Source organism: Sandarakinorhabdus sp. AAP62 (assembly GCF_000331225.1).
In the GTDB taxonomy this organism is placed as follows: domain Bacteria; phylum Pseudomonadota; class Alphaproteobacteria; order Sphingomonadales; family Sphingomonadaceae; genus Sandarakinorhabdus.
Map to the genome: position 1 here is coordinate 55265 of NZ_ANFY01000008.1, position 42775 is coordinate 98039.

At 66.6% G+C, this 42775-nt stretch carries 41 protein-coding genes, 1 tRNA gene and 1 other RNA gene (1 of these 43 only partly in view); 11 read left to right on the top strand and 32 right to left on the bottom strand.

What is annotated here, in order from left to right:
* From D619_RS0109365 to D619_RS17310, 7 genes are all read right to left on the bottom strand, one after another.
* Window positions 1-400 carry the beginning of a DUF6600 domain-containing protein gene (locus D619_RS0109365; protein WP_026090901.1) on the bottom strand. The gene continues 971 nt to the left of window position 1, outside the view, so 400 of the gene's 1371 nt are visible here — the first part of the coding sequence; its start codon is at window positions 398-400; its stop codon lies off the left edge, out of view.
* Between the two features lie 78 nt (window positions 401-478).
* Window positions 479-1477 carry a hypothetical protein gene (locus tag D619_RS17305; RefSeq protein ID WP_017668328.1) on the bottom strand — a complete coding sequence of 333 codons (999 nt, stop codon included), beginning with the start codon at window positions 1475-1477 and terminating at the stop codon, window positions 479-481.
* A gap of 11 nt (window positions 1478-1488) precedes the next feature.
* Window positions 1489-2679: a M14 family zinc carboxypeptidase gene (locus D619_RS0109375; protein WP_017668329.1), complete on the bottom strand. Its 1191-nt coding sequence runs from the start codon at window positions 2677-2679 to the stop codon at window positions 1489-1491.
* Window positions 2679-5783: a TonB-dependent receptor gene (locus tag D619_RS0109380; RefSeq protein ID WP_017668330.1), complete on the bottom strand. Its 3105-nt coding sequence runs from the start codon at window positions 5781-5783 to the stop codon at window positions 2679-2681. The genes D619_RS0109375 and D619_RS0109380 overlap by 1 nt, the downstream gene beginning before the upstream one ends.
* A gap of 26 nt (window positions 5784-5809) precedes the next feature.
* The gene (locus D619_RS0109385; protein ID WP_051033484.1) at window positions 5810-7147 is read right to left on the bottom strand and encodes a dicarboxylate/amino acid:cation symporter; all 1338 of its coding nucleotides are present in this window, start codon (window positions 7145-7147) and stop codon (window positions 5810-5812) included.
* A 207-nt stretch (window positions 7148-7354) separates the two neighbouring features.
* Window positions 7355-8011, bottom strand: a complete 657-nt coding sequence (locus D619_RS0109390) for a hypothetical protein (protein WP_017668332.1) — start codon at window positions 8009-8011, stop codon at window positions 7355-7357.
* A 10-nt stretch (window positions 8012-8021) separates the two neighbouring features.
* Window positions 8022-9719 carry a S8 family serine peptidase gene (locus D619_RS17310; RefSeq protein ID WP_051033485.1) on the bottom strand — a complete coding sequence of 566 codons (1698 nt, stop codon included), beginning with the start codon at window positions 9717-9719 and terminating at the stop codon, window positions 8022-8024.
* Between the two features lie 56 nt (window positions 9720-9775).
* On the opposite strand from D619_RS17310, the gene D619_RS0109400 reads away from it, so the two are divergent.
* Together D619_RS0109400 and D619_RS0109405 are read left to right on the top strand one after the other, a co-directional pair.
* Entirely contained in the window at window positions 9776-10381 is a 606-nt protein-coding gene (locus D619_RS0109400; RefSeq protein ID WP_017668333.1) for an RNA polymerase sigma factor, read from the top strand.
* Window positions 10378-11121 (top strand): hypothetical protein, encoded by a 744-nt coding sequence (locus tag D619_RS0109405; RefSeq protein WP_017668334.1) that lies wholly within the window; start codon window positions 10378-10380, stop codon window positions 11119-11121. The genes D619_RS0109400 and D619_RS0109405 overlap by 4 nt, the downstream gene beginning before the upstream one ends.
* A 65-nt stretch (window positions 11122-11186) precedes the next feature.
* On the opposite strand, the gene D619_RS0109410 is transcribed toward D619_RS0109405, so the two are convergent.
* From D619_RS0109410 to D619_RS17315, 5 genes are read right to left on the bottom strand one after another with little or no spacing between them, the layout of a single operon-like run.
* Window positions 11187-12239 carry a porin gene (locus D619_RS0109410; protein ID WP_017668335.1) on the bottom strand — a complete coding sequence of 351 codons (1053 nt, stop codon included), beginning with the start codon at window positions 12237-12239 and terminating at the stop codon, window positions 11187-11189.
* Between the two features lie 2 nt (window positions 12240-12241).
* Window positions 12242-13138 (bottom strand): alpha/beta hydrolase, encoded by an 897-nt coding sequence (locus D619_RS18105; protein ID WP_017668336.1) that lies wholly within the window; start codon window positions 13136-13138, stop codon window positions 12242-12244.
* 4 nt (window positions 13139-13142) lie between these two features.
* Entirely contained in the window at window positions 13143-14099 is a 957-nt protein-coding gene (locus tag D619_RS0109420; RefSeq protein WP_017668337.1) for an ABC transporter ATP-binding protein, read from the bottom strand.
* Entirely contained in the window at window positions 14096-15193 is a 1098-nt protein-coding gene (locus tag D619_RS0109425; RefSeq protein ID WP_017668338.1) for a hypothetical protein, read from the bottom strand. Before D619_RS0109425 ends, D619_RS0109420 begins: the two co-directional genes overlap by 4 nt.
* Before the next feature lie 41 nt (window positions 15194-15234).
* On the bottom strand, window positions 15235-15777 hold the full coding sequence (locus D619_RS17315; RefSeq protein WP_017668339.1) for a hypothetical protein: 543 nt from the start codon (window positions 15775-15777) through the stop codon (window positions 15235-15237).
* A 205-nt stretch (window positions 15778-15982) separates the two neighbouring features.
* On the opposite strand from D619_RS17315, the gene D619_RS17320 reads away from it, so the two are divergent.
* Window positions 15983-16555, top strand: a complete 573-nt coding sequence (locus D619_RS17320; protein WP_017668340.1) for an aspartyl/asparaginyl beta-hydroxylase domain-containing protein — start codon at window positions 15983-15985, stop codon at window positions 16553-16555.
* 268 nt (window positions 16556-16823) lie between these two features.
* Here D619_RS17320 and D619_RS0109440 read toward each other — a convergent pair.
* The 3 genes from D619_RS0109440 to moaA form a co-directional block, all read right to left on the bottom strand.
* A tRNA-Asn gene (locus tag D619_RS0109440) sits at window positions 16824-16898 on the bottom strand.
* Between the two features lie 55 nt (window positions 16899-16953).
* Window positions 16954-17718 carry an NAD kinase gene (locus D619_RS0109445; protein ID WP_017668341.1) on the bottom strand — a complete coding sequence of 255 codons (765 nt, stop codon included), beginning with the start codon at window positions 17716-17718 and terminating at the stop codon, window positions 16954-16956.
* Between the two features lie 13 nt (window positions 17719-17731).
* Complete coding sequence (gene moaA / locus D619_RS0109450; RefSeq protein WP_026090904.1) at window positions 17732-18808, bottom strand: GTP 3',8-cyclase MoaA; 1077 nt, start codon at window positions 18806-18808, stop codon at window positions 17732-17734.
* A 178-nt stretch (window positions 18809-18986) separates the two neighbouring features.
* Between moaA and D619_RS16270 the strand changes: the two genes are divergently transcribed.
* Window positions 18987-20702, top strand: a complete 1716-nt coding sequence (locus tag D619_RS16270) for a bifunctional diguanylate cyclase/phosphodiesterase (protein ID WP_152417395.1) — start codon at window positions 18987-18989, stop codon at window positions 20700-20702.
* A 45-nt stretch (window positions 20703-20747) separates the two neighbouring features.
* On the opposite strand, the gene mfd is transcribed toward D619_RS16270, so the two are convergent.
* On the bottom strand, window positions 20748-24341 hold the full coding sequence (mfd, locus tag D619_RS0109460; protein ID WP_017668344.1) for a transcription-repair coupling factor: 3594 nt from the start codon (window positions 24339-24341) through the stop codon (window positions 20748-20750).
* Window positions 24342-24491: 150 nt separating this feature from the next.
* A complete protein-coding gene (locus D619_RS0109465) occupies window positions 24492-24776 on the bottom strand; it encodes a succinate dehydrogenase assembly factor 2 (protein WP_017668345.1) in 285 nt (94 codons plus the stop codon).
* 74 nt (window positions 24777-24850) lie between these two features.
* Here D619_RS0109465 and recG point away from each other — a divergent pair, with 74 nt between their 5' ends.
* Entirely contained in the window at window positions 24851-26902 is a 2052-nt protein-coding gene (recG, locus tag D619_RS0109470) for an ATP-dependent DNA helicase RecG (RefSeq protein ID WP_017668346.1), read from the top strand.
* A 54-nt stretch (window positions 26903-26956) separates the two neighbouring features.
* On the opposite strand, the gene rnpB is transcribed toward recG, so the two are convergent.
* An RNA gene (rnpB, locus tag D619_RS17325) (RNase P RNA component class A) lies at window positions 26957-27355 on the bottom strand.
* Window positions 27356-27405: 50 nt separating this feature from the next.
* On the opposite strand from rnpB, the gene D619_RS16275 reads away from it, so the two are divergent.
* A complete protein-coding gene (locus tag D619_RS16275; protein WP_152417396.1) occupies window positions 27406-27711 on the top strand; it encodes a DUF6522 family protein in 306 nt (101 codons plus the stop codon).
* A 224-nt stretch (window positions 27712-27935) separates the two neighbouring features.
* Here D619_RS16275 and D619_RS0109480 read toward each other — a convergent pair whose 3' ends face one another.
* The 7 genes from D619_RS0109480 to D619_RS0109510 are packed head-to-tail and all read right to left on the bottom strand — an operon-like array spanning window position 27936 to window position 33604.
* Complete coding sequence (locus D619_RS0109480; protein ID WP_017668348.1) at window positions 27936-28661, bottom strand: CPBP family glutamic-type intramembrane protease; 726 nt, start codon at window positions 28659-28661, stop codon at window positions 27936-27938.
* A 31-nt stretch (window positions 28662-28692) separates the two neighbouring features.
* On the bottom strand, window positions 28693-29361 hold the full coding sequence (locus tag D619_RS0109485; protein WP_017668349.1) for an N-acetylmuramoyl-L-alanine amidase: 669 nt from the start codon (window positions 29359-29361) through the stop codon (window positions 28693-28695).
* Entirely contained in the window at window positions 29358-30242 is an 885-nt protein-coding gene (locus tag D619_RS0109490; protein ID WP_017668350.1) for a DMT family transporter, read from the bottom strand. The genes D619_RS0109485 and D619_RS0109490 overlap by 4 nt, the downstream gene beginning before the upstream one ends.
* The gene (locus tag D619_RS0109495) at window positions 30239-30952 is read right to left on the bottom strand and encodes a DnaJ family molecular chaperone (protein WP_017668351.1); all 714 of its coding nucleotides are present in this window, start codon (window positions 30950-30952) and stop codon (window positions 30239-30241) included. The genes D619_RS0109490 and D619_RS0109495 overlap by 4 nt, the downstream gene beginning before the upstream one ends.
* 57 nt (window positions 30953-31009) lie before the next feature.
* Window positions 31010-32407 carry a phosphomannomutase/phosphoglucomutase gene (locus tag D619_RS0109500; RefSeq protein ID WP_017668352.1) on the bottom strand — a complete coding sequence of 466 codons (1398 nt, stop codon included), beginning with the start codon at window positions 32405-32407 and terminating at the stop codon, window positions 31010-31012.
* Between the two features lie 7 nt (window positions 32408-32414).
* Entirely contained in the window at window positions 32415-32825 is a 411-nt protein-coding gene (locus D619_RS0109505; RefSeq protein ID WP_017668353.1) for a hypothetical protein, read from the bottom strand.
* On the bottom strand, window positions 32825-33604 hold the full coding sequence (locus D619_RS0109510) for a division plane positioning ATPase MipZ (protein WP_279379372.1): 780 nt from the start codon (window positions 33602-33604) through the stop codon (window positions 32825-32827). Before D619_RS0109510 ends, D619_RS0109505 begins: the two co-directional genes overlap by 1 nt.
* 86 nt (window positions 33605-33690) lie before the next feature.
* On the opposite strand from D619_RS0109510, the gene panC reads away from it, so the two are divergent.
* Window positions 33691-34539, top strand: coding sequence for a pantoate--beta-alanine ligase (gene panC, locus D619_RS0109515; RefSeq protein WP_020480452.1), 849 nt, complete (start codon window positions 33691-33693; stop codon window positions 34537-34539).
* Here panC and D619_RS16280 read toward each other — a convergent pair.
* The 6 genes from D619_RS16280 to rpmG form a co-directional block, all read right to left on the bottom strand.
* Window positions 34536-35075, bottom strand: a complete 540-nt coding sequence (locus D619_RS16280; protein ID WP_152417397.1) for a hypothetical protein — start codon at window positions 35073-35075, stop codon at window positions 34536-34538. The two genes, panC and D619_RS16280, sit on opposite strands and share 4 nt — an antisense overlap.
* 18 nt (window positions 35076-35093) lie before the next feature.
* Entirely contained in the window at window positions 35094-36230 is a 1137-nt protein-coding gene (locus tag D619_RS0109525; protein WP_017668357.1) for a GNAT family N-acetyltransferase, read from the bottom strand.
* Complete coding sequence (locus tag D619_RS0109530) at window positions 36230-36688, bottom strand: RidA family protein (RefSeq protein ID WP_017668358.1); 459 nt, start codon at window positions 36686-36688, stop codon at window positions 36230-36232. Before D619_RS0109530 ends, D619_RS0109525 begins: the two co-directional genes overlap by 1 nt.
* A gap of 3 nt (window positions 36689-36691) precedes the next feature.
* Window positions 36692-37303: a hypothetical protein gene (locus D619_RS0109535; RefSeq protein WP_017668359.1), complete on the bottom strand. Its 612-nt coding sequence runs from the start codon at window positions 37301-37303 to the stop codon at window positions 36692-36694.
* A complete protein-coding gene (locus D619_RS0109540) occupies window positions 37300-37578 on the bottom strand; it encodes a DUF3572 family protein (RefSeq protein ID WP_017668360.1) in 279 nt (92 codons plus the stop codon). The genes D619_RS0109535 and D619_RS0109540 overlap by 4 nt, the downstream gene beginning before the upstream one ends.
* A 131-nt stretch (window positions 37579-37709) precedes the next feature.
* On the bottom strand, window positions 37710-37877 hold the full coding sequence (gene rpmG, locus D619_RS0109545) for a 50S ribosomal protein L33 (protein ID WP_017668361.1): 168 nt from the start codon (window positions 37875-37877) through the stop codon (window positions 37710-37712).
* 170 nt (window positions 37878-38047) lie between these two features.
* Here rpmG and D619_RS16285 point away from each other — a divergent pair, with 170 nt between their 5' ends.
* Window positions 38048-38842: a folate-binding protein YgfZ gene (locus D619_RS16285; RefSeq protein ID WP_033373378.1), complete on the top strand. Its 795-nt coding sequence runs from the start codon at window positions 38048-38050 to the stop codon at window positions 38840-38842.
* Window positions 38842-39972 carry a mechanosensitive ion channel family protein gene (locus D619_RS0109555; RefSeq protein WP_017668363.1) on the top strand — a complete coding sequence of 377 codons (1131 nt, stop codon included), beginning with the start codon at window positions 38842-38844 and terminating at the stop codon, window positions 39970-39972. Before D619_RS16285 ends, D619_RS0109555 begins: the two co-directional genes overlap by 1 nt.
* Before the next feature lie 145 nt (window positions 39973-40117).
* On the opposite strand, the gene D619_RS18315 is transcribed toward D619_RS0109555, so the two are convergent.
* The gene (locus D619_RS18315) at window positions 40118-40789 is read right to left on the bottom strand and encodes a PEPxxWA-CTERM sorting domain-containing protein (RefSeq protein ID WP_017668364.1); all 672 of its coding nucleotides are present in this window, start codon (window positions 40787-40789) and stop codon (window positions 40118-40120) included.
* A 207-nt stretch (window positions 40790-40996) separates the two neighbouring features.
* Between D619_RS18315 and D619_RS0109565 the strand changes: the two genes are divergently transcribed.
* The gene (locus D619_RS0109565) at window positions 40997-41461 is read left to right on the top strand and encodes a MaoC family dehydratase (protein ID WP_033373335.1); all 465 of its coding nucleotides are present in this window, start codon (window positions 40997-40999) and stop codon (window positions 41459-41461) included.
* A gap of 33 nt (window positions 41462-41494) precedes the next feature.
* Complete coding sequence (locus tag D619_RS0109570) at window positions 41495-42670, top strand: acetyl-CoA C-acyltransferase (RefSeq protein ID WP_017668366.1); 1176 nt, start codon at window positions 41495-41497, stop codon at window positions 42668-42670.
* Window positions 42671-42775 lie beyond the last annotated feature (105 nt).

Consider the following 42775-nt stretch of genomic DNA (forward strand, 5'->3'; position numbering starts at 1 on the left):
CCCATACCCAGCCCACGGCTTCATCAAAGCCCCAGCGGCCATAATGATCGGTGGCCCAGCCCCAGGGATCGGCCGACAGCCAGAAGCGGTTTTCCAGCCATTGCCCGTTCTGATAGGGGCGCCAGCCGTTCGGCGCATTGGGCACGAACACCAGGCCCCACTGCGGCGATTGCAGCCAGCGGCCATGCAAGCTGAGCGGCTGGCGGAACACGTCGATGCTGGGCACGTCTTCCGGGCCCCACTGGGCGCCGGGCTGCGCCGGCCAATCGGTGGCATAACCGCCCATCACCGGCTGGTAGCCCGATGGGTAGCTGGGCGCGACGCCCGAGGCGTAATCGGGATAGGCGCAGCCCGCCAGCGTGGCAGCCAGCAGCAGCAGGACCGAACGGGGGAGTGACACAGGCGACGCCTTTCACAGGAGATCGACCATCCAGTCGCACCCGCCGGCTTTCGGAATGCTGAATATTGCGAAAATATTTCAGCGCGGGATCTTGGCCTCCATCACGCATTCGCCGCCGGTGGGCAAGGGCCCGGCGCGCAGCAGGCGGATGGCATAGGGGGCCATGCCGCCATTGTCGTGGCCCACGTCAGGCACCAGTGCGCAGCTCCAGCCGAAACGCACGCCGGCCTGTTTTGCCGCATCCTGGGCGGCAGCATAGAAGGCCTTGCCACGCGCCAGCCGGTGCGGGCCCTGCGCCATGGCTTCGGGCTGGCGCGGCAGGCTGGGATAGTTTGGATCATTGTCGGCCGTGCCCTGCATGATCAGCATCGGCGAGGCAAAGGCCCGTTCCGGCTGCCACAGGCCGGGCGGCAGATTGCCCACCCCGAACGGCCAGCGATTGCGGCCGCTTGGCCAGGTATAGCTGCCGCTGTTGGCCGAGATCGCCCGGCTCATCTTCTGGCCAAAGCCGAGCATGACAAAGCGGTGGACGAACTGCGCGCCCGCCGAATGGCCGAACAGCACATAGTCTTTCGCGGTCAGCTTCTCGCGGGCCACCACCCGGTCGAAGATGACGTCGATCGCGGAATAGCTCCATGCCGAACGTGGCCGCAGGCTGCCATCGATGGCAAACATCGCGCCATAGCTGTAATTGTCGTTGGTGGGGAAACCGCCCTTGGTGAATTCCGGCACCACCACGATCAGGCCTTCGCGCGTCGCCATGTTCACCCATTCGGCAACATAGCGATCGGCATCGCGGCCAACGCCGTGCATGACGAACATCACCGGTGCATCGGGCGCTGCGGTGGCCGGGCGCAGCACCCACACCGGGATCGGCGGGCCGCCCCAATCGGCCACTTCAAAGCGGCTGACGCCGGCGGCCGCCAACACCGCCGGCACCCGGGCGATGCCGGCCACCGGCACCCGCTGCGCCACCGGCTGCTGGGCGAAATCGCGGATCAGCGCATCCACCTCCGGCTGGGCAGCGGCAAGTGGGGCAGCGGCCATTGCGGCGAGCAGGGCAGACAAGCGGATCATCACGGGTTCCTTCAGCGGGCGGCCGCCATAAGCGCCTGGGCAGCGGCGGTGGCAAGGTGGTTGGTGCGTGTCGTGGGGCTGTCGTCACCCACTTCCCAGGTCAGGGCGCCCACGCCGAACTGGTCGCGCGCCCAGCTTTTCAGCACGCCATTGCCGGGATTGTGCGCCCGATCAATGCGGATATCGGCGCCGGCCAGATCGCCGGTAATGGCCTGCAACATGGCTTCGCCCAGATCGGCCCCGGTGGGCTGCGGCGGCGCATAGACGACATCGCGGAAGGTGGAATGGAAATCGATCACGGCCAATATGGGGCCGCGGGCGGCTTCGGCGGTGATGGCGGCGCCCAGCGCGCGGGTTTCGGGCTGGGTGAACGGGCCCCAATCACGGTTGAGATCAACGCCGCCCAGATTGTGCCGCCAATGGCCCATCGCGAAACCATCGGGATTGGCCAGCGGCACGATCATCAGCGCATGGCGGCGGCGGAAGGCGCGCGCCGCACGGCTGGGGCCAAGCAGCACATCGGTGAAGCGGGCAAAGGCCTGCGGCCCGCTGGTTTCGGGCGGGTGCTGGCGGGTGATGATGACGATCGTGCCGCGCGCCTTGGCCGGGCGGTGAAGATAGACCGCGAGCGGCCGGCGGGCGATGCTGTGGCCGGCATCGGCGCGGATCAGCTGGCCGGCGCGCACCCGCGCTTCGAACGGGGCCAGCACATCGTCGCTGCGTTCCGGCGGCTGGGCGATCAGCAGGCGGGTGCGGGCCGGCGGCAGACGGATGGTGACCGAATGCTGATCGGTGGGCACCGTCACGGCCTGCGGATCAAGGCGAACGGCCGGTGCGCCCGGTTCCGCCGTCCACGGCGCATAGCGGTGGCGGCTGTCACCATAATGCAGGGTGACGATGGTGGATGCCGGCGCGTCGCTGGCCAGCACCAGGCCATACCAGGGGCTGGGGTTGATCGGCCTGTTTTCGGGCGCGATGGTCACATGCACATGGCCATCGGCATCGATGCGGCAGGCCGCCGCCGCCGCCCGTTCGAACCCGATGTGCACGCGCCGGCCACTGCCAGCGCACAACGGCGCCGAGGCGGTGGCGGCGGTGAACCAGGCCGGCGACAGGGCGGCTTCGGCCGCCAATGCCGGCAGCGGCACCGCCAGGACAGCCAACAGGCTGACCCATCCTGCCGCCGCCACCGGCATGTTCATCAGAAGGTGCCGCGCAGCTGCACGTAGAGTTCGCGGCCCTTCAGCTGGTGATAATCCGGGCGATAACCCAGCGATTCATCCACCAGCGGCGGGGCGGTATCGAGCACGTTGTTCACGCCCAGCCGCAGCCGCACATTCTGGCCCTTGGCGATCTTCAGGCGATAATCGGCAAACAGGTTGACGCGCCAATCTTCCTTCACCTGCCAGAACTGGGTGACGCCATTCACCGTGATATCGGCGTTGGTGTCGGTGAAGCCGGCGACATAGCGCACCGAGCCGCCCAGGGCGACGTCGCCCAGATCCCAGCCCCAGGTCGTGCTGGCGCGCCAGCGCGGATTGCCGTCCAGCCGCACGCGGTTGACTTCGAGGATGGTGAAATCGGTGCCGAAGGCGCTGTTGCCATTGCCCGCCAGCGAATTCAGCAGTTCGTTGCGCTCCACATCCAGCGTCATCAGGTAGGTGGCTTCGATGTTGAGGCGGAAATCGCCCAGCTTGCCCCAGTCGAACGCCATGTTGAGGCTGAAATCGAAACCGTCGGCCACCTGCTTGTCGAGGTTGATGTAGGGATCGCGGATGAACTGCACGGCACCGGCAGCCTGGCGCTGGTCATTCGGGTTGGCCAGGTTCCAGGCGGCAAAGGCGGCGAGATCCTCGGTGGTGGCATTGGCGCGCACCACGTTGGGGTTGCTGCGGCCCTGCTTGCGTTCGAGGAAATCGAGCGCCAGCGCTTCACGGTCACCAAAGGCGCCGATCACGCCGGTCTGTTCGAAGCGCCAGTAATCGACGCTGAACACGAAGCGCTTGACCGTCGGGCTGTTGAACAGCTTGCCGGCATCAAGCACACCGCCGACGACGATTGTCTTGGTATCCTCGTTCAGCAGATTGGGGTTGGATGTGCGCACCGACGGCACATAGGCATCGCCGGTGGACGCCGGATCGCCGGTCACGGCCGAACGCCAGTAATCTTCCACACCCAGGTTGAGGCGCGAGATGTCGCCGCGGTTCAGCTGCACCATGTTGGGTACGCGGAAGCCTTCGGAATAGGCGGCGCGCAGGTTGAAGGCGCGCACCGGGAACCAGCTCAGCGCCACCTTGGGCTTCACCGCGCCATCCTTGATGTCGTCGAAATATTCGCCGCGCACCGCCAGCTGCAGGTTCAGCTTGTTGTAGAAGACGCCGTCATTGCCTTCGATCAGCGGCACCAGCGCTTCGGCAAAGCCGGCATAGACATTGCGGCTGGCCGAACTGTCGTTGGTGGGGCTGACGCCAACCACATCCGATCGGCCCGACACGTTGGCGGTGTTGAAGATGATGGTGCCATCCAGGCGCGGATCGCGATCTTCGGTATAGCTTTCGCGCCGCCATTCGACGCCGGCCGCGATCCCGATCGGCCCGGCCCACAGATCAAAGGCATTGGCGTTGGAAATGCGGAAATCGCCGGTGGTCAGTGTCGTCTTGCCGCTGTTCAGGCTGGAAATGCGCACCCGGTCCCACTGGGCCTGGGTGTTGGCATTGGGGCCGCCGAACGGGTTGATGGCATCGGGCGTCGATTTGGCCAGTTCCGCCTGCAGCAGCGTCTTCGACAGGCGGTTGCTTTCCTCGTCGGTCGTCTTGTTGGAGCTGTTGGCGATGGCGCCTTCCCAATCCCAGTTGCCGATCTGGCCGCGCAGGCCGGCCATCACGCGATAGGTGCTGGTATCGGTGGAGATGAAGCGCGGGCCCAGATCGGTGGGGCGCCAGTTCTGCAGCAGCACGTCCACACCGCCGGCCGGGGCATCGGTGGTGTTGAGGCCGGGCAGGCGGTTGGGGCTGCCCACCGCGCCGAAGGGGTTCCAATAGTTGCTGGCCGGAATGATCAGGAAGGCGAGGCCGGAATCGAGCGGCTGGGTGGCGCGATTGCCGTCGGTGGTGGCCTTGTAATACAGGCCTTCGGCGAAGAACTCGATGCCGCTGGCGAATTCATGTTCGAACTGGCTGTAGATGTTGATGCGGGTGGCATCGGTGATCAGCTGGCGACCGCGCGCCGACACCGGATCATTGCCGATGAACACGCCTTCGCCGCGCGCGTTGTTGGGCTGGTTGGCATTGAAATCAAAGCGCAGGCCGGTGTCCAGCGTGGCATCATCAAGGCCCATGCAGCCGCCGGGGCGTTCGCCCAGCGTGGCGCGCGTGCCGGAAAACTGGCAGGGCTGGATGTGGAACACGCCGCTCGTGCTGGTCAGGGTCGTGCTGCCCTGGCGGATGCGGCGGCCAACGAAGACATTCTGCGAATTGATCGCGCCGGTCTGGAACTGGCCGAACGGCGACGAGGTGGAGGTGTTGCGGAAATCGGTGGTGGTGGTGCCGAACGGATCGTCACCCAGCACGCCACGCTTGTCCACGGTGTTGAACTGCGGGCCCAGTTCGCTGGCATACAGGCCGGTACGCTCGAAATAGCCGCCGGTGAACATCAGCCGGGTGCGGCCTTCGTTGAACTTGAAGCCAAAGGCGACATCGCCCTGGAATTCCTGGCTGCCCGTGCCTTCGACACCGGAATAGCGCAGCGTGGCGCGCAGACGATCGAAATTGGCATCGAGGATGGTGTTGACGACGCCCGCCGTCGCATCGGAGCCATAGAGCGCCGAGGCACCGTCGCGCAGCACTTCGACGCGATCGATGCCGGCGGCCGGGAAGGCATTGACGTTGGTGATCTGGCGCGGGGTCGAACCGATATCCTGGTTCACCGCGTGGGCGGCAATGCGGCGGCCATTGAGCAGCACCAGCGTATTGCCGGTGCCCAGGCCGCGCAGGTTGATGGTGGCGACGTCGCCGCGCGCATCATTGGGGCCATCGGCGGCACCGTTGATTTCGGCGGCGCCAGCCTGGGCAATGTTTTCAAAGATTTCGCCGGTGGAGTTCACACCGAAGGCGGCGATATCGTCGGCATTGAGGATGGTGACCGCCAGCGCGCCGCTGTCCGACGCGCCCTTGATGTTGGAGCCGGTGACGACGATCAGCTCCTCTTCCCTGGGCGCGGCCGCAGTGTCGGCCGCCTGGGCCAGTGCCGGGCCGGCGAGCAGGGCGATGGTGAGGGCAGCAAGGCTGCAGGAGGCAGTGATCTTCATGGTCGGGTCCCCTTGTTGTGCTCTTATCAGTCTGGATCGGCTTCCGGCCCCGGATTGGCGATGTCGGGCCCGAATTTGTGGTGGGTGAAAACGGCGGAAAACTGGTCTTCGTTGATGGATTTTTCCCAGCGCGAGACGACGATGGTGGCCACGGCATTGCCGATGAAATTGGTCAGCGCCCGGCATTCCGACATGAAGCGATCAATGCCCAGGATCAGCGCCATGCCGGCGATCGGCACGCTGGGGACGATCGACAGCGTGGCAGCCAGGGTGATGAAACCGGCGCCGGTGACGCCTGCTGCGCCCTTGGAACTGAGCATGGCGACGCCGAGCAGAAGTAGTTGGTCACCCAGGCTGAGGGTGATGCCGGTGGCCTGCGCGATGAACAGTGCCGCCAGCGTCATGTAGATGTTGGTGCCATCGAGGTTGAAGCTGTAGCCGGTGGGCACCACCAGCCCCACGATGGGCCGCGGGCAGCCGGCGCGTTCCATCTTGTCCATCAGGCTGGGCAGCGCGCTTTCGGAACTGGAGGTGCCGAGCACCAGCAGCAGCTCGGCCTTCAGATAGCGGATCAAGGTGAAGATCGAGAAGCCGGCTCCACGTGCCACCAGCCCCAGCACGATGATGACGAACAGCAACGAGGTGAGATAGAAGGTGGCGACCAGCGCCGCCAGATTGGCGATGGAACCGATGCCATATTTGCCAATGGTGAAGGCAAAGGCCCCGAATGCCCCGATCGGCGCTGCCCGCATGAAGATCGCCACCAGCCGGAACAGGCCGGCGCCCAGCGCCTCGAACAGCCGCACCACCGGCCGCGCCGCTTCGCCCGCCGTGGCCAGCGCGATACCGAAGCTGATGGCGAGGAACAGTACCTGCAGCAGATTGCCGTCCACGAAGGCGCCAGCCATGGTTTCGGGAATGATCCCCAGCAGGAAGCTGACGATGGTCTGGTCCTTGGCCTTCTTCACATAATCATTGACCGCGCCCGTCTCCAGCGTGGCCGGATCGATGTTCATGCCGGCGCCGGGCTGCACGACATTGGCGACGATCAGGCCGACGATCAGCGCGATGGTGGAGAAGAACAGGAAATAGGCAAAGGCCTTGCCGGCAACGCGCCCGACGCTGCCCAGATTGCGCATGCCGGCAATGCCGGTGACGATGGTGAGGAAGATCACCGGCGCGATGATCAGCTTGACCAGGCGGATGAAGCCATCGCCAAGCGGCTTCAGCGCCACGCCGGTATCCGGCGCAAAATGGCCGATCAGGCCGCCAACGATGATGGCAACCAGCACCTGCACATAAAGCTGTGCATGGAGCGGCGTCCGCCGCAGCGGCTGCGCCTGTACTGATGGCCCAAGAGCGATGACTGCGATCCCCCGATCCCGACTAAGATCCAGCAGCCTGGGCTGCGTGATTTTGCCCTCCCTGAAACAACTGGCGTGTCAGCGCAAGGCTTGCCGCAGGGCCTGGGGTGAAGCATTTCGTGAACGTTGCCAAAACGTCGCAATCCAGCCTTGTTCGCGAGGGCCGGCACGCATGAACGCCCGGCCCTCGGCCGCGAACCCATCGCTTCAGCGCGCGTCGGCAAGCAGGCGTTCGTCGGCTTTCGCATTGGCGGTGCGGGCAAGGGCGCGCAGGCGATCGGGGCTGGCGGCCGGTCCGCTGAGCGCGGAGACCAGTTCCACCGTGCGCCTTGTGGCCCGGGCATAATCGAACCAGGCGCGGCGCACATGATGGCCCAGTTCGGGGGCATAGTCCCACTCGTGCCGTTCCAGCAGCCGCATGGTGGTGGGCGAATGGCGGTCGCAGCTGATGTGGGTGGCCAGGAAGCTGCCGGCCTTCACCTTGATCAGGCCGGTATTGCCCACCTTGCAGGTCCAGTGCTCGACATCGCGCACCCAGTTTTCGCTGTTGCGCGTCCGCACTTCGGTCACCACGCGAAAATGGGTGCGGCGACGTGGGCCCATCGGCCACAGATCGTCGGGCGTGCCGATGATGGTGCGCCGGCCTTCGCCGCGCCCGCTGGTCCAGGTGGTGATGGGCAGCACCGGATGCATCGGCCGCCAATGGCTGCGCGTGCCAAGGCCGCGCCATTCCACCGATCGGCGGCGGATATCGCGCACCTGTTCGACATGGCCATCGGAATAGATGAAGGCATCGCCCGGCATCAGCGCCGGCACGGCCGGTGCCATGGCGACCACGGCGGCAGCAGCAAGCAGCATGGTCATGGCCTGTTGCTCAGGGCCGGTCGGCGATGAAGCCGGCGCCGAACACCGGATCACGCCCCGGCGCGCCGAGGTCGCGGGCTTCGCGCTCCAGGCCGGCCAGCGCGGCGCGCGCGGCGGCCGGATCGGGGGCCTTCAGGCTGCTCGCCAGCCGGATCGCCACGCTGGGCGCGGCAAACGAGGTGCCCGATACGATCTTTGTTGTGCCATCCGGTGCTAATCCCACGACGTCCACTCCGCGTGCGGCGAAGGCAATATAGCTGCCGCGATTGGCATAACGATAAACCGCCTGCTTTTCATCCACGGCCGTCACCGCCACCACGCCGGGATAGGCGGCGGGGAAGGCGGGCGGCGCCGCCGGACCATCATTGCCGGCCGCTGCAACGATGATATGGCCGCGCGCCGCCAGCCGGGCGATGGCATCGGCCACCACCGGATTGTTGGCACCCGACAGGCTGACATTGATCACCGCGACTTTCTGGGTGGCCATCCAGTCCAGCGCCCGTACCACGGCCAGCGCCGATCCGGCGCTGCGGCGTGGCCCGGAAAACACGTCGCCCACGATGATTTCGGTGCGGCTGCCCGGGGCCGGCTCGGTGCCGGCGATCAGGCTGGAAATGATGGTGCCGTGCAGCGCCGGATCCGGCGTGCCGCCGTTGAAGCCCTGCTGCACCAGGCGGGTGCGTTTCAGATCGGGCAGGGCGCCGGCCACGCCGGTATCGATCACGCCGATGCGGCACGGGCAGGCGCGCCGGGTGACACGTTGCGGCTTGCCGCCCGACCGCACCAGCGCCGATGTGCGGTCAAACAGGTGATTGACCGCATGCGATGCGTCGCCAATCAGCCCATCCAGCTGCACCAGCGCATCAACATCCTTCACCCGGGCCGGCGACGCCAGCAGCACGGCCTGGCCGTTGAGCGCGGTCATCCGGTGCCGTTCCAGCACGCGAAAGCCGGCACGGGTCAGCCGGGCAATGCCGGCATCATCAACGCCCAGCGCCACCAGTTCACCACGGCGATAGCGGAAGCCATCATCGTCGCTTTCGATGGATTCCTGCTTGTCCAGCCGGGCGCGCTGGCGGGCATCCTCGACGCCGGCATATTGGGTGGCGGCCGGCCCGTCCATGCGGTCGTCGTCGTCATCTTCGGCATCGCCGCTGCTGCTGCCGGGGGCGGCGCCAGGGCCATCATTCCGGTCGTCGGCAGCGCCGTTGTCATCGTCGCCATCATCGTCACTGCCGGTGCCGCCCGCCGTGTCACCGCCCGCGCCGGCCGCCGCGCCGTCATCATCGTCGTCGTCACCGCCGGCCGCACCGCCGCCGCTGGCCGCGCCGTCGTCATCGTCGCCGCCAGCGCTCCCTGCGCCGGCTGCGGCTCCGTCATCATCATCGCCGCCGTCCGCGCCGGCTGCAGCTGCGCCATCATCTCCGGCGTCATCACCGCCCGCCGCGCCGGCATCGTCACTGCCGGCATCGTCGCCGCCGGCCGCCCCGGCATCAGTCGCATCGCCGGTGTCGCCGGTGTCATCGTCAACAGCCGTATCCGGCGCGTCATCCGGATCCGGCACGGCTTCTTCGGCAGTGTCGTCATCGTCGTCGTCATCGCCAGGGTCGGCCGGCTGTTCGGCGTGCACGGAGGCGACCGGCAGCGGCGGCGCCGCCATCGCCAGGAATGACAGGCCAAGCAGCCAGAAGGCAATGCGATGCTTCATGGATCCCCGCTGTTGCATTTTGCCACCATGATCGAAATGGGGCTTGGCGCCGCATCATGACCATCGTGCACATTGGGGCTGCACGTGATGAACAAAGCCTGTATTGCACCGGGGAATATTTCGGGCGCCAGATCGTTTGGATTGCAACGATGAACAATGCAGCGGCACTGGGCCGGGACATCATCGCACATCTGCCGCGCCTGCGCCGGTTCTGCCGGGCGTTGACCGGCACTGTTCATGATGCCGACGACCTGGCGCAGGCTGCGGTTGAAAAGGCAATGCGCAACGTGGAAAAATATGCTGAAGGCACCAATCTGGATCGCTGGCTGATCACCATCGCCCACAATCACTGGCGCGACAGCCGCCGCAGCCTGGCCAATCGCACGCCCCACAGCAATGTGGACGATCTGTTCGACATGCCGGGCGAAGACGGCAACCGTACCCAGGAACAGCTGGACAGCGATGCCCGGGTGCGTGCCGCCGTTGCCGCCCTGCCGGCCGAACAGCGCCAGCTGGTGGCGCTGGTGCTGGTCGAAGGCCTCACGTATCGCGAAGCGGCGGAAATGTTGAACATACCGATTGGCACCGTGATGAGCCGCGTGGCCCGCGCCCGCGCCGCACTGGTGGGGCAATTGGCACCGGCGGGGGTGATGCCATCATGATCAGCGATACGGAATTGCTGGCCTTCCTGAACGGCGCGCTGGCCGAGCCGCGCATGAGCGAGATCGAAGCGGCGCTGGCCGTTGACGAGGCGCTGGTGGCCAGGCTGGAAGCCTTGGCCAACAACAGCGCCGCGGTGGATCAGAGCGTGGCTGCCGCCTTTGATGCGGTGCTGGCCGAACCGCTGCCGCCGGCGCTGCTGGCTGCGGCCAGCCCGGCGGTGGTCGATCTTGCCGCCGCCCGCGCGGCCCGCGAAGCAAACGCTGCACCCCGCAGCCCGATCCGCTGGTGGCAACCGGCGGCGCTGGCGGCGTCGCTGGCCATTGGCCTGGTGATCGGCGCCGGCGTGCCCAGGGGTAACAGCGACGCGCTGATCATTGCCGATGCCGCCGGCACCCGTGCGGGCCCCACGCTGGCCGCAGCGCTGGCCAGCACCCGCAGTGGCACCGATGCCCGCCTGCCCGGCGGCGTGCTGCGCCCGGTGATCAGCGTGCGCGCCGGCAATGGCGAATTGTGCCGCCAGTTCGGCGTGCAGCAGGATCAGGCCGCGCTGTCGGCGCTGGCCTGCCGGCGCGGCGATCAATGGCAGATCGTGGTGGCGAGCAGCAGCGCTGGCAGCCGCAGCGATTATGCCCAGGCCGCTGGACCGGGAGAGGCGGCCATCACGGCCGCACTCGATGCGCTGGCTGCCGGTGATCCGATGGATGCCGAGGCCGAAGCCAAGGCGCTCGCCAGGCCCTGAGCGCAAACAGTAACCGCCGGCGGCCTTGCGGCGCGCCGGCGGTTTTTTTGCGTCTTGCCCGCAGATCAGAACAGGAAGGCCAGTTCCATCAGGCCCACCACGCCGCTGCGCCGGCTGCGGCCGGTTTCGCGTTCGACGAAGCGGGTGAGATCGGCGCGCAGCTGGATGTTGCGGTTGAGCGCGACAAAGCCGCCGGCGCTGATCAGATTGTTGCGTTCGGTGCTGGCCGTGGCGCGCGCTGCCGACGCCGAAACACCCCAGCGCGGCATCACCCACGCCACACCGGCGCTGATCTCGCGCTGGTTGAAGCCCGGCGTGCGGCGGTTGCTGTCGCCGCGGTCGACATAGGAGCCGCCGATGCGCAGCGGCCCGTTGCGCACATCAAGGCCCACGTTCCAGGCATTGAGGCCGCGGCGGCCGGTTTCCGGAGCCGCCCGCGCGGTGACCCAGCCACCGCTGACCCCCAGCACCCAATTGCCCAGCGGCTGCTGGAAATTGCCACCGATTTCAACGGCATCGCGCAGGATGGTGCGGTCACGCGGATTGGGATCGCGCTGGTTGCGCTGGAATTTCGGTGCCCACGACACGCCGGCGCGGAAACCGGCCACGGGCGGTGACAGATAGACGATCTTGAAGGCATCGCCGGTATCAGGCGCGACCAGCAGCGCCTGGGTGCCGGTATAGCGCGAGAAGTCGCCGCGCACCTGGCCGAGGCCCAGGATGGGGGCACGGAAGGCCAACTGTTCGTTGCCGCCATCCTGCAGGCCCACTTCCAGCCGGCCGAAATCGGACGAGACAAAGCCAAAGGCTTCGCCGGTCTGCAGCACTTCGGTTTCGCGGCTGATGCGGCCCTGGTCGACATAGGCGCCAAACAATAGCCCGCCCTTGGTCACCCATTCGGCGTTGATCCGCACCGAGGCGTCATAGCCGGTGCCGGTCCGGGCGCGGCCGGCGCGATTGTCGTCAATCACGGCGGCCTGGCCGGAAAGCACGCCGCCGATCCGGATATCCAGGCCGCCGCGTTCGATCCGTAGTTCGGGCAGTTCGGGGATGGCGGCCAGCGCGGGGGCGGCCGGAAGGATGGCGGCCAGCGCCAGCGTCGTCAGTATTTTCTGCATGATCAGATGCCCCGAAGTTGTTGATACTGGCTGCCCGCGGCCGCCCTTGCCGCAATGGCATAGTGTCTGTCCAGCCCGTGGCGGGCGGCAAGTGTCGGATGTGGCAATATGGTTCGTGGCTCTTCTTCCAGCCATTCGGACAATTGCCCGATCATGCCGCCTTCGTTGCAATAGGTTTCAAATTGATGGCGGTGGGCCGGAATGATGCGCAGCCGGATATTGGCCCTGATCTGCAGGCGCAACGCGGCTGTTTTCATCGCGCCCGTCCAGGCCCGGGCGCGGGCCAGCCGGTGCGGGCCCTGCTGCGCATCGATCGCCGGTGACTGGTTCAGCGACGCCGTGCGCAGATTGTCGCCGCGCCCGACGATCACCAGCGTTGGTACCGCCAGCAGCTTTTTCAGTTCGGCCGGCAGCGGCGAACTGGCCAGGCCGGCCGGCCATTGTTCGCCGGCATCGGGCATGGTGTACCAGCCCGCCGCCGCCAGGCACAGCTTGCGCACGCGGCCGGGGTGAAACAGCGCGAAACGGTGGGCAAACTGGGCGCCGCCGGAAAAGCCGAACAGGTTGATCTGCCGGGCATTGAGGCCATCGATGATCAGCCAGTCGAGCAGGTTGATCAGCGCCTGATCCGCGCTCAGGCCGGTGGGGCCTGCGGCGAGTTGCTGATAACGGCCCATGGCGCGGCGTTCGAACAGGGGCGCCACGATCACCATCTCGCCCAGCCCATTCTGGCTGGCACGCAGCACCTGTTCGGCGGCGTTGCGCGAAATGCCGTGCACCATCACCATCACCGGCAACCGGCTGAGCGTGTGGGGTGTGTGGCCGGTGGGCAGGTGCAGATAATGATCCGGCACGCCGGGGGCTGGTGAGCGGACGAAACGGAGCTGGAAATTGCCCATGGAATTACTCCTCGATGCTGGCGGATGGTGGGGGAAGATTGGTCTTGCCGGCCAGGGTGCGGGCGTCGGCATTTTCGAGACGGGTGGTGATCTGATCCAGCGCGACGCCGCCGCCCGCCAGTGCATGCAGGGCCCGGGCCACATCCAGCAGCCGCGCCGCGGCAAAACCGGCCAGGCCCAGCGCGGCGATCAGGGCACGCTGATCAGATGAGCCCAGCGCCAGCAGCGCCAGCACGGTAAGGCCGCCGCCGGCCACGGCAACGCCGTCCATCAGGCCCACCATGGTGGCCCGCCGGATCGCCATGGTGGCGGCCCGTTCGGCCCTTGCATCCAGCCGGCGGCGATCGGCCCGGCTGATGCGCTGCTGCGCCGCCAGGGCCGCTTCGGGCGGCACCCGCAGCCGCCGCAGCACGAAACGGGTGAGCTGCGCACGGGACTGGCGTTGCTGGGCGATGCGGCCACCCAGCCGGCGATAGAGCAGCAGCAGCAGCAAGGTCGCCGCCATCAGCGGCAGCAGGCCGGCGGCCAGCGCCGGATATTGCGCTGCCATCAGGATGGCGCCGCCGGTGCTGGCAACCCCGGCGGTGAGCAGGGCGGCCGGCCCGCGTGCCGCCCAGTTGCGCACGGCGGAAAGGTCGCCAACGAACGGCAGCACCAGCCGGGCTTCTTCCACCCGGCCGATGGCGGGAATGGCAGCGGCAAACAGTTTCCGGCGCAAGGCCAGCACATAGGATTGCGCCAGCTTCTCGCCCACCCAGCGTTCCAGCAGGCCCGCGCTGCCGGCCAGCAGCGCGCAGACCAGCAGACCGGCGGCCGGCACGATCAACAGGCTGTGCGTGGTGACAGCGGTGCTGACCAGGCCGGAGGAGATCGCGGCGATTCCGGCCTGCACGGCACCTGTCGTCACCAATCCGGCAAACAACAGGCGCCGCTCGCCATCGACAAGGCGGGGCAGGGTCATGCCGCCACGCCCTGGGCGAACTCACCCAGCAGCAGCTTGGGCACCTGCACCGGATCGCGCAGCAGCCCCAGGCTGACGACCGGCACGCCCGACACATGTTCGGCTTCGCGTGCGGCCAGCGGCGAGATGGAGATGAGGCCGGTGATGGCCGTGGCCGGCAGGCCCATGTCGGCCAGCATGGCGGCGCCGTGGCAGGCGCTCATGGCGTCACCAGCGGCAAAGATCACGCTGCGGAACCAGCCGCGCACCCTGGCTTCGGCCAGCAGCATGGCGGTTTCGCGCTGGAACAGGCCGTCGGCAATTTCCACCACGATGATGTCATGATCCGGGCGCGCCAGATTGCCGAGCAGCGTTTCGGTGATGGTGGCCAGTTCCGCCGGGTCGAGCATGTAGGTGCTGGCATGGCCGGCATCGGTGAAATCAAGGGCGGTGATGGCGCCGGCATCGCGCATCGTCCACAGATCGCCGCCCGAACCGGTGCCGGTCAGCTTGGCGGCGCCCACCTTGAAGCCGGCGCGGGTCAGGCCGTGGATGATGCCGGCGGCAGAGGTCGTCTTGCCGGCGTTCATCGATGATCCCACCACGGCGATCACCGGCGGCACATCGGTCTTGCCGGCCGGTGCCGGCAGGGCGAAATCGGCAAGGTTCATGACACTGCCCGATTTGCGGGCAATCAGGCCGATCGGGCGGATATCGGTGGCCGGGCGCATGCGGGCATGGCGCACCAGCACTTCGCTGGCGACGCCGCCGCCGGCAGCCAGGTGGCAGGCGCCCAGATGCGCCGGCACCATCGCTTCGAACTGGTCGGGGGCATAGCGATTGCCGTAGGCGACGATCACTTCGTCACCCACATACAGCTGGCCGCGGCGACCGGCGTGGTTTTCCAGGCGCGGATGCTGGCCAAGATCAACGATTTCCGCCAGCACCAGATCGCCGGGCCGGGGTGCAATGCCGCGCCGCTTGAGCGCATGGGCTTCGGCGAAATTGACATTGCGCGTGGTGAAGGCGGCGCGCGCCTGCCGCAGCCGGGTGAGCAGATTGTTGGCCGGCGTCAGGTGGGACGAGGGCAGATTGGGCATGATGTGCTTGATCATTTTCGTGGGTCTCCGAGGGGGGCAGGGAAGGGGTGCTGCGTTCAGCGGGCAGCCAGGTGAAGCGGGGAGGTCTGGTGCGACAGCCGGCTGACCGCGCTGGCGGCGAAATGGGCGAACAGATTGGCCGGAACCATGCGGGCTTCGCTGATGATGGTGCGGGCTTCGGCGCAGAAGCGGCCGCGATCGGCGGTGTTGGCCAATCGGTTATAGTGGCTGGTGAGCTGGCGATCCTGCGCCGCCTGCCACTGGCTGCCATGCAGCTGCTGGAAACGCCGCTGTTCGGCCGACCAGGCCCGGGCCAGCAACGGAGCGTGGGCGCGCAGCAGCCAGTTGTAGCCGCTGGCCAGGGTGCGGTCGCCGCACATCAGCGCCGCCACATTCAGGCCAGAACGCAATTGCCACAGTTGCTCCGATGTCGCCGGCGCGGCAGCCAGCACGGCGACGGGCGGCACCGAACCCAGCGCATGGCTGTCGTGCATCATCTGCTGGGCAGCGGCTGCAGCCGACGGAATGGCGGCCGCGGCCGGGATGCTGATCATCATCAGGGCCAGGGAAAGATGCAGGCGGGGCAACAGCTTGGTCATTGCAGGAAGGCTCCATCGGCCACCGGCCTGGTGCCGGGGTCTCGACAGGCAAAACGCCAGCGGCAGCCGGATTATTCCCGGCACTGCGCAGAAAAATTTTTTCGGCGCGGCAGCCAAGGGCGGGAATAAATCGCCCGGTACCGGCGTTTGCCCCGCATGGCCGCAGCCAGAAATGCTGCGGTGCCAAGTGCGGGAGACAAGGCACATGCGTCATTTCAGCTTGATCGAATCCGGCGTGGATACAGCGCCATTTCTGGCCGAGATCGCCGCTCAGGACGATCCGTTCGCCGCCGTCACTGGCCGCCAGACCAAGATTGCCGTGCAGCGCGAGGCGCTGTCCATTCCCTTGCGCGGGGTACGCAAATCGGCGCTGGCCGGGCGTGAACCGCGTGATGTGCACGAAAGCCGCTGGACCAGCGGCGCCGTCGCCTATCCGCAGGCCTGCGGCTTCATCTCCCGCATCGCCCTGGCGCTGGACAGCGAATTGTCACGGGCGAAAATCGTCTGCCTGCCAGCCGGGCACCGCGTTTATCCCCACACCGATCGCGGCGAATATTACCGGCTGCGCAACCGCTATCACCTGGTGCTGAAATCCCGCCTGGGCAGCTGGCTGCGCGCTGGCGACGAAGAGGTGCGGATGCGCGAGGGCGAGCTTTGGTGGTTCGACAATGATCAGACCCACGAAGCCCACAATGATGGCGACGAAGACCGCATTCACATCATTTTCGATCTGCTGCCCAGCCACCGCCGGGCCGAGATTGAATCCGCAACGGCCTGATTGAAGGCCGTGCTGGCCTGAACCGCCCGACCATTGCACCATCATCAGATTTTCCGCCGGCTCATCTCCAACACCCCCGTTGAGATCGGCGGCAGACTTTGCCTTGCGGTAAGCGATGGTCCAATGGCGAGCGTGTTCAGGCCAGCTTATTGCTGGTCGGGCCACGGCCATGGGTTTGCCGGCCGTGACAGTGATGAACCTGAAAGCGAAAGGTGATACGGGCGCGCCGACGTGATTGGCGCAGCAACCGATTGCGATCTTCCCACGCTGGCTCCCCGGGCAGGATTCGAACCTGCGACAACTCGATTAACAGTCGAGGGCTCTACCGCTGAGCTACCGAGGAACAGCGTGGGAGCGCTCCCTTAGCGAGGGCGGCTGACATTGCCAAGCGCAAAAAATCAGCTGGCGAACTGTTCCAGGCTGATGCGGTCGTCCAGCGCATATTCGGGGTCGAACAACAGGGTCAGGCTGATGTTGCGATCGATCGCCACTTGCACATGGGCAACATCGCGCACTTCCATCTGGTCGGCCACGGCCGACACCGGCCGCTTGCGGGCTTCGCGCACTTCAAATTCGATCTGGCTGGCCGACGGCAGCAGCGCGCCGCGCCAGCGCCGGGGGCGGAAGGGGGAGATCGGCGTGAGCGCGAGCAGATCGGCTTCCAGAGGCAGGATCGGCCCATTGGCAGACAGATTATAGGCGGTGGAGCCAGCCGGCGTCGCCACCAGCACGCCATCGCAGATCAATTCTTCCATCCGCGTCTTGCCATCGATGATGATGCCGATCTTGGCGGTCTGGCGGGTTTCGCGCAGCAACGAAACCTCGTTGATCGCCGGGTGGGAGACGGTTTCGCCGGCGGTCGTGGTCGCCGTCATCTGCAGCGGATGCAGCACGAACGGCTTGGCGGCGGCCACCCGTTCTTCCAGTTTCGTCGCCTTGAAATCGTTCATCAGGAAACCTACCGTGCCGCGGTTCATGCCGAACATCGGCTTGGGATCCTGAAAGCGCATGGCTTCGTGCAGGCAGTGCAGCAGATGGCCGTCACCGCCCAGCGCCACCACCACATCGGCTTCGCGCACGGGCACAAAGCCATATCTGGCCTTCAGCGCGTCACCTGCGGCGCGAGCGACATGGCTGTCGGAAACGATCAGCGCGAGCTTCATTCGTTCAGGGTCCTCAGCCGCCGGTCAGGCTCATGTGGCGGGCCACGGCCGGCCGGGCGCCGCGCCGTTCGATCACGAAATCATGGCCCTTGGGCTTGCGCGAGATCGCTTCATCCAGCGCGGCATCGATGGCGGCTTCATCGTTGCCCGCCCCGTTCGTTCCCAGTCTCCGGATCACGCTGCGCAGATCGGCCTGGTCATCCTGGCCCAGGCACATGAACAATTGCCCGGTTGCCGTCAGCCGCACGCGGTTGCAGCTTTCGCAGAAATTGTGGGTGAGCGGCGTGATGAAGCCCAGTTGCAGGCCAAGTTCCTGCACGTAGGAATAGCGCGCCGGCCCGCCGGTGCGGTGCGGCAGATCGGTGAGCGTGTAGCGCTGCGCCAGATCGCGGCGCACGCGGGACAGCGGCAGATACTGGTCCACCCGGTCCTCGCCGATCTCGCCCAGCGGCATGGTTTCGATCAGTGTCAGATCATGCCCGCCAGCGGCGGCGAACTGCATCAGCGTTTCGATTTCCCCCGCATTTTCATGGGCCAGCGCGACGGTGTTGAGCTTCACTTGCAAGCCGGCAGCCTTCGCAGCCGCGATGCCATCCAGCACCTGGGGCAGGCGGCCCCAGCGGGTGATGCGGGCGAACTTTTCGGCATCCAGCGTGTCGAGGCTGATATTGACGCGGCGCACCCCGGCGGCGAACAGCGCTTCGGCATGGCGGACCATCTGGCTGCCGTTGCTGGTCAGGGTAAGTTCTTCCAGCGCGCCGGTCTTCAGGTGGCGGCCAAGGCTGCTCACCAGATCGATGATGCCGCGCCGCACCAGCGGTTCGCCGCCGGTCAGCCGCAGCTTGCGGGTGCCGCGCCGGATGAAGGCGCTGGCCAGAAGGTCGATCTCCTCCAGGCTCAGCACTTCGTTCTTGGGCAGAAAGGTCATGTCTTCGGCCATGCAATAGACACAGCGGAAATCGCAGCGGTCGGTCACCGAAACGCGCAGATAGGTGATGGCGCGGCCAAACGGATCGACCAGCGCCCGTGCTGCGGTTGCCGTCGTTGCCGCTGCCGGCACGCTTGCCACGTTGTTGCCATCGCCAAACATCACCGCCAGCCTGTGGCACGCCGGCATCGCTTGGCAAGCGCTTTTCGTGTTAACCTACAAGCCGCTTGAATGTCGGGCTGGACAGGTGAACAGTAAAGCGGCATCGAAGCAGGAACAATTGGGCGTAGAGCTAGGGCAGGTTCTGAACCTCATGGGCGCAATGAACGCCGAACCGGTGTTGATCGTATCCCCCCGCTACGCGGATGACGTGGCGGCGCTGGTTGCGTCTGCCGGCCAGGCACCGCGGGTGGAGCGCCGGCCGGAGCTCGCCGCCGGCCGTTTTGCCGCAGAACCGGTGCGCGTGGTGGTGGTGGATGCCCGCGGCGCGCTTTCGGCCGGCCTGGCCGTGGCGCAGGCGCTGGGCCCGGCGGTGGAGGGCCGGCGCGGCGCCATGCTGGTGCTGCTGTCCCGCAATGATGCCGATGCGGCTGGCGCTGCCCGCGATGCCGGTGCCACCTCGGTAATGGTGTCCCCCTTCGGCTCCGACAGTTTTTCCACCGCCCTGCACCTGGCCGGCCGCCATGCCGATCGCCTGGCTGCCGCCGCTGCCGCCCCCTTGACCCAGGATTCCCGCGAGGCCGACCGGTTGACGGGCCTCGCCAGTGTCGAACGCCTGCAAAGCTGGCTGGCGCAGCAGCGCGCCGCCGAAACCCCTTGTGGCGTGATCGTCATCGGGGTCGGGCGCTTTGCCCAGATCAACACCATCTATGGCCGTGATGTCGCCGATCGCCTGCTGTCGGTGATTGCCCGCCGGCTGGGGCCGATTGCCGATTCCCGCACGGCCGTGGGCGAGATCCGCCTGCTCTCGCGGCTGACTGCGGCGGAATTTGCGATCGGCATCTCCGGCGCCAGCGCTGCCGACAAGCTGGAGCGGCTGGCCCGCCAGATGCTGCGCGGTTTCGAGCGGCCATTTGCCATCGATGATCGGCTGATTCATGTTTCGGGACGCGCCGGCATCGCCTGGGATGATGGCAGCATGGATGGCGATCCGGCCAGCGTCGCCACCGCCCTGTTGCGCGAAGCCTCCATCGCGCTTTCCGATGCGCGCGGGCGGGAACCCGGCGCCGTTGCTCGCTTCCACCAGGAAAGCGACCGTGAAGCCCTGGCGCGCCGGGCCGATCTGGAGTCCGATCTGTTTGGCGCCCTGAAGGATGGCGGCATCACCATCCTGTTTCAGCCGCAGTCCAGCCTGTCGGATGGCGTGGTCGGCGGGGTGGAGGCGCTGTCGCGCTGGGATCACCCGCTGCATGGCCGGCTTTCGGCCGTTACCCTGCTCGAAACCGCCGCATCGGCCGAACTGGCCCTGGCCGTTGGCCGCCATATCCGTTCGCGCGCCATCGCCACGGCAGCGGCCTGGACCGGCGCACTGGCCAATCTGAAGATCTCGCTGAACGTGACGGCGGCCGATCTGGCCGATCCGGAATTCATCGATTCGCTGGCGAAGGACCTCACGACATCAGGCCTGTCGCCGCGCCGGCTGGTAATCGAGGTGACGGAAGAAGCCATCATCAACGATCTCGACGCCGCCGCCGCGACGCTCTCGCTGCTGCGCCGCGACGGGGTGGGCATCGCGCTGGACGATTTTGGCGCCGGCTATTCCAGCCTCGCCCGCCTCGCCCGCCTGCCGGTGGACACGATCAAGCTCGATCGCAGCTTTGCCCAGGGCCTGACCGGGAGCGAACGCGAACGCATCGTGGTGGAAGGCATGATCGCCACCGCCCGCCGCCTCGGCCTCACCGTCGTCGCCGAAGGCATCGAGGACGATGTGCAACTCGCCGCCGCCCGCGCCGCCGGCTGCCAATGGGTGCAAGGCTATTGCGTCGCCCCGCCGCTCGACCAGACGGCGCTCACCGCCTTCTGCAACCGGCGGAAATCCAAGATCAGCGTGGCGTAAGGTAGAGGGGCCTCCATTCTGGCGCAGGCCAGAACGGAGGCCTGCTTACTTCCTGCCGAACTTCGACTTGAACACTGCCGGCCGCATCGGTGCTTTCGGCGGCGGCAGCGGCTTGGCTGCCGGTTTGGCCACGGGCTTCAGCTTGGCGCCAGCGGCGAGCTTGCTCAGCGCAGAAGCAATGGCGAGTGCGCCCTTCAACCGGGTCCGGTCGTCGCCCCATTCAGCGGCGATGAAGAGTTTCTGATCGGGCCGCACCTTCGCCCGTTCGCCCAGCCGGGTGATATAATCCATCAGCGCGTCCGGGTTGGCGAAGCGGTCGTCGCGGAAGGTGACGAGGCCACCCTTGCGGCCGGCTTCCAGCTTGGCGATGCCGGCGGTGATGCAGGCCTGCTTGATCTCGATGACGGACAGCAGGTTTTCGACTTCCGACGGCAATTTGCCGAAGCGGTCGATGATTTCGGCGGCGAGGCTGTCGATGCCGGCGCGGCTGTCGATCTCGTTGAGGCGGCGGTAGAGCGCCATGCGCACGTTCAAATCGGGCACATAATGATCGGGGATCAGGATCGGCACTTCGGCGGTGATCTGCGGGCTGAAGGCTTCCTGCGGCGGCTTCATGCCGGCCGCTTCGGCCTTGGCTTCCAGGATCGCCTCTTCCAGCATCGACTGGTAAAGTTCGAAGCCGATCTCCTTGATATGGCCGGATTGTTCGTCGCCGAGCAGATTGCCGGCGCCGCGCTGATCAAGATCGTGGCTGGCGAGCTGGAAGCCGGCGCCGAGCGTGTCGAGTTGGCTGAGCACCTGCAGCCGTTTTTCGGCGCCTTCGGTGATGGTCTGGCCGGCGGCGGTGGTGAGATAGGCATAGGCACGGGTCTTGCCGCGCCCGACGCGGCCGCGGATCTGATATAATTGCGCCAACCCGAAGCGGTCTGCCCGGTGCACGATCAGCGTGTTGGCGGACGGGATGTCGAGACCGGATTCGATGATGGTGGTCGACAGCAGCACGTCATAGCGCTTGTCGTAGAAGGCGCTCATGCGCTCCTCGACCTCCGATGGCGCCATCTGGCCGTGGGCGGTGATCGGCTTCACTTCCGGCACCTGTTCGCGCAGGAACTGTTCGATATCGGCGAGGTCGGCGATGCGCGGCACCACGAAGAAGCTCTGCCCGCCGCGATAATGTTCACGCAGCAGCGCTTCGCGGATCACCACCTCGTCAAACGGGCTCACATAGGTGCGCACGGCGAGACGGTCGACCGGCGGGGTGGCGATGATCGACATTTCCCTGAGGCCGGTCAGCGCCATCTGCAAGGTGCGCGGGATCGGCGTGGCAGTCAGCGTCAGCACATGGACATCGGCCTTCAGCGACTTCAGCCGTTCCTTGTGGACGACGCCGAAGCGCTGTTCCTCGTCCACGATCACCAGCCCCAGCCGCTTGAACTCCACCCCCTTGGCGAGAATCGCGTGAGTTCCGACGATGATATCGACCGTGCCATCCGCCAGCCCGTCACGCGCCGCCTTGGCATCGGCGGTGTTCACCAGCCGGGAGAGGTGTCGCACCTCGACCGGCAGGCCGGTGAAGCGCTCGCGGAAATTCTGGTAATGCTGGCGGGCGAGCAGCGTGGTCGGGCAGACGACGGCGACCTGCATGCCCGACAGCGCGGCGGCATAGGCGGCGCGCAGCGCCACCTCGGTCTTGCCGAAGCCGACATCGCCGCACACCAGCCGGTCCATCGGCCGGCCGGAGGTGAGATCGTCGACCACGTCACCGATCGCCTTCAACTGGTCGTCGGTCTCGGCATAGGGGAAGCGGTCCACGAACGCCGCCATGCCATGGCTGTCGATGCTCACCGGCTCGCCTTCGCGCAGGGCGCGGGCTGCCGCGGTCGCCAGCAGTTCGCCGGCAATCTCGCGGATGCGGTTCTTCATCCGCGCCTTGCGCGTGCTCCAGGCGACGCCGCCCAATTTGTCGAGGCCGACGCCTTCGCTGTCGCTGCCATAGCGGGAGAGGACGTCGATATTCTCGACCGGCACATAGAGCTTGTCGCCGCCGTCGTAGGTGAGCGCCACGCAATCATGCGGCTTGCCGCCGATGGGGATGGCCATCAGCCCGTCGTACCGGCCGATGCCATGATCGCGGTGGACGATGAGATCGCCCGGCGTCAGCATCGCCAGTTCGGCCATGAAGGCATCGGCCTTGCGCGCCGAGCGTGCCTTCCTCACGAGGCGATCACCCAGCATGTCCTGCTCGGTGAGCAGGGTCAGGCTGCCGCGGGCTTCTTCGCGCGTGAAGCCGTGATCGAGCGGCAGCACGGTGAGCACGATCTGGCCGGCGGCGGCCTGGCCCAGCGCTTCCTGCCAGTGATCGGCGGTGGCGAGCCGGGCAACGCCTTCATCGGAAAGCAGGCCCTTCAGCCGTTCGCGCGCGCCATTGGAATAGCTGGCAAGGATGACCCGGTCACCGGCGTCGCGGCGCGCCTCGATATGCGCCTTGATCGCGGCATAGACGGGCGGGCCACCATTGGCCTGCGCCACCCGTTCCGGGGCAAAATCGCGCGCCGGCACCGCATCGCAATCGATGGCAAACAGTGTGCCGGAGGGAACGGCGTGCGGGCTGCTGGCGTGGACGGCGTGGGCGGCGAGTTTCTCGGCCCACTCCTCGCGCGACAGGTAGAGCGCATCGGGCGGCAGCGGGCGATAGCTGCCCTTCTTCTGACTCAGCGCCGCCACCCGGTTGTCGTGATAGTCAGCGATGGCATCGAAGCGGTCGGCGGCGGCCTTGTCGGCCCCGGCATCGCGCACCAGCACGTCATCGCTGCCCATCCAGTCGAACAGGGTGACCAGATCGGGCTCGAACAGCGGCAGCCAATGTTCCATACCGGCCAGACGCCGGCCGTCGCTGACCGCTTCGTAGAGCGGATCGCCGGTGGCGGTGGCGCCAAACTTCTCCAGCCAGCCCGACCGGAAGGCGCGGATGCGATCGGCATCGAGCATGACTTCGGACACGGGCAGCAGGTCAAAGCCCTCTGCGGGACCAAGGCTGCGCTGGGTGGCGGGATCGAAACGGCGAATGGATTCAATCTCGTCCCCGAAGAAATCGAGACGCAGGGCGAAGTCCGCGCCCGACGGCATCACGTCGACAAGGCCGCCGCGCAGGGCATATTCGCCCGGCTCCACCACCGTATCGACGCGCACGAAGCCATTGGCGGCCAGTTTCAGCGCCAGCGCGTTGCGGTCGATGCGGCTGCCGGGCTTCAGCCGGGCGGCCATCCGGGCGATCTGCGCCTTGGGCAGGCAGCGCTGGGTGATGGCGTTCACCGTGGTCACCACCAGTTCGGCGCCCGCCTGCGGTTCGGCCAAGGCGGCGAGGGCGGCCATGCGCTCGGCCGCCATCTTCAGCGACGGCGAGGCGCGGTCGTACGGCAGGCAATCCCAAGCCGGAGCCACGGTGATGGCGATTTCCGGCGCAAAATAGGCCGCGGCCTCCGCCATGGCGCGCGCCTGGGCTTCATCGGCCGCGATGAACCAGGCCCGGCCTTTCGCCGCGCGCGCCACATCGGCCATCAGCCACGGCAGATAGCCGCCGGCACAGCGCGCCAGCGTGACCGGGCGGGTGGCGGTGACGAAACGGGGCAGGTCGATCATCGATCCCCTCTCCCCCCGTCTGACTCTGGGCGGGAGAGGGAGGGGCCCGCCGCGCAGCGGTGGGAGGGTGAGGGGGTGCGAACGGCGTCGAACAACCCCTCACCGCGCTCGCCTTCGGCGAGTCGACCCTCTCCCCGAACGGGAGAGGGGTTATTTGGTGACTTCGACATAATCGAGTTTCTTCAGAAGCTGTATCTGCGCGCCGTCCAGCCGGGCCGGCACGGCGGCGGTGCCGAAGGCCCAGGCCAGGATATCGACATCCTGTTCTTCCAGCAGCGCTTCAAACCAGGCCAGATCGGCCTCGGTCCAACTGGCGTAATGGCGTTCGAAGAAGCCGCCCACCACCAGATCGGATTCCTTGGTGCCGCGATGGCTGGCGCGATATCTGGCCTTGCGGATGCGCAGGTCCCAAGGATCGATTTGGTTGTCGTTCATGTGACGGCCCTTCAAACGCAAATGCCGCGCAGGCGTTTCAAACGGCCAGCGCGGTGCTACAACCTCGCCATATCATGCGCCCTGCCGTCCTCAACCCCCTGTTTGCCGAAGTGGCCGCGCTGAAGGGCGTCGGTTCGGCGCAGGTGCGGCAATTGGCGCGGCTGAAGATCGCGCGGGCGCTCGATCTGGCCTTCCACCTGCCAACGATGGTGATCGACCGGCTGGCGGTGGATACGGTGGACGAAACGATGGTGGGCCGCCCGGTTGTGGTGCCGCTGACGCCGGCTCGCCATGAGCGCGGTGGGCCACGCAGCCCGTTGCGCGTGGCGGCGGTGGACCGCGGTGGCCAATGGGTGGACCTGACCTTCTTTGGCCAGACCGCCAATTGGGCGCAGACCAAGCTGCCGATCGGGGTGGAAAAGCGCATCGTCGGCAAGCTCGACCGTTATGGCCAGAAACTGCAGATCGCCCATCCGGAGGTGCTGGCGATGGACAGCGCCGCGCCGCCCGGTTTGCGCGAGCCGGTCTATCCGCTGACCGAGGGCATCACCAACCGCCGCATGGGGCAATTGGTGGCCGAAGCGCTGGCGCGGGTGCCGGAGCTGGCGGAGTGGATCGAGCCGAGTGTCATTGAGCGTTATGGCTGGGCATCGTTCGCAGAGTCGCTTCACGCCGCGCATCGCATGGAAGGAGGGCGCGACCGGCTGGCCTATGACGAACTGCTGGCCAACCAGCTGGCGCTGCTGCTGGTGCGGGCCGACACGCGGGCACGGCGCGGGCGGGCGCTGGCGGGCAATGGCCGGCTGGTGCGGCCCTTGCTGGCCAGCCTGCCGTGGTCGCTGACGGGCGCACAAACCCGCGTGATCGGCGAAATCACCGGCGACATGGCGCAGGCGCAGCCGATGCTGCGGCTGCTGCAGGGCGATGTGGGATCGGGCAAGACGTTGGTTGGCCTGATCGCCATGCTGACAGCGGTGGAGGCGGGCACGCAGGCGGCGCTGCTGGCGCCCACCGAGATATTGGCGCGCCAGCATCATGTGACGCTCACCAAGCTGGCGGCTGGCCTGCCCGTGCGGATCGAATTGCTGACCGGGCGGGACAAGGGCAAGGCACGCGAGGCATTGCTGACCGATCTGGCAGCGGGCCGGATCGACATATTGGTTGGCACCCACGCCATTTTCCAGGAGGCGGTGGACTATCACGATCTCGGCCTGGTGGTGGTGGATGAACAGCACCGCTTTGGCGTCGCCCAGCGGCTGATGCTGGCCAACAAGGGCCGGCTACCGCCGCACGTGCTGGCGATGACGGCGACGCCGATCCCGCGCAGCCTGGCCCTGACGCGGTTTGGCGAAATGGACCAGAGCCAGATCGACGAGCGCCCACCCGGCCGCCAGCCGATCGAGACACGGGTGACAGGCCGTTTCGAGGATGTCGTTGCCGGCCTGGCCCGCCATGTCGAGGCAGGCGGCCAGGCCTATTTTGTGTGTCCGCTGGTGGATGGCACCGAAGATGAAGATGAAGCCGCCGCCACCACCCGCGCCGCCTTCCTGAAAGGCCGGCTGGGGGAGGGGAAGGTCGGCCTTGTCCACGGCAAGATGAAGGGGCCGGACAAGGATGCCGTGATGGCCGATTTCGCTGCCGGGCGGCTGGCCGTGCTGGTGGCGACGACGGTGATCGAGGTGGGGGTGGATGTGCCCAATGCCACGCTGATGATCATCGAGGCGGCAGAGCGGTTCGGGCTGGCGCAGTTGCACCAGCTGCGCGGCCGGGTCGGGCGCGGCAGCGGGCAGAGCGTGTGCCTGCTGTTGCGTGGTGAGGAATTGTCGGAAACCGCGCGCAGCCGGCTGAAGCTGATGCGTGAGACCAATGATGGCTTCCGCATTGCCGAGGAGGATCTGAAGCTGCGCGGGGCGGGCGAGATATTGGGCACGCGCCAATCGGGGGAGGAGGCGTTCCGCTTCGCCGATCCGGAGCGGGTACAGAAATTCGTCACCATGGCCCGTGATGATGCGCGGTTGTTGCTGGACCGGGATGGCGGGCTGGATGGGGCGCGCGGGCAGGCGGCGCGGGTGCTGCTGTATCTGTTTGAACGGGATGCGGGGGTGGCGCTGCTGCGGAGTGGCTGATGAAAGATCGCCCATAATGCATCTGCCCGCAACGCTTGCGCATTGCGGGCAGAAAAGACCACGTCGTCTGTAAGCCGGGTTCTGTCCAGGGCTTGCACCCCTGGGCGACCATTCCTCTCGGACGGCGGTTGCCCGCCGCCTCCAGCAACCAACCCGGATGACTGGGCCGGTTCCTGCCCTGCAAGGCCGAAGCCCTGCGCGCCATCCCTATTCGGTCTTGCTCCCGGTGGGGTTTGCCGTGCCGCTTTGGTTGCCCATCGCGCGGTGCGCTCTTGCCGCACCGTTTCACCCTTGCCTGTCCGTCCCGAAGGACGCCATCGGCGGTCTCTTCTCTGTGGCACTGTCCCTGATTCTGGCGGACCAGAACCGCCGGGCGTTACCCGGCACCGCGTTCCGTGGAGCCCGGACTTTCCTCGGCAGATTTGCACCTGACGCGGTCGCCCGACGACGTGATCGCTTGGGCGCTCTAGCATTTTGGTGTGCGCCGCGCCATGGCAGCGGGCATGATCGAAATCGAAGGCATTGTCGGGAGCGGGGGCGAGAGCTTCACGGTCTCGGCGGAAACCATTGCCGAAGGCCTGAAACTCCAGCCCGAACAGGTGCAGCCGATGCTGGCCGCGCGCCTGATCACCTCGTGGGTGGAAGCCGGCGTGGACGAAGATTTCGGCACCTTCCGCCTCACCTTCGCCACCGACAAGCGCCGCCTGCGCCTGATTGTGGATGCGCTGGGCGAAGTGGTGTCGAAATCCACGCTGGACTTCGGCGGCCATGATCTGCCGCTGGGCGCACGCAAGCCGGGGGCGGTGTAGCAATCGCCGCAGGCAAACATTACAGTATTGCAATGTGAGATGAGCGGCGGCATACCCGAGTCATTGGGTCGGTCACCCCCCTGTTTTACCGACCCGCAGGGTGGCAATATTTTGCCCTCCGCCCGCAATGACGGTGGCCCTTCCCCCCGGTTAGGCCATTGGCGGAAACTCTGGAGGCCGGCTTTCTCTCGGGTGCCGGCCTCCGCTTTTCGGGGCCCCTGCAGTCAAACCAGCAGCGCGATCGAGTTTCCGAAATTGTGCAGCAGCACGGGCAGCAGCAGGCTGCCGGTGCGCAGCCTGAGCCACACTGCAAGCAGGGACGGTATGGCGGTGAGCGCCAGGATGGCCGGATCAAGGCTGAATTCGCCGCCGGCAAAAGCACCGGCATAACCAAATGCATGATCCATGCCGAACAGCCAGCACGACAGCAGTGCACCCCAGCCCCATTCAACCCCCAGCAACCGCTTCCGCCCCTGAAAGGCGCGGTCGAGCGCGAACAGCAGCACGCCGCGATAGAAGGGCTCTTCCGCCAACCCGGGCATGGTCAACTGGAAGGCGGTCTCTTCACTGGTCGCCGGGCCGCTGGGGAAGGCGAGGGCGATGGCGAGAAAAAAGCTGCAATACAGGGCCGCGACTGGCCATGCCGCCCGCCAGCTTCCCGCGGCCTGGGCGAATGTGAGGCCGCAGCGCGCCCAGCCAAATGCGGGCAGGGCGGCGATGGCGAGGGTGATCATCAGCGCCAGTATCTTGCCCTGCCAGTTCCATTCGCCGCCCAGCAGATCGGGCAGCAGGCCATAGCCCCTGGTCAGCACCAGATCATTGAGGGCAACCAGCAGCGCCGCGACGCCCAGCCAGCGGGCCGAAAAGCGGGCTCTGTCGAGCAGGCCAAGCCCGAACCCGGCGACAGCCAGGAGCGCGAGCACTGCTGCGAGACTGATAAGGGCGTTCACCTGGCTTCCCCCTTTGCAAGTGGCCGACTGGCTAAAGCCCTTCCGCCAGCAACAGCCCGCGCAGGATCGTGCGCGTTTCCGCGTCGATCACGCCGTCAAATCGGGCCGGGCGGTGATGGCGCTGGAAGGCGATCACGGCTTCGGTTGGCGCGGTGATGTTGTAGCCATAGCGGCCCAGCGCCGCGAGGAAGCCGGGGTCGGTCCAGTTCGGGTCCATGCAGGGTTTCGGCGCGGCGGCGAGGCCGGCGCGGGCGAGGCGGGGCCAATCGAACAGTTCGCCCGGGTCTTCCTTGCGGGTGGGGGCGATGTCGCTGTGGCCCACCACATTGGCCGGCTGGATGGTGTGGCGGGCAACGATCTCGGCGACCAGCGCGTGCACCGCGTCCATCTGCGGAGCCGGGAAGGGGACATAGCCGAACTCGTGGCCCGGGTTGACGATTTCGATGCCGATGCTGGCGCTGTTCACGTCGGTGATGCCGCGCCACCAGCTGCGTCCGGCGTGCCAGGCGCGCTTGGCCTCGTCGACCATCTGCAGCACCTGGCCGTCCTCGGCGACGACATAATGGGCCGAAACGCCGGATTCGGGATTGGCCAGCCAGTCGATGGCGGCCGCGCCGCTCTGCATGCCGGTATAGTGCAGAACAAGGATGCCGATCGGCAGTTGCCGGTCGTTGAAATTGGGGCTGGCGCGGTGAATCATGTCGGCTCCACCGGCATGTCGCTGTCGCGGCGCTGCGCGGTGCGGATGGTGATGATGGCGACACCGACCAGCGTCAAGAGCCCGCCGACCAGCATCTGGCCGGTGATCGGCGTGTCATAGACGGCGACCGCGATGCTGATGGAAATCAGCGGCGTCGGCAGGGTGAGCGGCGAGACGACGGCGACCGGGTAGCGCTGAAACAGCCAGGTCATGCCGCCATGGCCGACAAGGCTGGACATGATGCCCGAATAGGCCACCCAGCCCCAGGTGCCGAGCGGCAGATCGGGGATGGCGGCGAGCTTGGCCGGCTCGAAGAACTGCGCCAGCGCGATCATGATCGGGATGGAGACCAGCCCCAGCCAACCGTGGATGACCAGCACCGGCACGCCCTGCAGCCGGCGGAACAAGAGATTGCCCACCGCCCAGCACAGGGATGCCGCCGCCGTGAGCAGGATGCCCACGCGTTCGTTGGCGATGGCCGGATCAAAGCCCAGCACCACCACGCCGGCAAAGCAGATGGCGATGGCGGTGATGCGCGGCCAGCGGATTTCTTCCTTCATGAAGATGACGGCGAGGATCAGGCTGAACGGCACGCCCAGTTGCCCGACGATGGCCAGCGCCGAGACATTGTCGGCCAGCGCAAAGCTCATCGCGCCCAGCGACATGAACAGCGCGCCGGCGATGAAACCGGTGAGCAGGATCAACCCCATGCGCCCCGGCAGCCAGCGCAGGAAGGGCAGGCAGACCAGCGTGGCCACGACATAGCGCAGCAGCACCGCCGTCATCGGCCCGGCGCTCATCACGCCTTCCTTCACGGCGACCACGTTGAAACCCCACACCACATCGATGGCGAGGATCATGGCGAGATGCAGCGGCTTCATCGCCGCCGCCCGGTCAGCCGGTCATAGGCGGCGTTGATGTCGGCCATCCTGAGTTCGGAGACGCGGATGAACTCCGACGGCACGCCTTCGGCCAGCGCGCGATCGGGGTGATAGCGTTTCACCAGGCCATGATAGGCGGCCCGGATGGCGGCGGCGTCGGTGCCGGGCTCGATACCCAGCACCGCCCACGGGTCATCGGCCGCGGGCGCGAGGTGGCGGCGGCGGATGCGGGCCTGCGCGGCCTCGTCAAAGCCCAGGATGGTGGCGACTTCGCCCAGAAAGGCCAGTTCCGCCGCGTGAAAGCCATCGACCGCCGCGATCATCCACAGCGCGTCGAGCAGATCTTCCAGCGTTGCCGAACCCTGGCCAAGCAGATCGGCAGCCTGGATGGCATAGGCCTGGAAGCCCGCCATCGAACCCTTGGCCAGATCATAGAAGCGCCGGGCATTGTTGGCTTCGGAAGGATCGACGTGAAACAGGCGCTGGAAGGTGGCGAATTCGGCGGCCGAGGCATTGCCATCGGCGCTGGCCATCTTGGCGGCGAGCGCAATGGCGGCGATGGAAAAGGCGACGCGGCGGCGTTCCGGGTTGGTGGCACGGGCGCGCATGGCATCCACGGCACCGCCGGCCGCCGCGCCGGCCAGCGCTCCCAGGGGGCCGCCGATCACCAGGCCCAGTGCCGTGCCGGCCAAAGTCGCCCAGATACTCATGTTTAGCCGCTTAGGTGATTGGCGGCGATGGGGGAAGGGCTGTGTTGTCCCGCTCCGTCAGTGGCTGGCGGCAACGGGCGCCACACCAGACAGGGCAAGCTGCGCGTTCAGTTCGGCCGCGAGCCGGGCCATTGCGGCCTCGTCTTTGGCTTCAACCCGCGCCGTCAGCACGTCCTGCGTGTTCGATGCCCGCAGCAGCCACCAGCCATCGGCGCGCATCACGCGGGCACCGTCGATTTCGTTCACTTTGGCGCCCTCAGCCTTCAGCCGGGCCAGCACTTCGGCCACAACGGCGAACTTGCGGGGCTCGGGGCAGGGGAAGCGGAACTCTGGCGTGTTGATCATCGCCGGCATCGCGTCCTTGAGCGCGGTGAGCGAGCCGCCCAGCGCCGTCACCGCCTCGATCAGGCGGACGGCGGCCAAGATGCCATCGTCCACGCCATGCCAGCGGTGGGCAAAGAAGATATGGCCGCTCATTTCGCCGGCCAGCGGTGCGTTCAGTTCCAGCAGCCGCGCCTTCATCAGGCTGTGGCCGCTCTTCCACATGTCGGGCACGCCGCCCAGCGCGGCAATGCGATCGAACAGCGCCTGGCTGGCCTTGATATCGCCGATGATGGTGCTGCCCGGCAATTCACGCAGCACTGGTTCAGCCAATATGGCGAGCAGTTCATCGCCCCACACCACGCGGCCCTGGCCATCGACGGCGCCAATGCGATCGGCATCGCCATCAAAGGCCACGCCGAAATCGCAGCTCCTTTCACGCACCACGCGCTTCAGATCGGCCAGATTGGCTTCCAGCGTGGGATCGGGGTGGTGATTGGGAAAATGGCCATCAACATCGGCGAACAGCAGATGGTGGGTGCCGGGCAGCAGGCTGGTCAGCCGTTCGACCACGGGGCCAGCAGCGCCGTTGCCGCAGTCCCAGGCAATGGTGAAGCGGCCACCGCGGAAATCGGCCAGCATTGCTTCGACATAGCGATCCAGGATGGCGACATGGCGGGCCGTGCCAGCGCCTTTTTCCCAGTCACCCGCCGCCGCCATGGCGCCCAGCGTCTGAATGTCGGCGCCGTGGAAGGGCCCGCTGTGGCGCAGCAGCTTGATGCCGTTCCAGTTGAAAGGGTTGTGGCTGCCGGTGACCATCAGGCCAGCATCTGCGCCCAATGCGAACACGCTGAAATAGAGCATGGGGGAAGGCCCCATGCCGATATCGATGACATCGCAGCCGGTGCCCAGCAGGCCCTCGGCTGCGGCTCCGGCCAGGCTGGGACTGCTGAGGCGGCCATCGCGGCCCAGGCACACGACCGGCGTTCCCTTGGCGCCGCCGTCACGGCGCAGCCTGGTGCCGAAGCTGCGGCCAATGGCGCGGGCGTCGGCCTCGGTCAGGGTTTCGCCAACGATCCCGCGAATGTCATAGGCGCGCAGGGCGGTGGGATCGATCACATGGCGGCCGGCCATCAGGCGCTCAATCGTCTGATTCCCGGCGCTTTTCGGCGGCCATGATCAACAGGTCGCGGGCAGCGGTGAGCGCCTGGGCGGCTTCGGCGCTGCCGCCGGCATCGGGGTGAGCGCGGGTCATCGCCTGGCGCCAGGCCTGCCAGATGGCTTCGGATGGGGCATCGGGGGCAACGCCCAGCAGCCGCGCGGCCATTGCCAGCTCGCCATTGGCCTGCCCGCCCTGCTGGTTCCACATCCACCACGCCCAGCCGCCCGCCGCCACCAGCGCGGCCGGCACGAAGCGGCCGCTGGAGAGGAATCGAATGGCCAGCAGGCCGGCGACGCCAAGGCCGCCGTACAGCATCAGATTGGGCAGCAGCCGGCCCTTGCTGTGCAGCCACCAGGCAATCCCCAGCACGACGATGAGCGCGAGGCCCATCAGGCCGCCATCTCGATCCCGCCGGGCAGGTTGAGCCCGGCGATGAGGGCACGCAGTTCGTTGCGGGCGGCGACGTGGGAGAGCGAGAAATCGGTGAGCGCCGCGCGATCGAGCAGGGTGAGCCCGCGCGGGAAGAATTCGCGGAAGATCACGCGTTCCGAAAGGCCGGGCAGCACGCGAAAGCCGATGCGTTTCGACAGGGCATCCAGCGCTGCGCCCACCCGCTGCTTGTTGCGGGCATCGAGCGTGGACAGGCGGTTCCGGAGCACCACCCAATCCATCGGGCGGCCTTCCTCGCGGGCGCGGCGGGTGCGCGCTTCCCACACGAGTTCGGCGTAGAAGCTGGGCTTTTTCACCTCGAACGATTCGCCGTCCACTTCGCCGATCAGATCGAAATCGACGAAACTGTCGTTGATCGGCGTCACCAGCGTGTCGGCCCGGGCCATGGCGGCGCGGGCCAGCGCCGAATCGCGGCCGGGCGAATCGACAACGATGAAATCCTGTCGGCTGGCCTGCTGGAAGCGCATCGCCAGTTCGGCTTCGGCGGCATCGCCATCGGCCACCACCACCGCAGCCGGGCCGGGCAGGGTGATGCCGTGGCGCTGGCCGTGGTTCCAGCGGTTTTCCAGATAGCGGGTGGAGGTGCGCTGGCGGCTGTCGAGATCGATCAGCGCGGTGGCCTTGCCGGCCAGCGCCAGGGCCACGCCGATATGCACGGCGGTGGTGGATTTGCCGGTGCCGCCCTTTTCATTGGCGAGCACGATCACATGAGCAGTCACGATTGTCCCTTGTTCTGGCTTGCACTCCGCTTCCGTATCGCCCACAGCGCCGCCAGCCTGTCAACGTGGAAGCGCGTGAAACATCCATGACCAGCCCGCTGCCCATCGTGCGCACCCCGGCCGAACTGCGCGCCGCCGTGCGCGCCTGGCAGTCGGCCGGCAAACGTGTGGCCTTCGTGCCGACCATGGGCGCCTTGCACGCCGGCCATCTGGCGCTGGTCACGCTGGGCCTGGCCCATGCCGATGTTGCAGTGGCCTCGATCTTTGTGAATCCCAAGCAGTTCGGCCCCAATGAGGATCTGGATCGCTATCCGCGCGATGAAGCCGGCGACGCCATCAAGCTGGCCAGTGTCGGTTGCAGCCTGATCTATGCGCCCGATGTCGCCACCATGTATCCACCGGGCTTTGCCAGTTTCGTGCGCGTGTCGGGCCTGCCTGATCTGCTGTGTGGCCGGGTGCGGCCGGGCCATTTCGATGGCGTGGCGACGGTCGTGGCAAAGTTGCTGAGTGCGGCCGGTGCCGATGTCGCCGTGTTTGGCGAGAAGGACTGGCAGCAGCTGGCGATCATCCGGCGAATGGCAGCCGATCTTGATATCGGCACTGAAATCCACGGCTGCGCCATCGTGCGCGACGTTGATGGGCTCGCCCTGTCGAGCCGCAATGCCTATCTTTCGGCTGATGAACGTGCCCGCGCGCTGGCGCTGCCGCAGGCCCTGCAGGCGACCCGCGCCGCCATCCTGGGCGGCATGCCGGTGGCGGCGGCCCTTGCTGCCGGGGAGCGCACCATCAAGGCTGCCGGCTTCGTGCGGCTGGACTATCTCGATCTGGTGGACGGCGAAACGCTGCACAGCCTGGGCCGACCGGCAGCGGGTGCGCGGCTGATGGGGGCGGGCGTGATCGGCACGACGCGCCTGATCGACAATATCGCGCTCTAGCGGCGACGCTGCTGGCGGGCAGGTTGCACGCTGCGGCCATAGGGGCTGGTCCAGGGGCCGCCAAACCCGCCGCCGTAACCGCCAAACGCCCCAAGGCCGCCATAGCCGCCAAAATTGTGGCCGATCAGCAGATTATTCTGCGCGTCGCCGCTGCTGTAGCCAAAGCCGAATCCGGAAATGCCGCCCCAACGGCTGGTGCCCTGCATCACCGACAGCGCGGCGGTGCCGGTGTCACCCACGGGCACCACGGCTGTGCCGCTGACGCCGAAGGTGCCGCCGCTGCCGGCGAACATGCTCATCTCGCCATGCACCTTGCGATCCCGGACGGCGCCGCCACCGTTTTCATAAAACTCCGGGTAGAGCGAGCGTTCGAGCACCGATTGGCGCTGCGTCTGTTCCGGCGTGAGCACCGGGGTCTTTTCGGGCCCATTGGCCGCTGCGGCGATCACGGCGTCGCGCTGCGCTTCAGTCAGGCGCACCACCTCTGTGGCCGTGGCAGGAGCGGCCAGCAGGGCCATCAGGATCATGAGTCGCATGGGTTACATTAGCACAGTTCAGGCTTGCGGCTGCCTGAACGGTCCGTGTGCATCCAGATACTCGATTTCCTCGATCACCGCTTTGGTTTCGCGGGCGAGATAGTCGGAGACGGCGTTCCTGAATCCGACATTGGGGATGTAATGCGCCGAAATCACCGGCGTGGGCCGATAGCCCCGCGCCAATTTGTGCTGCCCTTGCGCGCCGGCCTCGACCCGCGCCCGGCCATTGGCAATGGCCCATTCGATGGCCTGGTAATAGCACAGCTCGAAATGCAGGAAGGGCACGTCTTCGGTGCAGCCCCAATAGCGGCCGTAGAGACATTCATCACCGATGAAGTTGAGTGCACCGGCGATGGGCTTGCCATGGCGCAGCGCCAGCATCAGCAGCACGCGGCTGCCCATCGCCTCGCCGATCAGGCTGAAGAAACTGCGCTTCAGATAGGGCTGGCCCCATTTGCGGGCGCCGGTGTCCTGATAGAAGGTCCAGAAGGCATCCCAGTGGCTTTCGGCGATGGCATTGCCGGTGAGATGCACGATCTCCAGCCCGGCCAGCGCGCGCTCGCGTTCCTTGCGGATCATCTTGCGGCGTGAGGAGGAGAGGGCGCCGAGGAAATCCTGGAAATCGCGATAGTTCTCGTTCTGCCAGTGGAACTGTTCACCAGTGCGGATCAGCCAGCCGGCATCGCGGAACAGGATCTGCTGTTCTTGGGTGAGGAAGGTGGCGTGGGCGCTGGAGAGATTGTTGCTTTCGGTCACCTGTTCGGCGGCGCGGATCAGGGCCAGGCCGGCGGCGTCTTCGCGCAGCAGCAACCGGGGGCCGGTTGCCGGCGTGAACGGGAACGCGGCCTGCAGCTTGGGGTAATAGCTGCCACCGGCCCGTTCCCACGCATCGGCCCAGGCGTGATCGAACACATATTCGCCCTGGCTGTGGGTTTTCAGATAGGCCGGCATGATGCCGGCCGGGCGGCCGTCTACGCCATCGGTGACCAGGTGGACGGGCTGCCAGCCCGTGCGGCTGCAGGCACTGCCCGAATCTTCCAGCGCACGGAAGAATTCCCCTTGCGCAAAGGGGTTCACCGGGCCGGCGCAGGCGTTCCAATCGGCCAGCGCAATCTCGCTGGCCTTGCCCACCACACGCACCGGCCACTCACGCATCAGGCGATCTCGACGACCGCATCCACTTCCACGGCCACGCCGCGCGGCAGCACGGCCACGCCCACGGCGGCGCGGGCATGGCGGCCGGCGTCGCCGAACACTTCAACCATCAGATCGGATGCCCCATTGCCCACTTCCGGCTGGCTGGTGAAATCGGGATGGCTGGCGACGAACACGCCGAGCTTCACCACGCGCTTGACGCGGGACAGATCACCAAGCGCCGTCTTCATTTGCGCGATCAGGCCCACGGCGCAGCGGCGCGCAGCGGCCTGGCCATAGGCGACATCAACCGTGTCACCCAGCCGGCCCTTCATCAGGCTGCCATCCTCGGCAAAGGGGATCTGGCCGCTGATGTGCATCAGGTTGCCGGCGGTGACCGTGGGCACATAGTTTGCGGCTGGCGCAGCGGCATTGGGCAGGGTGATGCCGAGATCGGCGAGTTTCTGTTCCGGAGTCATGGGTCAGCCTTTCAGGATGGTTTCGATATGAGACAGCATTGCCGGCCATTCATCATGGCGGGCGTGTGCATCGGGCGATTGCGGGATCAGGTGGCGCACTTCGGTTTCCGCGACCATGTGCAGGCGGTGGACATGCGGCACATGCGCCTTCACCGATGTATGGTTGGGCGGAAGATCATCGATGAAGATGGCTTCGCTGGGCTGGAATTCGTCGAGCAGCTTCTTGAGCGGCGCGCCCTTGCCGCCCTGGTTGCCGATGACGCGATAGGGCATGCCCAGCCGCGCCAGTTCCAGCGTGCGGCGTTCCGCATGGTGATCGGCGATGTTGGTGAGAACCACCACGTCGCAATCCCTGGCGAGCTGTCCCAGCGAATCCGCCGCGCCGATGATCGGGTTCTGGTTGTGCATCCAGTCCGCAAAGAAGCCATCGAGTAGCGGCGGGAATTCCTTGGGTTCCACCGCGCTGCCATCGGGCCGCTTCACGTTGCCGGTGAGGGCGAAGCTGTCCATGCTCAGCGTCAAGCCATGCACAGTACGCAGATAATCCACGAACGGCGCGATGAAGTGCAGCAGCACGCCGTCGCAATCGGAAACGATGAGCGGACGTGCCTTCACCAGTCACTCCCCAGTTTGCGCGCCGCCAGGGCCAGCGCTTCCGGCTTCACGCCAAGGGCTTCGGCGGTGGCGAGCAGATCATGTTCATTGGCCATCAGATAATCCAGAAGGGCCGTCAGCGTGGCGGCCTTGCCGGCATTGGCCCGCAGCGCATCGGCATCCATGCCGGTGAGCGCCAGAAAGCGCGGACCCATCGCATCGTCGCCAGCGACATGGGCAAGCGCCTGCAGGGCCAGCACGGCCGGATCGGCGGAAGAGGGTTTGTCGCGCAGCACGAGGCAAGCCCTAAAGCCCGGCGCAGGCTCTGCCAAGCGGGGATGGCCCAGATGCAGTGTCGCGGCCAAACGGAAAAAGGGCCGGCGTTGCCGCCAGCCCTCTTGGTGCCTCAAGGTAAGCGCGAACGCGCTTACTTGATCTTGGCTTCCTTGAATTCGACGTGCTTGCGGGCCACCGGGTCGTACTTGCGGAACAAGAGCTTTTCGGTCTTGGTGCGCGGGTTCTTCTTGGTGACATAATAATAGCCGGTGTCGGCGGTGGACACGAGCTTGATCTTGATGGTCGTCGGCTTGGCCATGGTTCCGGTTCCGCGTAAATCAGGTTGCGCGCGGGAGGCATGGCCACCGCGACGAAGGCGGCTCCAATGATGGAATTGGCTGCCCGAGTCAAGCCGCACGTCAAGCGTTGCGGCCCCGCTTTTGGCCAGCGGCATTGGCAGGACGGCGCGGATTGCCTATCTCCATGGCCATGACCCCCATTTCCCTTGAAAATCGCGCCGTGCTGGCAGTGGACGGCCCCGATGCCGTGGCCTTCCTGCAGGGGCTGATCACCCATGATGTCGGGCTGGTGGCGCCGGGCCGCGCGGTCTTTGCCGGGCTGCTCAGCCCGCAGGGCAAGGCGCTGTTCGATTTCCATCTCCATGCCGGCGATGACGGTGCGATCCTGATCGATGTGGCCGCCGAGAAGGCCGAAGCGCTGCTCAAGCGGCTGAACATGTACAAATTGCGCAAGGCGGTGACACTGGCGCGGCGCGACGATCTGGCCGTGCTGGCCAGCTGGTCTGCCGATATATTGGGCGGCGCGCCGGCGGATGCGCGGACGGCGGCGCTGGGCGCGCGCTGGATCGGCCCCGCCGGCAGTGCGCCGGCAGGGGCAGAGGCCTATGACGCGCATCGCCTTGGCGTGGGCGTGCCCGACAGCCTTGATATCGGTTCAGATGAATTGCTGTGGCTGGAAACCGGCGCCGATCTGCTCGATGGCGTGTCATTCACCAAGGGCTGTTATGTTGGCCAGGAGAATACGGCGCGCATGCACCACCGCGACAAGGTGCGCCGCCGGCTGGTGCCGGTGACGCTCGCCGGTGATCCCGGTGATGCAGTGGAGGTGAAGGACGCCGCCGGGCGCGCCTGCGGCAAGCTCAGGAGTCGGCTGGGCGAACAGGCCATCGTGCATCTGCGTCTGGAAGAAGCCGGCAAGCCACTGTTCCTTGGCGATGCCGTTGTGACCGTGCAGCGGCCTGCGTGGCTGGAGACTGCCTGGTGATGATGGACCCGCTGGGCCGCGCCGCTGCCCGTGTCGAACTTGCGATTGGTGAAAGCTGGGCCTGGATCACGCAGGACAGCGGCGAAGCCTTGTTTGGTGTCGCCATTGCTGGCGTCCTGCTGGCGGCGCTGTGGTTGTTGAAGTGGGGGGCGCTGCGCGTGCTGCCGCGCGAGATCGGCGGCCATCCCGCCGTGCTGCGCGCGATGGTGGCGCGCACCATGTTGCTGTTCCTGATCGCGGTTGCGCTGGATGGCGCGACGCATGCCGTCGCCCCGCCCGGGCCATTGATGCGGCTGGTGGACAATAGCTTCACCATCGCGCTGGCCGTGCAGGGCGCGCTGTGGATCCGCGAACTTGTGCTGGGGCTGGTGCACCGCCGCGCCAGCAACGGCGGCGAGGATAGCGATGCGCTGGGCAGTGCCGTCGGCGTCATCAATGTGCTTGTCAACGTCGTGGTCTGGCTGCTGGCGGCCATCCTGATCCTCGACAATCTCGGCGTGAATGTCACCGCGCTGGTGGCCGGGCTTGGCGTTGGCGGCATTGCCATCGGCCTCGCCGCCCAGGGCATTTTTTCCGATCTGTTTGCAGCGCTCGCCATCCTGTTCGACCGGCCGTTCCGGGTGGGGGACACGATCAGTTACGGCACTTCCACCGGCACCGTGGAGCATATCGGCCTGAAGACCACCCGCATCCGATCCCTGTCGGGAGAGCAACTGGTAATGGCCAACACCAAGCTGCTGGAACAGCAGGTGGCCAATTTGCGCCGCATCGATGAGCGGCGGGTGGTGCTGAATATCGGCATCATCTACCAGACGCCGCCCGACCTGCTGGAAGCCCTGCCTGGCCACCTGCAGAAGATTGTCGAGGCGCAGGAAAATTGCCGTTTCGACCGCGCGGTTTTCATCGGCTTTGGCCCGTCCAGCCTCGATTTCGAACTTGTCTTCTTCGTCACCGTGCCGGCGCTGGAGGCGATGGTGGCGGCGCGGCAGGCCGTGGGCTTTGCCATTGTCCGGCGCTTTGCCGAACTCGGCGTCGATTTCGCCTATCCAACACAAACCACCTTCACCGCCGCACCGGATGGCCGGCTGATCGATCCGACCGAGGTCAGCCAACGACCCGCCCACAACTGACCGCGCCCGCCGGCGTCATGGCCGCGGGCGCCTTTTCAGCAGAAGCGCCCTGCCAGCGCGAATCACGAAATGCCGGCCCGGAGACCATCCCCCGGCCGGCACCTTCAGTGCATGCGGCTGTGCGCTGTGGCGACAGCCTTATGGATCAGGCCGCGAGCGTCACCCGGCGACGGCGGGAGACCGCGCCAACCAGGCCAAAGCCGGCGATCAGCATGGCCCAGCTGGCCGGTTCCGGTACGCCGCTGACATCGGGATCAAGGCCGGGCGCCAGGGTGGCAGCGAAATCATCGAACTCGAAACTGCGCCCGCGCGCTTCGAACTGCAGGCCGTGGATGGTTTCGCCAGGGCCAGCGTCGATCAGCAGCCGGCGGTTGCGGGCGCTGCCGCCCCCGGCAAAATCAGCGGCGGTGCCCAGGGTACTGGTGTGGATGAAGTGGATCGGCTGATGGTTGGCCCCCAGCACCCACAGGAAATTGTGGCTGTCCATCGAACCCCAATAGAAGCTGATGGCGCTGAGAGCCGGCGTGTGCAGGGTGGCGACCGGATCGGCGTTGGCCGAGGAGACATAGCCAAAGACGGTGGTGCCCAGCGCCGGGGTGGTGTGCACCCCCCGCACATTGCCGATGGCGGTGGTGAGCCCGCCGGTCCAGCTGAAGCCCGGTGCTGCCGGTGCGTCAAAGGTTTCAACCAGTTGCTGGCCGGGCAGCGGGCCCGGATCGGGTGCGCCCGCAAGGCTGGTCACCGTCACGGCACCGGCATCGGCGCTGGCGAGCAGGGCAATCGCGGCAAGGGCAAGGGAAGTGAGCGTGTCGTTCATTTGGGCGATCCTTTGTGATCTGCGTGCCGGGGGTGACACTGCGGATGCCCGTTTCCAGTAACGACCGATTATGCTTAATACCTAGTAATCATAAAGTTAACGAACGTCTGGTAACCACGATTCTGCTGGGTTGACGTGCGCGTGAGGCGGGGCCTAGGCTGGCCCCACACAAGAATAGCGCAATCACAGATCTGGGGAGATGCCGGCATGGCAGGAAAATCACTGACGTTGGACGAATTTCGCGGCCTGGCCGGAACCGAAGTCGGCGTGTCCGACTGGATCGAGGTCCCGCAGGAGAAGATCAACGCCTTTGCCGAGGTGACCGGCGATCACCAGTTCATCCACGTGAACCCGGAACTGGCCGCGCAAACGCCGTTTGGCACCACCATCGCGCATGGCTATCTCACGCTCAGCCTGCTTTCGGTGATGGCCTATCAGGCAATGCCGGGCATCAAGGGCACGCGCATGGGGGTCAACTATGGCCTCAACAAGGTGCGCTTCATGGCGCCGGTGAAATCAGGCCGCAAGGTGCGCGGCCGCTTCACCATTGCCGATGTGTCGCAGCGCCCGGATGGGGCCTGGCAGACCACCACCAATGTTTCGGTCGAGATCGAGGGTGAAACCAAGCCCGCGCTCGCCGCCGAATGGATCACCTTGCAATATGTGGGCTGATGCCCGCTGAACCGAGACAGGAAGGAATTTCCCATGCGTGAAGCCGTTATCGTTTCCACCGCCCGCACGCCGATTGGCAAGGCTTTCCGCGGCGCGTTCAACGCCACCCCGTCGCCGACGCTGGCCGGCCATGCCATTGCCCACGCCGTGAAGCGCGCCGGCATCGAAGGCGCCGAAGTGGACGATGTCGTGATGGGCTGCGCCCTGCAGCAGGGCGTGCAGGGCGGCAACATCGCCCGCCTGGCGCTGCTGCGTGCCGGCCTGCCGGTGACGGTGTCGGGCCAGTCGATGGATCGGCAATGTTCGTCGGGCGTGATGTCGATCGCGACCGCCGCCAAGCAGATCATGGTTGATGGCATGCAGATCTGCATCGGTGCCGGCGTGGACAGCATTTCGATGGTGCAGAACGACAAGATGCGCGTGGGCATGGATCCGAGCCTGGTCGCCATGCACCCCAACATCCACATGCCGATGCTGCAGACCGCCGAAGTGGTGGCCAAGCGCTACAATGTCAGCCGCGATCGCCAGGATGAATATGGCTATCAAAGCCAGGTGCGCACCGCCGCCGCCCAGGCCGCCGGCAAGTTCGACGATGAAATCGTGCCGATGACCGCGACGATGGCGATGGTCAACAAGGAGACCAAGGAGGTCACCCACCACGAAATCACGCTGACCAAGGACGAAGGCAATCGCCCGGAAACCACGCTGGAAAGCCTGAAGGGCCTGAAGCCGGTGATCGAAGGCGGCTGCATCACCGCCGGCAACGCCAGCCAGCTTTCCGATGGCGCTTCGGCCAGCGTGCTGATGGAAGCCAAGGAAGCCGCCCGCCGCGGCCTCACCCCGCTCGGCGCCTATCGCGGCATGGCGGTGGCTGGCCTGGAGCCGGACGAGATGGGCATTGGCCCGATCTATGCCATCCCCAAGCTGCTGAAGGCCAACGGCCTGACCATGAACGACATTGGCCTGTGGGAACTGAACGAAGCCTTTGCCGTGCAGGTCATCCACTGCGCCGACGTGCTGGGCATCGATCCTGAGCTGCTCAACGTCAACGGCGGCTCGATCTCGATCGGTCACCCCTATGGCATGACCGGCGCGCGCTGCACCGGCCACGCCCTGATCGAAGGCAAGCGCCGCGGCGCGAAATATGTGGTTGTCACCATGTGCGTGGGCGGCGGCATGGGTGCAGCTGGCCTGTTCGAGGTGTATTGATCTTTCTTTCTCCCCTCCCTCTCAGGGAGGGGTCGGGGGAGGGTCTTGCCCTCCTGGCGCGGCCCTGGCGGCACGGGGGCCCCCCCCCCCCCCCCCCCCCCCCCC

Bases quoted from the DNA above. Each gene is read 5' to 3' on its own strand.
- D619_RS17305 (WP_017668328.1), bottom strand. From the start codon at position 1,477: ATGATCCGCTTGTCTGCCCTGCTCGCCGCAATGGCCGCTGCCCCACTT.
- D619_RS0109375 (WP_017668329.1), bottom strand. From the start codon at position 2,679: ATGAACATGCCGGTGGCGGCGGCAGGATGGGTCAGCCTGTTGGCTGTC.
- D619_RS0109380 (WP_017668330.1), bottom strand. From the start codon at position 5,783: ATGAAGATCACTGCCTCCTGCAGCCTTGCTGCCCTCACCATCGCCCTG.
- D619_RS0109390 (WP_017668332.1), bottom strand. From the start codon at position 8,011: ATGACCATGCTGCTTGCTGCTGCCGCCGTGGTCGCCATGGCACCGGCC.
- D619_RS17310 (WP_051033485.1), bottom strand. From the start codon at position 9,719: ATGAAGCATCGCATTGCCTTCTGGCTGCTTGGCCTGTCATTCCTGGCG.
- D619_RS0109400 (WP_017668333.1), top strand. From the start codon at position 9,776: ATGACCATCGTGCACATTGGGGCTGCACGTGATGAACAAAGCCTGTAT.
- D619_RS0109405 (WP_017668334.1), top strand. From the start codon at position 10,378: ATGATCAGCGATACGGAATTGCTGGCCTTCCTGAACGGCGCGCTGGCC.
- D619_RS0109410 (WP_017668335.1), bottom strand. From the start codon at position 12,239: ATGCAGAAAATACTGACGACGCTGGCGCTGGCCGCCATCCTTCCGGCC.
- D619_RS18105 (WP_017668336.1), bottom strand. From the start codon at position 13,138: ATGGGCAATTTCCAGCTCCGTTTCGTCCGCTCACCAGCCCCCGGCGTG.
- D619_RS0109420 (WP_017668337.1), bottom strand. From the start codon at position 14,099: ATGACCCTGCCCCGCCTTGTCGATGGCGAGCGGCGCCTGTTGTTTGCC.
- D619_RS0109425 (WP_017668338.1), bottom strand. From the start codon at position 15,193: ATGATCAAGCACATCATGCCCAATCTGCCCTCGTCCCACCTGACGCCG.
- D619_RS17315 (WP_017668339.1), bottom strand. From the start codon at position 15,777: ATGACCAAGCTGTTGCCCCGCCTGCATCTTTCCCTGGCCCTGATGATG.
- D619_RS17320 (WP_017668340.1), top strand. From the start codon at position 15,983: ATGCGTCATTTCAGCTTGATCGAATCCGGCGTGGATACAGCGCCATTT.
- D619_RS0109445 (WP_017668341.1), bottom strand. From the start codon at position 17,718: ATGAAGCTCGCGCTGATCGTTTCCGACAGCCATGTCGCTCGCGCCGCA.
- moaA (WP_026090904.1), bottom strand. From the start codon at position 18,808: ATGTTTGGCGATGGCAACAACGTGGCAAGCGTGCCGGCAGCGGCAACG.
- mfd (WP_017668344.1), bottom strand. From the start codon at position 24,341: ATGATCGACCTGCCCCGTTTCGTCACCGCCACCCGCCCGGTCACGCTG.
- D619_RS0109465 (WP_017668345.1), bottom strand. From the start codon at position 24,776: ATGAACGACAACCAAATCGATCCTTGGGACCTGCGCATCCGCAAGGCC.
- recG (WP_017668346.1), top strand. From the start codon at position 24,851: ATGCGCCCTGCCGTCCTCAACCCCCTGTTTGCCGAAGTGGCCGCGCTG.
- D619_RS16275 (WP_152417396.1), top strand. From the start codon at position 27,406: ATGATCGAAATCGAAGGCATTGTCGGGAGCGGGGGCGAGAGCTTCACG.
- D619_RS0109485 (WP_017668349.1), bottom strand. From the start codon at position 29,361: ATGATTCACCGCGCCAGCCCCAATTTCAACGACCGGCAACTGCCGATC.
- D619_RS0109490 (WP_017668350.1), bottom strand. From the start codon at position 30,242: ATGAAGCCGCTGCATCTCGCCATGATCCTCGCCATCGATGTGGTGTGG.
- D619_RS0109495 (WP_017668351.1), bottom strand. From the start codon at position 30,952: ATGAGTATCTGGGCGACTTTGGCCGGCACGGCACTGGGCCTGGTGATC.
- D619_RS0109500 (WP_017668352.1), bottom strand. From the start codon at position 32,407: ATGGCCGGCCGCCATGTGATCGATCCCACCGCCCTGCGCGCCTATGAC.
- D619_RS0109505 (WP_017668353.1), bottom strand. From the start codon at position 32,825: ATGGGCCTCGCGCTCATCGTCGTGCTGGGGATTGCCTGGTGGCTGCAC.
- panC (WP_020480452.1), top strand. From the start codon at position 33,691: ATGACCAGCCCGCTGCCCATCGTGCGCACCCCGGCCGAACTGCGCGCC.
- D619_RS16280 (WP_152417397.1), bottom strand. From the start codon at position 35,075: ATGCGACTCATGATCCTGATGGCCCTGCTGGCCGCTCCTGCCACGGCC.
- D619_RS0109525 (WP_017668357.1), bottom strand. From the start codon at position 36,230: ATGCGTGAGTGGCCGGTGCGTGTGGTGGGCAAGGCCAGCGAGATTGCG.
- D619_RS0109530 (WP_017668358.1), bottom strand. From the start codon at position 36,688: ATGACTCCGGAACAGAAACTCGCCGATCTCGGCATCACCCTGCCCAAT.
- rpmG (WP_017668361.1), bottom strand. From the start codon at position 37,877: ATGGCCAAGCCGACGACCATCAAGATCAAGCTCGTGTCCACCGCCGAC.
- D619_RS16285 (WP_033373378.1), top strand. From the start codon at position 38,048: ATGACCCCCATTTCCCTTGAAAATCGCGCCGTGCTGGCAGTGGACGGC.
- D619_RS0109555 (WP_017668363.1), top strand. From the start codon at position 38,842: ATGATGGACCCGCTGGGCCGCGCCGCTGCCCGTGTCGAACTTGCGATT.
- D619_RS18315 (WP_017668364.1), bottom strand. From the start codon at position 40,789: ATGAACGACACGCTCACTTCCCTTGCCCTTGCCGCGATTGCCCTGCTC.
- D619_RS0109565 (WP_033373335.1), top strand. From the start codon at position 40,997: ATGGCAGGAAAATCACTGACGTTGGACGAATTTCGCGGCCTGGCCGGA.
- D619_RS0109570 (WP_017668366.1), top strand. From the start codon at position 41,495: ATGCGTGAAGCCGTTATCGTTTCCACCGCCCGCACGCCGATTGGCAAG.